42 protein-coding genes, 1 other RNA gene and 1 riboswitch (1 of these 44 running past the window's edge) are annotated in these 57671 nt (G+C 64.0%); of the genes, 26 read left to right on the top strand and 17 right to left on the bottom strand.

Features of this window, described 5'->3' with window-relative positions:
- The 3 genes from GHT07_RS08480 to GHT07_RS08470 all read left to right on the top strand — a co-directional run.
- Positions 1-925, top strand: the 3' portion of a protein-coding gene (locus tag GHT07_RS08480) for a malonate--CoA ligase (protein WP_228488249.1). It extends 635 nt beyond the left edge of the window; only the last 925 of its 1560 coding nucleotides appear in the window; its start codon lies off the left edge, out of view; the stop codon is at positions 923-925.
- A 245-nt stretch (positions 926-1170) separates the two neighbouring features.
- Positions 1171-2685, top strand: a complete 1515-nt coding sequence (locus tag GHT07_RS08475; protein WP_153584655.1) for a Fic family protein — start codon at positions 1171-1173, stop codon at positions 2683-2685.
- 125 nt (positions 2686-2810) lie between these two features.
- Complete coding sequence (locus GHT07_RS08470) at positions 2811-3626, top strand: beta/gamma crystallin-related protein (RefSeq protein WP_323740847.1); 816 nt, start codon at positions 2811-2813, stop codon at positions 3624-3626.
- A gap of 20 nt (positions 3627-3646) precedes the next feature.
- On the opposite strand, the gene GHT07_RS08465 is transcribed toward GHT07_RS08470, so the two are convergent.
- From GHT07_RS08465 to GHT07_RS08445, 5 genes are read right to left on the bottom strand one after another with little or no spacing between them, the layout of a single operon-like run.
- Positions 3647-4963, bottom strand: coding sequence for a protein kinase domain-containing protein (locus GHT07_RS08465; RefSeq protein ID WP_153584654.1), 1317 nt, complete (start codon positions 4961-4963; stop codon positions 3647-3649).
- 44 nt (positions 4964-5007) lie between these two features.
- The gene (locus GHT07_RS08460) at positions 5008-5733 is read right to left on the bottom strand and encodes a glycine-rich domain-containing protein (protein WP_153584653.1); all 726 of its coding nucleotides are present in this window, start codon (positions 5731-5733) and stop codon (positions 5008-5010) included.
- Between the two features lie 13 nt (positions 5734-5746).
- Positions 5747-6208 carry a GNAT family N-acetyltransferase gene (locus tag GHT07_RS08455; RefSeq protein WP_153584652.1) on the bottom strand — a complete coding sequence of 154 codons (462 nt, stop codon included), beginning with the start codon at positions 6206-6208 and terminating at the stop codon, positions 5747-5749.
- 37 nt (positions 6209-6245) lie between these two features.
- A complete protein-coding gene (locus tag GHT07_RS08450; protein WP_194792883.1) occupies positions 6246-9311 on the bottom strand; it encodes an FAD-binding and (Fe-S)-binding domain-containing protein in 3066 nt (1021 codons plus the stop codon).
- On the bottom strand, positions 9308-10003 hold the full coding sequence (locus tag GHT07_RS08445) for a GntR family transcriptional regulator (protein ID WP_153584651.1): 696 nt from the start codon (positions 10001-10003) through the stop codon (positions 9308-9310). Before GHT07_RS08445 ends, GHT07_RS08450 begins: the two co-directional genes overlap by 4 nt.
- A 115-nt stretch (positions 10004-10118) precedes the next feature.
- Here GHT07_RS08445 and GHT07_RS08440 point away from each other — a divergent pair, with 115 nt between their 5' ends.
- The 7 genes from GHT07_RS08440 (at position 10119) to GHT07_RS08410 (ending at position 21740) form a co-directional block, all read left to right on the top strand.
- The gene (locus tag GHT07_RS08440; RefSeq protein ID WP_153584650.1) at positions 10119-11348 is read left to right on the top strand and encodes a pyridoxal-phosphate-dependent aminotransferase family protein; all 1230 of its coding nucleotides are present in this window, start codon (positions 10119-10121) and stop codon (positions 11346-11348) included.
- A gap of 26 nt (positions 11349-11374) precedes the next feature.
- Entirely contained in the window at positions 11375-12349 is a 975-nt protein-coding gene (locus tag GHT07_RS08435; RefSeq protein WP_153584649.1) for a Bug family tripartite tricarboxylate transporter substrate binding protein, read from the top strand.
- Entirely contained in the window at positions 12349-13548 is a 1200-nt protein-coding gene (locus GHT07_RS08430) for a CaiB/BaiF CoA transferase family protein (protein ID WP_153584648.1), read from the top strand. The genes GHT07_RS08435 and GHT07_RS08430 overlap by 1 nt, the downstream gene beginning before the upstream one ends.
- Complete coding sequence (locus GHT07_RS08425; RefSeq protein WP_153584647.1) at positions 13545-14321, top strand: enoyl-CoA hydratase/isomerase family protein; 777 nt, start codon at positions 13545-13547, stop codon at positions 14319-14321. Before GHT07_RS08430 ends, GHT07_RS08425 begins: the two co-directional genes overlap by 4 nt.
- A 114-nt stretch (positions 14322-14435) precedes the next feature.
- Positions 14436-15455, top strand: coding sequence for a hypothetical protein (locus tag GHT07_RS08420; RefSeq protein ID WP_153584646.1), 1020 nt, complete (start codon positions 14436-14438; stop codon positions 15453-15455).
- Between the two features lie 91 nt (positions 15456-15546).
- Complete coding sequence (locus tag GHT07_RS08415; RefSeq protein WP_153584645.1) at positions 15547-16323, top strand: SDR family NAD(P)-dependent oxidoreductase; 777 nt, start codon at positions 15547-15549, stop codon at positions 16321-16323.
- Between the two features lie 122 nt (positions 16324-16445).
- Positions 16446-21740 carry a trifunctional serine/threonine-protein kinase/ATP-binding protein/sensor histidine kinase gene (locus GHT07_RS08410; protein WP_153584644.1) on the top strand — a complete coding sequence of 1765 codons (5295 nt, stop codon included), beginning with the start codon at positions 16446-16448 and terminating at the stop codon, positions 21738-21740.
- A gap of 26 nt (positions 21741-21766) precedes the next feature.
- On the opposite strand, the gene GHT07_RS08405 is transcribed toward GHT07_RS08410, so the two are convergent.
- The 3 genes from GHT07_RS08405 to oxc form a co-directional block, all read right to left on the bottom strand.
- Complete coding sequence (locus GHT07_RS08405) at positions 21767-23896, bottom strand: acetate--CoA ligase family protein (protein ID WP_153584643.1); 2130 nt, start codon at positions 23894-23896, stop codon at positions 21767-21769.
- A gap of 33 nt (positions 23897-23929) precedes the next feature.
- Positions 23930-25177, bottom strand: a complete 1248-nt coding sequence (gene frc, locus GHT07_RS08400) for a formyl-CoA transferase (RefSeq protein WP_153584642.1) — start codon at positions 25175-25177, stop codon at positions 23930-23932.
- A gap of 143 nt (positions 25178-25320) precedes the next feature.
- A complete protein-coding gene (gene oxc, locus GHT07_RS08395) occupies positions 25321-27075 on the bottom strand; it encodes an oxalyl-CoA decarboxylase (protein WP_407646603.1) in 1755 nt (584 codons plus the stop codon).
- Between the two features lie 117 nt (positions 27076-27192).
- Here oxc and GHT07_RS08390 point away from each other — a divergent pair, with 117 nt between their 5' ends.
- Positions 27193-27801 (top strand): Crp/Fnr family transcriptional regulator, encoded by a 609-nt coding sequence (locus GHT07_RS08390; protein WP_153584641.1) that lies wholly within the window; start codon positions 27193-27195, stop codon positions 27799-27801.
- Between the two features lie 795 nt (positions 27802-28596).
- Here GHT07_RS08390 and GHT07_RS08385 read toward each other — a convergent pair.
- The 9 genes from GHT07_RS08385 to zapB all read right to left on the bottom strand — a co-directional run bounded on the left by GHT07_RS08385 (position 28597) and on the right by zapB (position 36190).
- Complete coding sequence (locus tag GHT07_RS08385; RefSeq protein WP_153584640.1) at positions 28597-30126, bottom strand: tripartite tricarboxylate transporter permease; 1530 nt, start codon at positions 30124-30126, stop codon at positions 28597-28599.
- 2 nt (positions 30127-30128) lie between these two features.
- A complete protein-coding gene (locus GHT07_RS08380; protein ID WP_153584639.1) occupies positions 30129-30644 on the bottom strand; it encodes a tripartite tricarboxylate transporter TctB family protein in 516 nt (171 codons plus the stop codon).
- Positions 30645-30707: 63 nt separating this feature from the next.
- A complete protein-coding gene (locus GHT07_RS08375; RefSeq protein ID WP_228488253.1) occupies positions 30708-31655 on the bottom strand; it encodes a Bug family tripartite tricarboxylate transporter substrate binding protein in 948 nt (315 codons plus the stop codon).
- Between the two features lie 347 nt (positions 31656-32002).
- Entirely contained in the window at positions 32003-32917 is a 915-nt protein-coding gene (locus tag GHT07_RS08370; RefSeq protein WP_153584637.1) for a methionyl-tRNA formyltransferase, read from the bottom strand.
- Between the two features lie 30 nt (positions 32918-32947).
- Positions 32948-33745 carry a sulfite exporter TauE/SafE family protein gene (locus GHT07_RS08365; RefSeq protein WP_323740846.1) on the bottom strand — a complete coding sequence of 266 codons (798 nt, stop codon included), beginning with the start codon at positions 33743-33745 and terminating at the stop codon, positions 32948-32950.
- A gap of 112 nt (positions 33746-33857) precedes the next feature.
- Positions 33858-35270, bottom strand: a complete 1413-nt coding sequence (locus GHT07_RS08360; protein ID WP_153584635.1) for an adenylate/guanylate cyclase domain-containing protein — start codon at positions 35268-35270, stop codon at positions 33858-33860.
- A gap of 44 nt (positions 35271-35314) precedes the next feature.
- Positions 35315-35494, bottom strand: a non-coding RNA gene (ssrS, locus tag GHT07_RS21810) — 6S RNA.
- 111 nt (positions 35495-35605) lie between these two features.
- Positions 35606-35959, bottom strand: a complete 354-nt coding sequence (locus GHT07_RS08355) for a cell division protein ZapA (RefSeq protein WP_153584634.1) — start codon at positions 35957-35959, stop codon at positions 35606-35608.
- A gap of 18 nt (positions 35960-35977) precedes the next feature.
- Complete coding sequence (gene zapB / locus GHT07_RS08350; RefSeq protein ID WP_153584633.1) at positions 35978-36190, bottom strand: cell division protein ZapB; 213 nt, start codon at positions 36188-36190, stop codon at positions 35978-35980.
- A 36-nt stretch (positions 36191-36226) separates the two neighbouring features.
- Positions 36227-36477: riboswitch (cobalamin riboswitch) on the top strand.
- A 77-nt stretch (positions 36478-36554) separates the two neighbouring features.
- On the opposite strand from zapB, the gene GHT07_RS08345 reads away from it, so the two are divergent.
- The 15 genes from GHT07_RS08345 to GHT07_RS08275 all read left to right on the top strand — a co-directional run bounded on the left by GHT07_RS08345 (position 36555) and on the right by GHT07_RS08275 (position 57018).
- The gene (locus tag GHT07_RS08345) at positions 36555-38498 is read left to right on the top strand and encodes a TonB-dependent receptor (RefSeq protein WP_153584632.1); all 1944 of its coding nucleotides are present in this window, start codon (positions 36555-36557) and stop codon (positions 38496-38498) included.
- A 4-nt stretch (positions 38499-38502) separates the two neighbouring features.
- Complete coding sequence (locus tag GHT07_RS08340) at positions 38503-39312, top strand: cobalamin-binding protein (protein WP_153584631.1); 810 nt, start codon at positions 38503-38505, stop codon at positions 39310-39312.
- 37 nt (positions 39313-39349) lie between these two features.
- Positions 39350-40249 carry an ABC transporter substrate-binding protein gene (locus GHT07_RS08335; protein ID WP_323740845.1) on the top strand — a complete coding sequence of 300 codons (900 nt, stop codon included), beginning with the start codon at positions 39350-39352 and terminating at the stop codon, positions 40247-40249.
- Positions 40246-41286: a FecCD family ABC transporter permease gene (locus tag GHT07_RS08330; protein ID WP_153584629.1), complete on the top strand. Its 1041-nt coding sequence runs from the start codon at positions 40246-40248 to the stop codon at positions 41284-41286. The genes GHT07_RS08335 and GHT07_RS08330 overlap by 4 nt, the downstream gene beginning before the upstream one ends.
- Entirely contained in the window at positions 41283-42080 is a 798-nt protein-coding gene (locus GHT07_RS08325) for an ABC transporter ATP-binding protein (protein WP_395686000.1), read from the top strand. Before GHT07_RS08330 ends, GHT07_RS08325 begins: the two co-directional genes overlap by 4 nt.
- A gap of 58 nt (positions 42081-42138) precedes the next feature.
- On the top strand, positions 42139-42576 hold the full coding sequence (locus tag GHT07_RS08320) for a universal stress protein (RefSeq protein WP_153584628.1): 438 nt from the start codon (positions 42139-42141) through the stop codon (positions 42574-42576).
- 9 nt (positions 42577-42585) lie between these two features.
- Positions 42586-44253: an alkaline phosphatase family protein gene (locus tag GHT07_RS08315; RefSeq protein WP_153584627.1), complete on the top strand. Its 1668-nt coding sequence runs from the start codon at positions 42586-42588 to the stop codon at positions 44251-44253.
- A 139-nt stretch (positions 44254-44392) separates the two neighbouring features.
- On the top strand, positions 44393-46099 hold the full coding sequence (locus GHT07_RS08310) for an efflux RND transporter periplasmic adaptor subunit (protein WP_153584626.1): 1707 nt from the start codon (positions 44393-44395) through the stop codon (positions 46097-46099).
- On the top strand, positions 46096-49179 hold the full coding sequence (locus tag GHT07_RS08305; RefSeq protein ID WP_153584625.1) for an efflux RND transporter permease subunit: 3084 nt from the start codon (positions 46096-46098) through the stop codon (positions 49177-49179). The genes GHT07_RS08310 and GHT07_RS08305 overlap by 4 nt, the downstream gene beginning before the upstream one ends.
- Positions 49176-52418: an efflux RND transporter permease subunit gene (locus GHT07_RS08300; protein WP_153584624.1), complete on the top strand. Its 3243-nt coding sequence runs from the start codon at positions 49176-49178 to the stop codon at positions 52416-52418. Before GHT07_RS08305 ends, GHT07_RS08300 begins: the two co-directional genes overlap by 4 nt.
- Positions 52415-53803: an efflux transporter outer membrane subunit gene (locus tag GHT07_RS08295; protein WP_153584623.1), complete on the top strand. Its 1389-nt coding sequence runs from the start codon at positions 52415-52417 to the stop codon at positions 53801-53803. The genes GHT07_RS08300 and GHT07_RS08295 overlap by 4 nt, the downstream gene beginning before the upstream one ends.
- A 19-nt stretch (positions 53804-53822) precedes the next feature.
- Positions 53823-54965 carry a DSD1 family PLP-dependent enzyme gene (locus GHT07_RS08290; protein WP_407646602.1) on the top strand — a complete coding sequence of 381 codons (1143 nt, stop codon included), beginning with the start codon at positions 53823-53825 and terminating at the stop codon, positions 54963-54965.
- Positions 54966-54970: 5 nt separating this feature from the next.
- Complete coding sequence (locus GHT07_RS08285) at positions 54971-55363, top strand: RidA family protein (RefSeq protein ID WP_153584621.1); 393 nt, start codon at positions 54971-54973, stop codon at positions 55361-55363.
- A gap of 732 nt (positions 55364-56095) precedes the next feature.
- On the top strand, positions 56096-56551 hold the full coding sequence (locus GHT07_RS08280) for an SMI1/KNR4 family protein (protein ID WP_194792882.1): 456 nt from the start codon (positions 56096-56098) through the stop codon (positions 56549-56551).
- 77 nt (positions 56552-56628) lie between these two features.
- A complete protein-coding gene (locus GHT07_RS08275; protein ID WP_153584619.1) occupies positions 56629-57018 on the top strand; it encodes a hypothetical protein in 390 nt (129 codons plus the stop codon).
- Positions 57019-57671 lie beyond the last annotated feature (653 nt).

The raw sequence follows: 57671 nt of genomic DNA, 5'->3' as shown, positions 1-57671 counted from the left end.
GATCTTCCACGTGCACGGCCTGTTCGTGGCGATGCACGGCGCGCTGCTCAATGGCAGCAAGATGATCTGGCTCGGCAAGTTCGACCCGCGGCTGGCGATCGAGAAGATGCGCGAGGCGACGGTGTTCATGGGCGTGCCCACGCTGTATGTGCGCATGCTCGGCGAACGCACGCTCACGCGTGAGGCCGTCAGCCACATGCGCCTGTTCATCAGTGGCTCTGCGCCGCTGCTCATCGAGACCTTCAATGACTGGAAGGAGCGAACCGGCTTCACCATCCTGGAGCGCTACGGCATGAGCGAGACGGTGATGCTCACCTCCAATCCGTACCAGGAATGCGATGGCGAGCGGCGCGGTGGCACGGTGGGATTCCCGTTGCCGGGCGTGGGCGTGCGTGTGATGGACGACCAGGGCCAGCCCATGCCAGTGGGCGAGATCGGCGGCATCCAGGTGAAAGGGCCGAATGTCTTCAAGGGCTACTGGCAGATGCCCGAGAAGACGAAAGAGGAATTCACGGCCGACGGCTGGTTCAAGACCGGTGACGTTGGCAAGATCGACGAGCGCGGCTACATCACCATCGTCGGGCGCAGCAAAGACCTGATCATCAGCGGCGGCTACAACGTGTACCCGGCCGAGATCGAGGGCTACATCAACGAGATGGCCGGCGTGGCCGAAAGCGCGCTGGTGGGCGTGCCGCATCCGGATTTCGGTGAAGTGGGCGTGGCCGTGGTGATTGCCAAGCCGGGCGCGCAGCTCGATGGCGAGCAGATCGTCGCGCAACTCAAATCGAAACTCGCGAACTTCAAGATCCCCAAACGCTGCTTCATCGTGGACCAGCTGCCGCGCAACACGATGGGCAAGGTGCAGAAGAACCTGCTGCGTGAGGCGCACCGGGGGCTGTTTGTGCAGGGATTGGCGCGCTCTTAGGCAAGTTTCGGGGCCTGGAGCCGCCAGTTCTCGACTTGTCGAGTTGCTTCGGCAGCCATGCTCTGTTACAATAAAAGTCGTGATTCACGACAAAATTCATTTATAGTAGCAGTGAAAGGCGACAACCTGCCGGTACGAGACTTCGTTTGAGTTGTGATTTGCGACATTGAATTGGTAGTGATTCGCGACAAATTTACAGTTTTAAAATTGTATTTCGCGACAAACTACGCATGAGCACAGTCCCAATGAAGCAAAAGACGACACACGACGAGTCGTTGGTGCTCTACGCTGAGTTGAGCGCGGCAGACATTCGCACAATTCAGCGCAGGATGAAGGATGGAGCGTTCGAGCGCGTTCTTCCAGGCGTCGTCTCTAGCCGGCCTGCGCAAGAGTGGCCGGAGCTTGTCGCACGCAATCGCATCAGGGTCCTCGCCGCACTCTTTCCGGGAGCCGTTGTGGGCTTCAAGAGCGCTTTCATGGGAGGGGCGCCAGTCGGCGGCATCTTTCACTTGACGCACACATGGCGGCGCAAAGTCGAGCTACCGGGCATGACGGTTCAAACGCATGTTGGCCCTCCAGCAGTGCACGGCGACGCGCCCATGATGGGGCGAAACCTCTTCTTCCCTTCGCAATCACGAGTTCTGCTGGAGAACCTGGTGCGAAGTCGCGGTGAGAACGCCAAGTCCGCCGGCCAAGGGGCCGTTGAGAAGCGACTGATTGAAATTTGTGACGCTCGCGGGCAAGAGGCTCTCAATCGCTTGCGTGAGGAAGCCAGGGAGCTAGCACCGATCCTCGACATGGCGAGGGAGTTTGCTCACCTGGAAGGAATCATCGGCGGGATCTTGGGCACTCGCAAAACCCAAATGGCTAGCGTCGAAGGCAAGGCGATGGCAGCCAGGATTCCTTACGACTCAAAGCGCCTGGAACTGTTTGAGCGATTGGCGGCTGAACTTCGCGCCACGCCCCTCAAGCAGCCGGCAGCCGCACTCAAAACCGAGCGTGCCCGTAACCACTTCGCGTTCCTGGAGTCTTACTTCAGCAATTTCATCGAAGGAACCGAATTTGACGTGAGCGAGGCACGCGGTTTCGTGCTTGAAGGCAAGCCCATTACTGAGCGGCCGAAGGATTCGCACGACATCCTCGGAGTTTTCAGGCAGGCCATCAATCGCGGATGGGCGAATCAAACGCTCGCGGTCGGCGAGTCGATACAGGAGCAGCTCAGAGCCCGGCACGCCGACCAGATGAAGGAGCGACCGGAGGTGAACCCGGGAGAGTTCAAGACCGCGGCGAATCGTGCAGGGAACACTGAGTTCGTTCAGCCACGACTTGTTCGAGGAACGCTGGTAGAGGGTTCTCGTCTTTTGCCAACTGTTCCGGAAGGAACGGCGCGGGCGTTGCTGGCGATGTTCCTGATTTCGGAGGTGCACCCTTTCACGGACGGAAATGGACGGCTTGCGCGTCTCGTGATGAACGCAGAGCTCAGTGTGGCCGGCAGTTGCCGGATCATCGTCCCGACGCTCTTTCGTGAAGAGTACCTGGACTGTTTGCGGACTCTCACGCGCGCTGCAGACCCGGTCCCGTACATGAATGCTATGCAGCGTATCCACGAATGGACTGCTGCGTTTGACTATGAGGACCTGGACGGCGTCATTGACGTGATGACGAAGTGCAATGCGTTCGAGAGGTCGCCTATTCAATACAAGCTGCTGTGGCCATCCCAACTTGCGCCTCAACCCGCAGCGTCAGGACCTGGGAACTGACTCTCTGCCGCAACCTGATTCACGGATGAGTCGCCACTTCACATTTCTTAACGCTATTGCGCGCTCTGGCGGTCGTCTGCGCGCGTGTGGTCCGCGTTGAAGGTAAACAACTACAGGAGCCACCCGTGAAACGAACTCTTCAAACCATCGTGGCCGCTGCGGCTCTCGTCGCCGCCGGTCATGCGGCCGCGCAAATCACCTTCTATGAGGGCGAGGGCTATCGTGGTCGCGCCATGACGGCTGACAAGGAGGTCTGGAACTTCGACCGTACCGGCATGAACGACAAGACGTCGTCCATCGTCGTGGACCGTGGCCGCTGGGAGGTCTGCGAGCACGCCCGTTTCGAGGGCCGTTGCGTGATCCTTCGCCGTGGCAGCTATCCGTCGCTGCGCGACATCGGCATGAACAACACCATCTCATCCGTGCGCCCGGTGATGCGCGACAGGCCCGGCTTCGAGCAGCCGCAACCCGTGGCTGAGGTGCCTGACTACCAATGGCGCCGCCGCCCCAATGAGCGCGTGTATGAAGTGCCTGTGACTTCCGTGCGTGCCGTGGTGGGCACGCCCACCCAGCGCTGCTGGGTCGAGCGCCAGCAAGTGCCCGTGGCCGCACCGCGAAACGACCCGAATGTCGGCGGCGCTGTGGTCGGCGCGTTGATTGGCGGCGTGCTGGGCCACCAGGTGGGGCGCGGCGGTGGCCGTGATGCTGCCACGGCTGCCGGCGTGATCGGCGGTGCCGTCGTCGGCTCGAACGTTGGCAACTCGAACAACGGCACGGCCTACGCCGACCGCGATGTGCAGCGCTGCCAGACGGTGACGAACGCAACGCCCGAGTACTGGGACGTCACGTACAACTACCGCGGCGTGGAGCATCGCATCCAGATGACGGCGCCCCCTGGTGCGACCATCATCGTCAACGAACGCGGCGAGCCGCGCCAGTAAGCAGTGCGCACAAGGGTGCGCTAGCGCACCTGGCCGGCGAGCAGGTCCCAGTTGCCGATCTGCTCGTTGGTCTTGATCAGGCGTGCAACCAGCAGCTTGATGAAGGCCTTGTCGAAAGACGTCTGCAGGCCTTCTGAGGCCTGGCGCAGTGCGCCATTGAGAATCTCCAGCACCAGCACTTCCGATTCGGCCACTGCGGTGGCCGTTCTCATGGGCCGCTCGGGCTGCAGGTAGCACATCTCGCCGAGCGTCACGCCCGGCCCCAGCACCGTGAGCGTGAAGCTGTTGTGCCGGATGGCCACATTGCCTTCGAGCAGGATGCTGAACGACGTGCCCTCGGTCTGCTCGCGCATCAGCACATCGCCGCGCGAGAACGTGCGCAGCGTGCCCAGCCGCAGCGCTTCCCAGATCATCGCGTCGTGAAACTCGCTGAAAAACGGCAAGGCGCGCATCTGCGAGAAGCGCTCGGCTTCACGGTCCTTGGCTCGCCGTTCGGGCAACGCGCGGCTGACTGAAAGAATCGCATCGGCGAAGTCAGACCATTCCCGGTAGCGCTCACTGGGTGCCTTGCTCAATGCGCGCATTACCACGGCATCGACAGCGGGCGGCAAATCGGGCCGCAGCACGCGCGGCGGCGGCGGCATTTCGGTGTTGACCTTGTAGAGCGTCGTGAAGTCGTTCTCACCCTGGAAAGGGTTGCGGCCCGTGAGCAGTTCGTACAGCACGATGCCCAGCGAGAACATGTCGCTCTGGTGCGTGCAGACCTGCTCGCGCACTTGTTCGGGCGACATGTACGAGGGCGAGCCGACCAGGCCGGTGAGCTGCGTGACTTCACTGCGCATCGACAGCGCTGTGCCGAAGTCGGTCACCTTCACCACGCCGTTTTCCTGCAGGATCAGGTTGGCGGGTTTGATGTCGCGGTGAACCAGCCCCTTTTGCTGCGCGTGTTCGAGCGCGCTGCAGCACTTGAAGATCACGTCGAGCACCTGGGCTATGGGCAGCAGCCTGTCGGTGGTGGCATGCGAGGCCAGCGGCACGCCATCAATGAATTCGAGCACCAGGTACGGCGGGTGCGCGTCTTCATCCACGTCGAACATGCGCACCACGTGCGGGTGATTGAGCTGGCCGGCCATCTGCGCTTCATTGCGCAAGCGGCGGCGGTAGCGCTGCGCCTGCGCCGGGTCTTCAAGCAGGTGCGCGTGGATCTGCTTGATGGCCACGGGCCGCTGGTTGAAGCGGTCGAATCCGAGGAAGACGGTACTGCTCGCGCCGCGACCGATTTCGCGCTCGACGCTGTATTTGCCTATGGTCGCGGGCGTGGCGGGTTGCTGGGCCATGCGTGCACGTTACTTGGATTCGGTGCGCAAGGCAATTCGCAGGGTCATTCGCCGCCGCCGCAGCCGCCACCACCGCAACCACCATCGCCGCCACCGCCATCCCCGCTTGGCCCGCCAACGTCGCCGCCACCACCACCGCCGACGTCACCAAAGCCGTCGGTCCCGCCGTCAAAGCTCGCGCTGCCGAAGTCGCCACCGCAATACACGCCGGCGGTGCCGCCCGCTCCTTCGCCTGCGCGCCGCACCGAGTCGCAGTCGGCCACATACCGAAAGCCATCGGCAATGCCGAGCTTGGTATCAATGGCGAACAGGAGCGGCAGGCGCATGGGCTTGCGCGGGTTGATGTTCTCTTCCTTGCAGGTGAACCAGAAGCAGCGGCGCAGGCCGATGTTGGAGTTGCGCGCCTTGCCCAGCGCCACCGCAGGCGTGTGATGCATGAAAGTGCCGAAGGCGCGGTCGCAGAACTGCTGGTAGTTGCGTGTGTACAGAATGAATTCGTGCCACAGGTCATCAGCGACTTGCGACGGCATCGACACGAACTGCTTGCCGCTTTTGAGGTGCGACAGGAAGAACTGCCGCAATGCATGCGCCACCAGCTGGCAGTCTTTGAGCGAGAGCTCGGGGCGCTGCTTGCGAAGGCGCTCGAACAGGCCCATCGGAAATTCGAAGTTGCGGATGTACGCCTCGCGCTGGGCGGCCACCAGCTTGCGCCAGAGCGTGAACGCCAGGAAGGCGAGAACCGCGAGGACAAAGACGAGTCCGGGCGCCATCGGGCGTTGCTCCTCAGCCCACTGGCGGTTTGTCGCGAACGACGTAGCGCACGTAGTCGTCAGCGGCAGTGAAGTGATCGTAGAGGCGTCGCGCCTGCGCGTTGTCCTGCTGCGTCATCCAGTACAGGCGCGACCAGCCTTCGGCGCGCATCGCGTTGCGCAGCCACTCGATGAGTGCACGGCCTACGCCATGGCCGCGCGCCGACGGCAGCACGAACAGGTCTTCAAGGTAGCAAACAGGCAGCGCCTCCCAGGTGTTCTCGTGAACGACGCAGTTCGCAAAGCCATACACCTGGCCTTCGACCTCGGCCACCATGCACAGGATGGCCGAGTCCGGGTCGAGGATGCGCTTCCAGGTGCGGTTGGTGACCGCCTCGGGAACACGCGCCTGGTAGAACTCACAGTAGCCGGCCCAGAGGCGCCGCCACGCGGCTTCATCGGAGGGGAGGGCGGAGCGGACGACGGGCACAACCATGTGTGTCATTGTGCCGTGACCCGCTCCCAGGCGCTGGCTACAGCTGCCCCGCAAGCAGCACCGCAGCGTGGATCGCTTCACGCTGCGCGCCGTCGTGGATCTGGTGGCGGCAGCTTGTGCCGTCGGCCACGACGATGGCACCGGGCTTGGCGCGCACGGCAGGCAGCAAGCTCAGTTCAGCCATCTGCATCGACACATCGTGATGGCTCGCCTCGTAGCCGAAGCTGCCAGCCATGCCGCAGCAGCTCGACTCGACCAGTTCGCACTGCATGCCCGGCACGAGCTGCAGCACGTCGATGATGGGGGACACGACGGCGAATGCTTTCTGGTGACAGTGGCCGTGCAAGAGCACTTGCCGGTCGAGGGGCCGCAGCTTCGCCTTCAGCGCTTCCAGGTGACCCGCCTTGGCCTCGCGCGCCAGAAACTCCTCGAAGAGCAACGCAGCATCGGCAACGGCCTGCGCGTCTGTACCCAGCCCTATGGACAGCATCTCGTCGCGCAGCGTCAGCAGGCACGACGGCTCCAGGCCGACGACGGCGATGCCTTTGCGCGCAAAGGGCAACAGCGAGTCGACAACCTCTCGCGCTTTGGCGCGTGCTTCATCGACCATGCCGCTCGACAGGTACGTCCGGCCGCAGCACAAGTGTTTGCCATCGGCCTGCAGCTTCTGCGCGATGTGCACGGTGTAGCCCGCTGCCTGCAACACCTTCAACGCCGCTTGTGCATTGGCGGATTCGAAGAAGCCATTGAACGTATCGACAAACAGCACCACGGGCTTGGCGGCCGCCAGCACTTCGTCGCGCGTGGCAGTCTTGTGCGGTGTATTGAAGAAGTGCGTGCCCTGCCACTCGGGCAAGCTGCGCCGTGCACTGAAGCCCAGCAGTTTTTCGCCAAGCGATGCCAGCAACGGCACGCGATTGCGCAGGTTCAACAGCCACGCGAAGCCGCTTGCATGCGCGGCGTAATCGGGCAGCCTGGCGATCAGGCGGTCTTTCAACGTGTAGCCGTGTTTGGCCTTGTAGTGATGAAGAAATTCGATCTTCATCTTTGCCATGTCCACACCCGTCGGGCAGTCGCGCTTGCAGCCCTTGCAGCTCACGCACAAGTCCATCGCCTGCGCGACTTCTTCGCTCGCAAGGCCGTCGCTGCCGAGCTGGCCCGACAGCGCGAGCCGCAGTGTGTTGGCCCGCCCGCGCGTGAGGTGCTGCTCATCGCGCGTGACGCGGTAGCTCGGGCACATCGTGCCGGCGTCGAACTTGCGGCAGTGGCCGTTGTTGTTGCACATCTCCACCGCCTTGGCGAAGCCGTGTGCCGGGTCGCCGCCGGTGCCGGGCGCGGATGTGCGTTCGGTCGCCGGGTCGTTCTGCACGTCCCACGGTTGCCAGTCCAGCGCCGTCTTGAGCGGGATGACTTTGTAGCGCGGTGGAAAGCGCATCAGCCGCGTGTCGTCCATGCGTGGCGGGTTGATGATGCGGTTGGGCGCAAACAGCTGCTGCGGGTCGAACAACTGCTTGATCTGCGCGAAGGCCTCGTTGATCTTGGGGCCGAACTGCCACTCGATCCACTCGCCGCGGCACAAGCCGTCGCCATGCTCGCCGCTGTAAGCGCCTTTGTACTTGCGCACGAGGGCAGACGCTTCTTCGGCAATGGCGCGCATCTTGGGCGCGCCGTCTGTCCGCATGTCCAGGATCGGCCGCACATGCAGCGTGCCGACTGACGCATGCGCATACCACGTGCCCTTGCTGCCATGTTTGCGAAACACCTGCGTGAGCGCGTCGGTGTATTCGGCCAGGTGTTCGAGCGGCACGGCGCAGTCTTCGATAAAGCTCACCGGCTTGCCGTCGCCCTTGAGGCTCATCATGATGTTCAGGCCCGCCTTGCGCACGTCCCACAGCTTGCGCTGCGGCTCGGCATCGACCATGCGCACCACCGAGCCGGGCAGGCCCAGCTCGCCCATCAGCTCCACCAGTTCATCGACCTTGCGCACCAGCGCTGGCTTGTCATCGCCAGAAAATTCGACGAGCAAGACGGCGTCAGGCTGGCCGATCACCGCGCCGCGCACGATGGGCGCAAAGGCGGGGTTTTGCAGCGACAAGTCGATCATCGTGCGATCAACCAGCTCCACGGCGGTGAGCGATGGGCCGCCCATCTTCACGATGTGCTGCGCGCTGTCCATCGCCTTGTAGAACGTCGGGAAGTTCACCACGCCCAGCACCTTGTGCGTGGGCAAGGGTGCGAGCTGCAGCGTGAGCGATTTCGTCAGCGCCAGCGTGCCTTCGCTGCCCACCAGCAGGTGCGCAAGGTTGACCGATCCATCGGCGGTGTACGGCTTTTCATTCTGGTTGCGGAAAATGTCGAGGTTGTAGCCCGCAACGCGGCGCAGCACCTTGGGCCAGCGCGAATCGATCTCCGGTGCGAGCAGTGCCGCCATGGCCTGCACGCGCTCGCCAATGGCGCGGGCAGGCCCGGTGCTGTGCTCGAAACGGCCGAAGTCCAGCAACTGGCCGTCGGCGGACCAGGCTTCGATGCCCAGCACGTTGTGCACCATGTTGCCGTAGGCAATGCTGCGGCTGCCGCACGAGTTGTTGCCCGCCATGCCGCCCAGCGTGGCCTGCGCGCTCGTGGACACATCCACCGGATACCAGAGCCCCAGCTTCTTGAGGGCGGCATTCAAGTGGTCGAGCACGATGCCCGGCTCCACCTGCGCCGTGCGGTTCGCCGCATCCACGTGCAGGATGTTGCGCACGTGTTTGGAGTGGTCGATGACCAGGCCCGCGCCCACCGTCTGCCCGCACTGGCTCGTGCCACCGCCACGCGCGACGATGGGCACTTTCAAGTCGCGGCAGATGTCGAGCGCCAGCTTCACGTCGCCCGTCGTGCGCGGAATGAACACGCCTGTTGGCACGACCTGGTAGATCGACGCGTCCGTAGCGTAACGACCCCTGTCGGCACGCGAGAAGAGCACCTCGCCCGTCGTGTTCGACGCGAGCTGCTGCGCCAGCCGCCCGGCCACTTCATTGCTGGCTCGCGAAACCGCTTCGTAGGCCTGGCCGGCCGCCTGCTTCACTTCACTCGCGACCTTCATGGGCAGCGGCGCGTTCATCGCCGGCCCTGCGCTGTGTGCAAGTCCATGCCGCGGCGTATTTGTTCGATCACCACTTCGCGCTTGTTCTGCAAGTGTGATGACAGCACGTCACGCATCGCCTTCACGTCGCGTGCCGACAGGGCTTCAATCATTTGCTCGTGTTCCTTCATCGCCGCCTTCCACTTCTCGCCGTCCTGGTTGGAGCGAAAGCGCAGTGCCTGCAAGCGGGCATTGACCTGGTTGTAGGTGGCGGTGAGCACGGGGTTCTTGGCGGCGGCAACGATGGCGTTGTGGATCAGCGCATTGAGCCGGTAGTAGTTCGACAAATCCTTGCGCGTGTACGCGGCCATCATCTCGAAGTGCATCGCCTTGATCTCGTCGAGCTCGGCGTCGGTGATGCGTTCGGCAGCAAGCGCGCCCGACATGCCCTCCAGCCCCGCCATCACTTCGAAGGTGTCCACCACATCGGCTTCGGTGAGTGAGACAGCGATCGCACCGCGATTGGGAAGCAGCTCAACCAGGCCCTCAGCGGCAAGCATCTTGATCGCTTCGCGCAGCGGCGTGCGCGACACCTGCAGCACTTCAGCGAGCTCGCGTTCATTGAGTTTGGCGCCGGGTGCGATGTGGTTTTCCACCAGCATCTGCCGCAGGCGCTGTGCCACGTGGTCGTGCAGCGCGGCACGCGGAATGGCAATCACTTTGGCAGTCATGGCGCTATTTTGTATGCAAAATATGGGGGTGTAAAGACGCAGTCTTCGCTTTAGCCCGTATTGACAAGCAGATTTTGTATGCAAAAATTTGCCGAATCCTGACTCGAGGCCCCACATGCCCACGCTCGACTTTCATCCCACCGGCCGCCACTTCCTGCAGATCCCGGGGCCGTCGCCCGTGCCCGATCGCATCCTGCGCGCGATGAGCTATCCGACGATTGACCATCGCGGGCCGGAGTTCGGCGCGCTGGGCGTGCGGGTGTTGAAAGGCATCGCGCAGATCTTCCAGACCAAGCATCCGGTGATCATCTACCCCGCATCAGGCACAGGCGCATGGGAAGCTGCATTGACCAACGTCACCAGCCCCGGCGATCACGTGCTGATGTACGAGACGGGCCACTTCGCCAGCCTGTGGCAGAAGATGGCGACGCGCCTGGGTTTGAAGACAGAGTTTCTCGGCCTGCCGGGCATGGAGGGTTGGCGGCGCGGCGTGCAGGCGCACATGATCGAAGAGCGTTTGAAGGCCGACACGCAGCATGCGATCAAGGCTGTGTGCGTCGTGCATAACGAAACGTCCACCGGCGTCACCAGCAACATCCTGGCCGTTCGCAGAGCCATCGATGCGGCAAAGCACCCCGCGCTGCTGATGGTGGACAGCATCTCGGGCCTGGCCAGCGCCGACTACCGCCACGACGAGTGGGGTGTTGACGTGACCATCAGCGGCTCGCAAAAGGGCCTGATGCTGCCGCCGGGCATCAGCTTCAACGCGGTGTCGCCCAAAGCCATTGAAGCGAGCAAGACAGCCAAGATGCCCAAGGCCTTCTGGGCGTGGGACGAAATCATCGAGATGAACAAGGGCGGCTACTGGCCCTACACGCCGAGCACGAACCTGTTGTACGGTCTGGCCGAAGCGTGCGACATGTTGCTGGCGCCCGAGCACGGCGGCCTGCCAGCGGTGTTCGCGCGGCACCAGCGCTGGGGCGAAGGTGTGCGAGCCGCGGTGCGCGCATGGGGCCTGGACATTCAATGCGCCGACCCCACGGTTTACTCGCCCGTGTTGACCGGCGTGATGATGCCCGAGGGCATCGACGCCGACGCCGTGCGCCGCGTGATCTACGAGCGCTTTGACTGCTCGCTGGGCACCGGCCTGGGCAAGGCGAAGGGCAAGATGTTCCGCATCGGCCACCTGGGCGACTGCAACGACCTCACGCTGATGGCCGCGCTCTCAGGCTGCGAGATGGGCCTGAAGCTCTCGGGCGTGAAGCTCGCGGCCTCGGGCGTTGCCGCTGCCATGGACTTTTTCGCTTCGCATCCCGCGCCACAACTGCTGCAAAAGGCGGCCTGAGTCACTTCATATCCAGGAGACAAAACATGAAACGCAGAACCTTCGTCACCGCCACGGCCGCCGGCGCCGCCACACTCGCAGCGCCGATGTTGCGCGCACAGACGCTGCCCAACGGCCCCATCCGTATCATCGTCGGCTTTGCGCCGGGCGGCGGCACCGACATCCTCGCGCGCGTCATCGGCCAGAAGCTGGGTGAGATGTGGAAGACGCAAGTCATCGTCGAGAACAAGGCAGGCGCCTCCGGCACCATCGCTGCCGACTACGTGGCCAAGCAGCCCGGCGACGGCAACACACTGCTCATGGCGCACATCAACAGCCAGGCCATCACGCCCGGCCTGCAGAAGGTCAACTACGACCCTGCGAAGGACTTCCAACCCATCGTGCTCGTGGGCGTGACGCCCAACCTGCTGATCTGCAACGAGAGCCAACCCGCCAAGACGGTGGCCGCGCTCGTCGAGCTGTGCCGCGCCAACCCGGGCAAGATCAGCTTCGGCTCTGCGGGCACGGGCAGCGCGCAGCACCTGGCGCTGGAGATGTTCATGCTCGCCGCGAAGGTGAAGGCAATCCATGTGCCGTACAAGGGCTCGGGCCCGATGCTCACCGACCTGATAGGCGGCACCATCCAATACAGCTTCGACACGATGACGGCTGCCACGCCGCACGTGAAGAGCGGCAAGGCGATCGCGCTCGCGCAGACGCGCTTGCAGCGCGTGCCGGCTTACGCCAACGTGCCGACGATGGCCGAGTCGGGCTTCCCCGGCTTTGAGGCCACCACCTGGTATGGCCTGGCCGGCCCCGCGAAGATGCCTGCCGCCATGGCCAAGCGAATGAATGAAGACGCGAACAAGGTCATGCTGATGCCCGACGTGGTCGAGAAGCTGAATGCCTCTGGCGCGCAAGACGGCGGCGGCTCGCCCGAGAAGTTCGGCGAGTTCATGCACGCTGAGCAAATCAAGTGGGCCAAGATCATCAAAGACGGCGGCGTGAAAGGCGAGGGCTGATGCGACCTCTTCCGCTGCAGGGCGTCAAAGTGCTTGACGTCTGCCAGGTCATGGCAGGCCCGTATGCGTGCATGCTGCTTGGCGACCTCGGTGCCGACGTGATCAAGGTTGAGCCACCCGGCGGTGGCGACCAGACGCGCGGCTCGATGGGGTTCAAGATGAAGGGCCCCGACAGCATGGGGTTCCTCAACATGAACCGCAACAAGCGCAGCATCGCGCTCAACCTGAAGTCCAAGGCCGGGCGCGACGTACTCGTGCAACTTGCACGCGACGCCGACATCCTGATCGAGAACTACCGCCCCGGCGCCATGAAGCGCCTGGGCTTGGGCTACGACGACCTGAAGGCCATCAACCCGAAGCTGGTGTACACGAGCATCTCCGGCTTCGGCCAGACGGGGCCGTGGGCCGACCGGCCCGGTTTCGACTTGATGGCGCAAGCGATGTCAGGCGTGATGAGCGTGACGGGCTATCCGGGTGGCCCGCCCGTGAAAGCGGGCGTGCCCGTGGCCGACATCGGCTGCGCGCTCTTCGCTGTGTACGCCACGCTCGCTGCCTACATCGGCGCGAAAGGCTCGGGGCAAGGGCAGTATGTGGATGCATCGCTGTTCGATTCGGCGATTGCGTTTTCGATCTGGGACACGTGCGACTGGTGGGGCACCGGCAAACCGCCGCAGCCGCTGGGCACGTCGAACAAGATGACAGCGCCATACCAGGCGATGCGTTCGTCCGACGGGTACTTTGTGATGGGCGCGAACAACCAGAAGCTGTGGCAGTTGCTGTGCAATGTGATCGGCCGGCTCGACCTGCTGGCCGATGAACGGTTCACGACGATTTCGCTGCGCCTGCAGCATCGCGCGGAGCTGGAAGTGGAGCTGGAGAAAACCTTTGTGCTGCAGCCCAAGGACTACTGGGTCGATACGCTGCTCGCAGCAGGCATACCTGCAGGGCCGATCCTCACGTACCCCGAAGCATTCGAGAGCGAGCATGGCAAGGCGCGCCAGATGCGCATGGAGATCGACCATCCCATCGAAGGCAAAGTGCCCAACATCGGCTTCCCGGTGAAGCTCGGTGGCACGCCCGCGCAAGTGCGCAGGCATCCGCCCTTGCTCGGTGAGCATCGCGCAGAAATTTTGTCGCAGCTCGGGCTCAATGCCGCGCAGCAAGCCGAGCTGGAGCAGCAGGGAGCATTCGCGGTATGAATGATGGAACGGTTCGCCTGGAGATCAACGGCGCGGTCGCGACGGTCACGTTCGACCGCCCCGCAGCGCGCAACGCCATGACGTGGGCGATGTACGAGGGCTTGATCGATATCTGCAAGCAGCTGCGCGAGAACAAGTCAGTTCGCGTCGCCATGCTGCGCGGCGCGGGGCACGAAGCATTCGTCGCCGGCACGGACATCGAGCAGTTCAAGGCATTCACCTCGGGCGCGGATGGTGTTGCTTACGAGACGCGCATCGACGAATGCATTGCGCCGCTGGAGGCACTGCCCATTCCCACGGTGGCGGTTGTCGAAGGCTGGTGCGTTGGCGGCGGGCTGGTGATTGCAACCGCGTGCGACATCCGCATCGCAACGCCGACTTCGCGCTTTGGCGTGCCGATTGCGAAGACGCTGGGCAATTGCCTGTCGGCCACCAACCTCACGCGGCTCGTTGCTGCATTTGGCAGGCCGCGCGTGCAGCGCATGCTCATCGCCGCAGAAATCATCGCGGCGCATGAGGCGAGGGCGTGCGGCTATCTGGCGCAGGTGGTGGAGGCTGACGCTATTGACGCGGCGGCGCAGGCGCTGTGCGCGCAAGTTGCCGCTCTTGCGCCTGTGACGCAGGCCTCGACCAAGCTCGCGCTACAGCGGCTGCTGCTCGCCAACTTGCCCGATGTGGACGACATCATTGCGCGCACGTATGGCAGTGACGATTTTCGTGAGGGCGTGAGTGCCTTCACGCAAAAGCGCCCGCCGGCGTGGGCGGGGCGCTGAGTTCAACGGCCAGGGTTCGGCTGCGGACACATCCGAAGGCAGGGGGTTCGGAACGAGCGGGCGGCAATTGATACTCATCGGGGCCTGTACTTCAAACTCGCCCTCAACACACTCATGCCCTCCATTTGCTGTCTCAATTTTTCCTTCCGGCCCCGCACCGCGCCGAACCAGCCGCCGAACCATCCGTTGAACCAGCCGCCTAACGACCAGCAGACCGCGACTGCGGCCCCGCCTGAGCACGCGCAACCGATGCCATCGCCCGTCGAGGAACACGCCGAGATACTGCCCGCGCAACCGCAATCATCGGTAGTGGACGGGCGCCTGGGGCACATGTACGGGCTGAATTTGCATGTGAGCGAGGCGCTGAAGTCGCAAGACCTGTGCGATCAGATCCAGGGAGTCCACGCCGGGGCCTGGTTCGAGTTCGGCGATAAGGGCCTGATTAAGGCGCGCTACGACGCGAAAGAAAACGAGATTGTGATGTTTCGTGGCCCATGTGCCGTCACGCTAAAACTATCGCCAGACAAGACCCACGTGACCGGACTGATTGGCCAGCCAGCCGTCTCACAAGCTGAGCTCGAGCAGTTCGACATCGATGGCATATTGAACTGGAATGCACTTCGCATTGCTATCGGCCGGGTCGCGCCGACGTGTCTGGATGAACCGCAGCCTGAAAGCAGCCGGGCAGTCCGGCCGGATGATCCCGATTCACCGCAATTGGGGGGAAGATCGGCGTCGAATTTTAATTGGCAGCCACCAGTGGCCGGCCCTTCCAGTGCGCAGCGCGCTGTGCCTGATAGCGGACCTGGTGCACACATCGTGTCGTTGGCGCAGCCCTTACCAGTCGAACAAGTCATTGCGGCGCCCGCACTTCGCAATCGAGCGGTGACCAGGAATGTGTTGGTCGTGGACGAGCCGTCTGCGCGAGCCGGTCACACCATTTTTGGCTGGTTCAATTTAGACAAAAATGCACTTTGTGTTCTCGACGGCCCGGAACTGAACCGCAGCCTCTTTAACTTGAACAAGGCTGGCGACCGTGTTGTCAGCATCACGACGGATCTACCGCCACTCGCGGGCATCCCGCGGCTGGAGAACCTTGGGATCATCTATCGTGGTGTGTGCCCGAGTAGCTGACTTCCAGCCGTGACGCGGTGCGGCAATGGCGTTGCCGCAGACCGCCCCGCCTGACTTATCCTGTGCGTTGTTCACCCATGAGGAGCAGCGCATGTATCAACCCTTCAATCTCAGCGGCCGCAGTGCCGTCATCACAGGCGGCAACGGCGGCATTGGCCTGGGCATGGCGCGGGCGCTGCTCGCGTCGGGCGCAAGCGTCGCAATCTGGGGGTCCAACCCTGACAAGACCGAGGCCGCACGAGCGAAGTTGGCGCAAGAGTGCGGCGACGACCAACGCGTGCATGCATTCGTGTGCGACGTGAGCGATGAGAGGGCCGTGAACGACACATTCGCGGCCTCTGTAGCGGCGCTCGGCAAGGTTGATGCGTGCTTTGCCAACGCAGGCGTGTCGAGCAAGGGCACGCCGCTGGTGGAGATGGAGTTGGATGAATTCCGGCGCGTGCAGCGGGTGAATGTCGAAGGCGTGTTCCTCACCTTTCGCGCTGCTGCGCGGCACATGATCGAGCGAGGCGAGGGCGGCTCGCTCATTGCCACCGCGAGCACGGCAGCGGTCGAAGGCGCGGCGCGCAACAGTCACTACGGCGCATCAAAAGGCGCGGTCACGTCGATGGTGCGCGCGCTGGCCGTGGAACTGGCGCGGCATCGCATCCGCGTCAATTCGATCCTGCCCGGCTGGATCGTGACCGACATGACCGAGCGCTCCGTCAACAACGAGAAGTTCGCCGCCGCCGTGCTGCCACGCATCCCGGCGCGCCGCTGGGGCGAGATCGACGATTTCGGCGGCATCGCCGTGTACCTCGCGAGCGATGCATCGAGCTACGCAACGGGCGAGCAATTCATGATCGACGGCGGGTACACGAAGTTCTGAAGCCAGCGGTTCTGGCCGGCATGGCGCTCACCATTGCGGCGCCGGGTGTGCCGGTGTAACCTGCCCCACACGAATTCGGTGCACGCTTGGAACATCCGTCCCTCCCGAACAAGGCTGCGGCCATGCAGCACGCGCGCAATGACGACAGTGATGACGTCATCTACGTCAGCGCGACGACGCGGGTTTACCGGCTGCAAGCCGCTGCGCAAGCAGGCACGGTCGTCTGCAAGGAATTCCTTGGCCCCGATGCGGCACGGCGGTTGGGCACCGAAAGAGAAGTGCTGGGGCGCCTGACCGGCATCGATGGTGTCGTGCAGCTTTGCGCCAGCCAAGGCCAGCCTCACGCATTGGCGCTTCACGATAGCGATGCCCGCCCGGTTGCGGACATCCTGCGATCAGGCGCCATGGCCTTGCCCATGGTGCTGTCGTTTGCACGGCAGCTCGCGCGGATCCTTGGCAACGTTCACCGCGCCGGTGTGATTCATCGGGACATCCACCCGGCCAACGTTCTGGTGGCCCCTGATGGGCGGGCGCTGCTGATTGACTTTGACCTCGCTGTCGTTGCCCGGTCTCATGACCAGGCGATTCACGATGGCCAGATGGTGGGCACGCTCGGCTATGCGGCGCCCGAGCAGACGGGCCGCACGGGCCGGGTCGTGGACTCGCGCGCCGACCTGTATGCGCTGGGTGTAACGCTGTACGAGATGGTCACGGGCCGGCCGCCCTTCCAGCAGGCCGACGCACTGGCGCTCATTCATGATCACCTCGTGCGCGCACCTGTCGCGCCGGGCGACATTGATCAAGCCGTGCCGCCCGCGCTCTCCGCCATCATCTTGCGGCTGCTCGAAAAAGCGCCCGAGCGCCGTTACCAGAGCGCAGAGGGCTTGCTGCACGACCTTGTGGCATTGCCCATGACGGGCGGGCCTGTGCCATCGCCCATCGAGCTGGGCGAGCGCGACTTTGCCGTGCGGCTGGCGGCGCCGGACCAGCTCGTGGGGCGCGCAGGCGAAACAGCTGTATTGCGCAGCGCACTGGCCGACGCATTGCATACAACGCGCCGCACGGTGCTGGTTTGCGGCGCAGCGGGCGTTGGCAAAAGTGCTTTGGTGGCGCAGCTGCAGCCAGTAGTGGCCGCAGCGGGCGGCTGGATCGTACACGGCAAGTTCGATCAGTTCCTGAAGGAGACTGCATCTGTGGGCGGCGTAATGCAGGCGATGCGATCAATTGGCCGCCTGCTGCTCGCGCAACCCGATGCCGCCTTGGCGCAGCACCGTGCCCGCATCCTGGCGGCGCTGGGCAGCCACGCGAGCCTGCTCACGCGAATCTTCCCGGAGTTCGAGCTGCTGCTGGGGCCGCAGCCGGGCGCACCAGAGGGCGATCCGCGCCATATGGAAGTGCAGATGCAGCAAGCCCTGGTGGACTTGATCGGGGCTGTCGCATCGCCGAGCCGGCCTTTGGTCATTGTGCTGGACGACTTGCAGTGGGCTGGTGCGCAGTCGCTGCGGATCTTCGAGCGGCTGATGAGCGACGCCAGCTTGCGCGGCGTACTGCTGGTGGGCGCCTATCGCACCGACGAGCTCGATGCGTCGCACGTCCTGCAAGCCATGCTCGCGCGTTGGATAGAGCCCCCGCAGCGAGCCGTGCAAGTCGAGCTTGCGAATCTGGATGGGACGGACCTGGCGAGCCTCATCGGTGACATGCTGCGCCTGCCTGCCGCCCGGGTGCAGGGCCTCGCGAGCGCTGTGGCGGCCTTGACCGATGGCAACCCGTTTCACACCGTCGAGATGATCAACGCGTTGCGCAACGAGGGGTTGCTCTTGCTGGGCGAGCAGGGCTGGCGCTGGGACGAAGCGGCCATCCGGCATTTCGTTGGGGGCAGCAATGTGATGGACCTGGTGTGGGTGCGCATTGCGGCGCTGCCCGCAGCGTCGCGCGAACTGCTGGAGACCATGAGCTGCCTCACGTTCGCGGTGGACTACCGCTTGCTCGGTGCGGCAGCCGGGCTTGCGGCGCCTGAACTTGAAGCGCACCTGCGGCCTTGCATCGAAGACGGGTTGATTGTTGCGCAGCAGCGCGGCGGGCAAGAGGGCCTGCGCATGCGTCATGAGCGCGTGCAGCAGGCCACGCTGGCGGCCATGAGCGAGCAGGCGCGCAGCCAGCGCCGGCTCGCCATGGCACGGCGGCTGGCGCCTGAGCCGGAGTTTCTAGCCGAGGCGGCGCAGCTGTACCAGGCGTGCCTGCCACTGCTTCAGGCGCGAGATGCTCAGCTGCAAGACGGCGAGCGCGAGATCCACCGTGCAGCACAGCTCCTTCATAGCCTGGCGCAGACACTGGCGGCCAGCGCGGCGCATCAACTGGCACATCGCTATCTTGTATCGGCCGCCGCGTTGCTGGATGGCATGGGTGAGCCTGCAGCAACGCCGCTGCGACGCCTGATCGACGCCGAACTGCATTGCGCCTTGTACACACTGGGCCGTGCAGATGAGGCCGATCCGCTCTACGAAAAGATGCAGGCGCAGATGCAGCATCCGCAGGAGCTGGTGGAGCCCGCCTGCCTGCAGATGCGCAGCCTGGACATGCGCGGGCGTATGGCAGAGGCGATGCAGATCGGCCTGCGCTTGCTCGCCCAGCTTGGAATGCACGTGCGGCTGGACCAGAGCGAAGCGCAGATCGAGCAGCGCCTGGATGCGCTCGACCCATGGGTCGCGCACGACAGCAAGATCGACCCGGCCAGTCGCGGCCAGATTCGTGACGCGCGCTTGATGGCGGTTGCCAAGCTCCTGGGCCGCACAGCCGGCTCTGCCTACCTCAGCTCTGACTTGAAGTCTTTCGTCGTGCTCCTTCTTGAGAGCCAGCGCCTGTGGGAAGAGCACGGCCCGTGCGCGGAACTGATTGCGTGCATGGGGCACATGAACGCCATGTTGATCGGCAGGCGACAGGACTTCCGCACCGGCTATCGCATTGCGCGGCATGTGGTCAACGTGGGCGAGGCATTGGGCATGCTCGCGCAAACAGCCGAGGCGCGCTACCGCTTTGCCGGCCATGCGTGCGGCTGGTTCGAGCCGCTTGAAAGCGCCTTCGAGCACGCCAGGCGCGCCTGTGAGGAACTGCAGGCGCGCGGCGACTTGTCATTCGCGTGTTACGGCCACACCTATGCCTACGGGCTGCTGCTGGACATCGCGCCCACCATCGATGTTCACGAGGCGGAAATCGAAGCGGGGCTTGCGCTGTGCCAGCGCGCGGGCAATGCGCACGCAGCGGCCATGCACACCTGCGAGCAGCAGTTCCTGCGCGCATTGCGCGGGCTGACACGCGCGCCCGACAGCTTTGACGATGAGCACTTTGCCGAACACGAATTCATGGCGCGCGTGCGGCATTTGCCTTACGTCGATTTTGATTACTTCCGTGCATTGCAGGCGCTGATATGGACAGACGCTCGCGCCCTGGCGCACCAGGCGCCGGATTTGCTGCGCCGCGTGCAAGGTGTGGCCGCCGGGTTTTTCCGGGTGCCGCACATTCAGCTTTTCGCAGCATTGGCGCAGGCCTGGCAGCTGCAAGCGGGCAGCGTGCCTGCCAGCGAGTGCCCGCAGGCCTTTGCACACCTCGAAGCATGCCGCGACTGGCTCGCAGCCCGCGCTGGCGACCAGCCCTATAACTACCTGCACCTGTTGCGGCTGGTGCAAGCCGAGCAGGCGTGGGCGCAGGGCGACCTGTGGCGTGCCGCCGCCGCATTTGATAGCGCGGTGCAGGAGAGTGCCGAGCGCGAACGTGCGTGGCACAGGGGTCTGATTGCCGAGCGTGCCGGCGTGTTCCATTGCGCGCGTGGCATGCTGGCAAGCGGTGCGAGCCTGATCCGGCAGTCGCGCGACTGCTATGCGGCATGGGGTGCTGCAGCCAAGGTTGCGCAGCTGGAGCAGACGCATGCCTTCCTGCGGGACGGCCGCGCCGAGCCCGACGCCGCTGTGCAAAGGCCCGCGCAGCACTTGAGCCCGGCAAGCAACGCAGCAACACGCGATGTGCTGGACCTGGTCGGCGTGTTGCGCGCCTCGCAGGCCTTGAGCTCCGAGATGACGCTGGAGCTGCTCACCGCGCGTGTGACTGACGTGCTCGCAGCATTGAGTGGTGCCACCAAGGTGCTGATGCTCACGGTGATTGACGGCCAGTGGTGGATGCCCCCGCACGAGGCTGGCCTGACATCGCTGCCCGTGCAAGAAGCTGCGGCGCGGGGCCTGCTGCCGATGTCTGCATTCGCGTACGCCGAGCGCACCGACGAGGCACTCGTCATCGACGACGTGCGCAGCGATGCGCGCTTTGCCGGCGATCCGTACTTCGCGCAAGTGCCGGTGTGTTCGCTGCTGGTGGTGCCGATTGCGGGGCAGGGCGGTACACGTGCGGTGCTCGTGCTGGAAAACCGTCTGGGCCGGGCCGCCTTCAACACACAGCGGCTGGATGCGGTGCGACTGATTGCGGGGCAGCTCGCTGTCTCGCTTGCGAATGCGCAGCTCTACGAGAATCTTGAAAGGCGGGTGCAAGCGCGCACGGTTGAACTCCAGCAGATGCAGGCCCGGCTGGTTGCAGCGGCGCGCAGCGCGGGCAGGGCGGAGATCGCGAACAACGTTTTGCACAACGTAGGCAACGTCCTGAACAGCGTGAACGTATCAGCGAGCGTCGTGCGGCGGACGGTGGATGCATCGAGCATCGAGCGCCTCACGCGGGGCGTTGCGTTGATGAACGAGCTGGCCACGCAAGTGCCGGACTTCATGGGCAGTGATCCACGCGGCAAGACGCTGCAGACCTACTTCAATGACCTCGTGGGCGTACTCGCCGCAGAGCGGCAGACGGCGCTCGAAGATATCGACCGACTCTCGCGCAGCATCGAACACATCATCTATGTGGTAGCGACGCAGCAGTCGCATGCGGGCCCGTCGAGCGTGCTTGAAAGTAGCCGGCCCGATTCATTGATGGACGAAGCCCTGCTGCTGGCGGCCGATGCGGTCAAGCGCAGCGGTGCGATTGTTGTGCGCCGCTATACGGCCGTGCCAACGCTCTCGCTGGACAGGCAGCGCCTGCTGGAGATTCTGGTCAACCTGATCGTCAATGCGGCGCAGGCGTTGCACGGCACGCCGCCGCCCGACCGGCGGCTGACTGTGGGCACGGACGTGATCGAGGTGCCCCTGGCAGAGGGCGGCAAGAAACTGAGGCTCACTGTCGCGGACCAGGGGGAAGGCATTGCGATGGAGAACGTGTCGCGCATCTTCGCGCACGGCTTCACCACCCGCCAGGCCGGCCACGGCTTCGGGTTGCACAGCAGCGCGCTGGCTGCGATGGAAATGGGCGGCAGGATCACAGTGCACAGCGACGGGCCGGGACGCGGCGCGCAGTTCATTGTGGAGATACCGCTGAGGCCGGCCGCCTGACTGCTGGCGGGCGCCGGACCCTTTGGCTAGAGCAGACCCGCCGCGCGCGCCCACTGGTACTTCGCGCCCAGCACTTCAACCGGCAATTCCGTCGAGTACGCATACGCGGGGATGCCGTTCTCGTAGAGGTACTGCGCCGCTTCCTCGACTTCAACGTCGCCTGCCAGTGAGGCGACCACCGGTTTGACTTTGCCCAGCGCCTTCATCTCGTTCACGATCGCGACCATGTTGCGCGCGAACACCATGGGTGGCGTCACGATGGTGTGCCAGTAACCCAGGATCAGCGCGTGGATGCGGTCGTCTTCCAGGCCGAGCTTCACGGTGTTGACGTACGTGATGGGCGGCTCGCCACCGGTGATGTCCACCGGGTTGCCCGCCGCGCCGAACGGTGGAATGAACTTGCGGAATGCCGCGTCGAGGTCGTCGGGCATGGGCTTGAGCAGCTTCAGGCCATTGTCCACGCACGCATCCGACAGCAGCACGCCTGAGCCGCCCGCGCCAGTGATGATCACCACGTTCTCGCCCTTGGGCGTTGGCAGGATGGGCACGCCGCGCGAGAGCTCCAGCATCTGGCGCAGGCTCTTCGCGCGGATCACGCCAGACTGGCGCAACACGTCGTCATAGATCTTGTCGGTGCCGGCCACAGCGCCGGTATGCGAGGCAGCGGCTGCAGCGCCCATCGATGTGCGGCCCGCCTTGAGCATGATCACCGGCTTTTTCTTCGAGACGCGCTTGGCGACTTCGGCGAAGGCGCGGCCGTCCTTCAGGTCTTCAGCATGCTGCGCGATGACCTTGGTGTTGTCGTCCTGCTCGAAGAACAGCAGCAGGTCGTCTTCGTCGATGTCCGACTTGTTGCCCAGGCCGACGATGGCCGACACGCCCATCTTCGCGCTGCGCGAAAAGCCGATGATGGCCATGCCGATGCCGCCCGATTGCGATGACAGGGCGGTGGAGCCCTTCAAGTCGTACGCGGTGCAGAACGTCGCGCAAAGGTTGGAAGGCGTGTAGTAGAAGCCGTAGATGTTCGGCCCCATCAGGCGGATGTTGTATTCGCGGCCGATGCGCTGCAGCTCTTCCTGCCCCTCGATATTGCCGGTCTCGCCAAAGCCCGACGGAATCAGGATCGCGCCGGCAATCTTCTTCTCGCCGCATTCCTTCAATGCGCTCGCCACGAACTTCGCGGGCACCGCGAACACGGCGGTATCGATCTCGTCCTCAACGTCCTTGACGCTCTTGTAGGCCTTCACGCCCATCACTTCGGCATCCTTGGGGTTGATCGGGTAGATCTTGCCCTTGTAGCCGCCGTTGATCAGGTTCTTCATCACCGAGTTGCCGATCTTGCCGGCCTCGTTCGACGCGCCGATCACGGCCACCGCCTTGGGCTTCATGATGCGGTTCATCGAGATGACCACATCCTTCTCGTCGGGGCGGAAGCGCGCGGGCTTCTGGTCGAAGTTCAGCACGATGCGCACGTCGGCAGCGATGGCGCTGTCGCGGCTGGCGAAAACCGGGTTCAGGTCCAGCTCGGAGATTTCAGGAAAGTCGGAGACGAGCTGCGACACGCCGACGATGATCTTCTGAAGTGCTTCGCGATTGACGGGGTCACCACCGCGCACACCCTTGAGCATCTCCGCCGCCTGGATGCCATCGAGCATCGACGCTGCGTCTTCGCTGGTGGCGGGTGCAAGGCGGAAGGTGACGTCTTTCAATACTTCAACGAGCACGCCGCCCAGGCCGAATGCAACGAGTTTGCCGAAGCTGTCGTCGGTGATGGCACCCACAATCACTTCCAGCCCGCCCTTGATCATCTGCTGCACCTGCACGCCGACGATGTTGGCGTCGGCCTTGTAGTTCTTCGCGTTGGCGATGATCTTGTCGTAGGCGGCAGCGGCTTCTTCAGCGCTCTTGACGCCAACGATCACGCCGCCTGCTTCTGTCTTGTGCAGGATGTCGGGCGAGACAATTTTCATCACGACCGGAAAGCCCATGGACGACGCGAGCTTCGAGGCGTCAGCCGCGCTCGAGCACACGCCTTCCTGGGGCACCGCGATGCCGTACGCGTCGCAGATTTCCTTGCCCTCGGGTGCGGTGAGCGAGTCGCGGCCGGAGGCCTTGACCTTGTCGAGGATTGCGCGGACTTTGGACTTGTCGGCCATGATGAGTGTCTCCTTGGTTTTTGTCGTCGTGCGTTAGATAACTTTGGATTCGCGCAGCGCCGCGATTTCATCCGCGCCGTAGCCGAGCTGGCCCAGCACTTCTTCCGTGTGCTCGCCCAGCAGGGGAGAGCGCGTGACTTCGGTGATGCTGTCGGACATCTTGATCGGGTTGCCCACGGTGAGGTACTTGCCGCGCGTGGGGTGGTCAACTTCCACAACCGTGCCGGTCGCGCGCAGTGAAGGCTCTTCTGCAATTTCTTTCATCGACAAGATCGGCCCGCACGGAATGTCGAACTTGTTCAGGATGTCCATCGCCTCGAACTTCGTCTTGGTCTTGGTCCATTCCTCGATGCGCGAGAAGATGGTTTTCAGGTGCGGCAAGCGCGCCTTGGGCGTTGCATAGCTCGGGTCGGTGATCCAGCCTTCTTCACCGATCACCTTGCAGATCGCGCCCCACACCGGCGCCTGCGTGATGAAGTAGATGTAGGCGTTGGGGTCTGTCTGCCAGCCCTTGCACTTCAGGATCCAGCCCGGCTGGCCGCCGCCTGAGGCGTTGCCTGCACGCGGGACTGCATCGCCGAATTCGGTGTCGGGGAACTGCGGATATTCCTGCAGCGTATGGGTGCGGTCCAGCCGCTGCTGGTCGCGCAGCTTCACGCGGCACAGGTTGAGTACGGCGTCTTGCATGGCGGCAAGCACGCGCTGGCCGCGGCCGGTGGTGTTGCGCTGGTAGAGCGCGGCCACGATACCCAGCGCCAGGTGCAGGCCCGTGCCGCTGTCGCCAATCTGCGCGCCGGTCACTAGTGGCGGGCCGTCGTCAAAACCTGTCGTCGATGCGGAGCCGCCTGCGCACTGCGCCACGTTCTCGTACACCTTACAGTCTTCGTAAGGGCCGGGGCCAAAGCCCTTGACCGACGCGACGATCATGCGCGGGTTGATCTCCTGGATCTTCTCCCACGAAAAGCCCATGCGGTCGAGTGCGCCGGGCGCAAAGTTTTCAACCAGCACGTCGCACTGCTTGATCAGGCGAATCAACACTTCCTTGCCCTTCGGGTCTTTCGTGTTGACGGTGATGGACCGCTTGTTGTGGTTCAGCATCGTGAAGTAGAGGCTGTCCACACCGTCGATATCGCGCAGTTGCCCGCGCGTGGCATCGCCTTCACCCGCCTTCTCGACCTTGATCACGTCCGCGCCAAACCACGCCAGCAGCTGCGTGCAGGTCGGGCCGGATTGCACGTGGGTGAAGTCGAGGATCTTGACGCCGTCTAACGCTTTGCTCATTGCAGTTCTCTCATCGAAGTTTCAAAACCTTTTTCTTGCTCCCTCCCCCTTTGGGGGAGGGTTGGGGTGGGGGCAGGGCGGGCAACAACCGCTGCAGTGCCCCCATCCCGGCCTTCCCCCGGAGGGGGAAGGAGGAATTCAATTCATTTCTTCTTCGCGTTCGGGTTCAGCGACGTGATGCGGCCACTCTCGGTGCCGGCTGTCTCGTCGATGATCGCGTTGATCAGTGTGGGCCGGCCGGACTTCACAGCCTCGGTCAGCGCAGCTTCCAGTTCAGCCGGTGTCGTGGCGCGCACGCCATGCCCGCCAAAGGCCTGCATCAGCATCTCGTAGCGGGCGTCTTTCACGAACACCGTGGGCGCTGCGTCCTTGCCGCCCGTCGGGTTCACGTCGGTGCCTTTGTAGATGCCGTTGTTGTTGAACACGACCACGCACACGGGCAGGTTGTAGCGGCAGATCGTTTCGCATTCCATGCCACTGAAGCCGAAGGCGCTGTCGCCTTCGATGGCGATCACCGGCTTGCCGGTGACCACGGCAGCGGCCACGGCAAAGCCCATGCCGATGCCCATGATTCCCCATGTGCCCACGTCAAGGCGCTTGCGCGGCTCGTACATGTCAACGATGCTGCGCGCGAAGTCGAGCGTGTTCGCGCCTTCGTTCACCACGATCGCATCGGGCCGTGCCTTCACCTGGTTGCGAATGACGTTGAGCGCCGAGTGGAAATTCATCGGCACCGGATTTTTCGCGAGCGTCTCGGCCATCTTGGCCTGGTTCTTCTCGCGCTTGTCGGCGATGGCGCTCGTCCAGTCTGAAGGCGCCTTGGCCCAGTCCGGGCCCATCGCAGCAACGATGGCTGCAACGCATGAGCCGATATCGCCGACCACGGGCGCATCGATGGCGACGTTGCTGTCGGCTTCCGTCGGCGAGATGTCGACCTGGATGAACTTCTTCTGGCCCGGCTCCTTCTGGCTGCCAGCGCCCCATGTCTTGCCCTTGCCGTGCGACAGCAGCCAGTTCAGGCGCGCGCCCACGAGCATCACGACATCGGCTTCGGCGAGCACTTGCGAGCGCGCGGCAGACGCAGATTGCGAATGGTTGTCAGGCAGCAGGCCCTTGGCCATCGACATCGGCAGGTAGGGAATGCCGCTTATTTCGACCAGCGCGCGGATGTCTGCATCGGCTTGCGCATACGCTGCGCCCTTGCCAAGAATGATCAGCGGCTTCTTCGCGTGCTTGAGCAGGTTGACCGCGCGCTGCACCGCGTCTTGTGCGGGGATTTGTTTGGGCGCAGGGTCCACCACCTTGATCAGCGACTTCTTGCCAGCCGCCGCATCCATCGTCTGCGCAAACAGCTTGGCGGGCAGGTCGAGGTACACGCCGCCGGGCCGGCCCGAGACAGCAGCGCGAATCGCGCGTGCAATGCCCACGCCGATGTCTTCTGCATGCAGCACGCGGAACGCGGCTTTGCACAAGGGCTTGGCGATGGCGAGCTGGTCCATCTCTTCGTAGTCGCCTTGCTGCAGGTCAACGATCTCGCGCTCGCTGGAGCCCGAGACGAGGATCATCGGGAAGCAGTTGGTCGTTGCGTTGGCAAGCGCAGTCAGCCCGTTGAGGAAACCGGGCGCCGATACGGTGAAGCAGATGCCCGGCTTCTGCGTGAGAAAGCCGGCTGCTGCAGCGGCATTGCCCGCGTGCTGCTCATGGCGAAACGAAATCACCTTCATGCCTTCGGCCTGCGAGATGCGAAGGAAATCGGTGATCGGAATGCCGGGCAGCGCGAAGATCGTGTCGATGTCGTTGAGCTTCAGCGCATCGATGACGAGGTGCCATCCATCAGTGGTTGCGGGAGCTTGGGGGGTCGGGGTTGCCGATTCGGCTTGTTCCAGTACTGCGGACACGTGGGGCTCCTCGAGATTGCGGTCGTAGGACTATCATAGGAATCACACCGCGCTTGTGCCTTGACCGTGGTCAATTTTAGGGAACTTCGCGCTGTGCAGCGCGCTTTGCTTTTCGCCATGATCGCTGTCGACAACCACGCTGAAAAAAACGTCATTCGCCTCCAGCTTGCGCACAACATCGTGCTCAAGGGCATGACGGCGGCGCAGATGCTCGAGCTGGAGCCGCACCTGGTCGTGGTCGATTGCGCCAAGGGCGACGTGCTGCTCAATCAGGGCGTGCACGAGATGGAGCAGTACTTCATTCTTGAAGGCATCCTGAAGCGCGTCGTGGCCAACCAGGAAGCCAAGGAAATGATCCTGCGCTTCACGGATGAAGGCGAGATGGAAACAAGCTATGCCGCCTGGCGCCTGGGCACGCCCACGCCTTACAGCATCGTCTGCGTGACGAAGGCGCGGGTGGTCAAGCTGGGCATGCGCGAGTGGGTTGCGTTCCTGGAGCGGCACCAGGGGCTGAAGCAATCATTCGAATACAACGTGATGCACCTGATGAGCGAGATCATGGCGCACACGATCACGCTGCACCTGCTCGACGCGCCGGGCCGCGTGAAGCGCTTCATGCGCAAGCACGCCGAGCTGTTCGACCGCATTCCCAAAAAGGAACTCGCGTCTTACCTGAACCTGTCGGCAGAGACGCTGAGCCGGCTCAAGCAGCGCGGGAAGATTTAGGGGGTGCTTGTGGCGCTCTGTGGGTTCGGGGTAGCAAATCCGTGTGCGGGTGGGCTATGTCGCGCGGTCGTGGTGTCCTTTCGGTCTCGCTTGTCGCGTGACCTTCAGGCAACCTGCGCTGGGCAGGCTCGCGGCGCTGCGGCATAACTCGCTGCGCCTGAAGGCTCCACTCGGACAGATGCCGCAAGTCAGTTCACGTCCCGCGTTGCTCGATCAGCTTGCTCACGCAAGCACTCGTAGCAACGCAGCGCCACAAGCCCACCCATCGCAGGCACCACGCCCTGATTGCGCGCCACAGCCCACCCGCACACGGCTTTGCAGGACAGAGCGGTAGTCGATCAACACGTTGTTGCATGACCGCTCTGATCACGCGGCGCGTTCGTGGTCTTCCAACTCGTCGACAGTCCACCGCACTGTCCACGTCACGTCAGGTGGTGTGCGGTGTTGTACCGCAATCAGGGGTGGTGGCTGTCAGGCGGGTTGCGGCAGCGGAGCGGGGCTATGTGCAGCACGCGCAGCGTGCGAAACGAGCCACGCGGGACCTTCTGACTTGCGACATCTGTTCGAGTGGAGCCTTTAGGCGCAGCGAGTTATGTCGCACCGCTGCCGCAGCCCGCCTGACAGCGAAGTCAGCGCGACAGCGCTGACCACCGCACCGCGGGACAGCACCGCACACCGCCTGGCGTGACGCACCCCGAACAGTAGACCGACAACCAAACCCGGTCGAAATTGGAATCTGACCCCAATTCAATCGGCTCAAGCAGCGCGGGAAAATCTAAACGTCGCCCACGCGGCTCAATCAACCGGTTGCTCCTGCGGCAGGTCCTTCGGCTTTGGCTTGCGGACCTTCGCGAGCAGCCTCGACAGCAGCGGCCAGAAGAGCAGGATCATCGCCAGCGTCGAGATCGTGCCCACCAGCGGGTTCGACCAGAGAATGCCGACTTCGCCTTGCGACAGCAGCATCGCCTGGCGGAACGAGTCTTCGGCCTTGTCGCCCAGCACGAGCGCGAGCACGAGCGGTGCCAGCGGGTAATCGAGCTTCTTGAATACGTAGCCGATCACGCCGAAGACCATCATGAACCAGATGTCGAGCATCGCGTTGTGCACGGTGTAGGCGCCAATGGCGCAGATCACCACGATCACCGGCGCGATGATCGAGAACGGAATGCGCAGGATCGATGCGAACAGCGGCACAGTGGTCAGCACCACGATCAGGCCAACGAGGTTGCCCAGGTACATCGACGCGATCAGGCCCCACACAAAGTCTTTTTGCTCGACGAACAGCAGCGGGCCGGGTTGCAGGCCCCAGATCAGCAGGCCGCCCAGCAGCACGGCAGCGGTGGGCGAGCCCGGAATGCCGAGGGCCAGCATCGGCAGCAGGGCGCTCGTGCCCGCGGCGTGCGCCGCTGTCTCGGGGGCGATCACGCCTTCGATCTGGCCGGTGCCGAACTTCGCGCCGTCTTTCGACATCTTCTTGGCCAGGCCGTAGCTCATGAAAGAGGCCGGCGTTGCACCGCCGGGCGTGATGCCCATCCAGATGCCGACGAGCGAGCTGCGCACCGACGTCATCCAGTATTTCGGCAGCGTCTTCCAGGTTTCGAACACCACCTTCGGGTTGATCTTGGCTGTCTTGCCTGAGAACGCGAGGCCTTCTTCCATCGACAGCAGGATTTCACCAATGCCAAACAGGCCAATCACGGCGATCAGGAAGTCGAAGCCGCGCATCAGGTCGGGCAGGCCGAACGTCAGGCGCAACTGGCCCGTCACCGTGTCCATGCCCACGGCTGCCAGTGCAAAGCCAATGGTCATCGACGCAATGATTTTGAAGGGCGATCCTTTGCCCATGCCGACGAAACTGCAGAACGTCAGCAGGTACACCGCGAAGTATTCAGGCGGCCCGAACTTCAGCGCGAACTTCGCGACCAGCGGCGCGAGGAAGGTGATCATCACCACGGCCACGAATGCGCCAATGAATGACGAGGTGAATGCGGCCGTCAGCGCCTGCCCGGCATAGCCGTTCTGTGCCATCGGGTAGCCGTCGAATGTGGTTGCGACGGACCACGGCTCGCCCGGAATGTTGAACAGGATCGAGGTGATCGCGCCGCCAAACAGCGCGCCCCAATAAATGCACGACAACATGATGATCGCCGACGTGGGCGACATCGTGAAAGTGAGCGGCAGCAGGATGGCCACACCGTTCGCGCCGCCGAGCCCCGGCAGCACGCCAATGAGCACACCGAGCACGATGCCCACCATCATCAGCAGCATGTTCATCGGCGTCAGGATGACGCTGAAGCCATGGAAGAGTGCGTTGATTTCTTCCATGGTCAGTAGCCCAGGAAGTGCAACGGGTCGAACATGCCTTTGAACAGCGGCACCTTGAACCAGACCTCGAACATCAGGAAGAACACCACATTGATGCACACGGCAGTGATGACGCTTTTGACCGGCGAGTATTTGCCCAGCACGATCATGAAGCCGGCGATGTAGATCGCCGAGGCGACATACAGGCCGATGACCTGCACGGCCAGCACGTAGATCACAGCGGGGATGAGCACCTGCAGCACGCGGCGCAGCTGCGCCCTGTCGACAAACACTTCCATGTCACGCTCTTTGGCCATCAGCGCCTGGTAGAGCGCGCCTGCGCCAGCGATGCACATGAGCAGCCCGATGTAGAACGGAAAGTAGCCGGAGCCGGGCCCGTCGCTCGTCCACTTCGAGCCGAGTGACCAGCTGCCCTGCAGCACGAGCAGCCCCAGCAGCATGATCAGCGTGGCGACGACCGCCTCGACGACATAGTTGGCCACGCCGGTGCGTTCCGGCTGAATTTCCTGTTCTTCCATCGGGCGCCTTCTCCTGCGTTGTTATGTTTCGCCGATTGTTCAACTGCTCATCAAGCCAGCCGCCTACTTCGCCATGAAGCCGGCTTCCTTCATCAGCTCGCGGTGGTCGTTCTCGGCCTTGCCCAGCCACTTGACGTAGTCGTCGCCCGTCATGCTGGTCTGGTTGAATGCACCCTTCTCCATATAGTCTTTCCACTCCGGCGTTTCACGCACCTTCTTGAGGAGGTTCACGTAGAAGTCGGTCTGTTCCTTGGTCACGCCCGGTGCCATGAACACACCGCGCAGCATGGTGTAGGTCGTTGGCACGCCGGCTTCCTTGCAGGTCGGCACGTCGTACCACGACTGCTTGTCGGTGATCTTTGCCTTGTAGGGCATGCGCTTGTCGTCGAACACGCACAGCGCGCGCAGCTGGCCGGCGCGCCACTGCGCCACAGCTTCGATCGGGTTGTTGACAGTGGAGTCGATGTGCTTGCCCACGAGCTGCACGGCCACTTCGCCACCGCCCTTGAACGGCACGTAAATGAATTTGGTGCCCGTGGCTTTCTCGATGCCCACCGTGAGGATCTGGTCCTCCTGCTTGGAGCCCGTGCCGCCCATCTTCATCTTGCTCGGGCCGGCAGCCTTGGTGGCGTCAAGGTATTGCTTGGCCGTCTGGTAAGGCGTCTCCGCGTTGACCCAGAGCACGAAATTGTCGAGCGCCATCATCGACACCGGTGTCATGTCGCGCCAGTTGAAGGGCACGCCGGTGGCAAGCGGTGTGGTGAACAGGTTGGAGAGCGTGACGACCAGTTTGTGCGGGTCGCCCTTGGAGCCCTTGACGTCGAGAAAGCCCTCGGCGCCTGCGCCGCCCGACTTGTTGACGACGATCATCGGCTCTTTCATCAGCTTGTACTTGATGACGACGCCCTGGATGAGCCGGGCCATCTGGTCGGCGCCGCCACCCGTGCCTGCGGGCACCACGAATTCCACCGCCTTGGTTGGCTCCCATGCCGCCTGCGCAGCGGGCGCCATCGTGACCAAGGCCGCAGTCACGGCCACAGAAAGTGCGGATTTCAGGATGCAAAGTCGGGTCATGTGGACGGGTCTCCTTGATGTGAAGGCATTCGGGGCACGACGACGCACGGCGCATGCTGCTGCGAACTGTGGCCCGATGTTCTTGACGCGGGTCAAGAATGGCGAAATTCAGGGTTTGTCCGGAGAGGCGACATGCATGCGCTGTACATCAGGTCACGAGCGTAGCCGCGTCCGGCAACTGGCGCATCGGGCATGACCCGCAGAGGTCGCGCGCACGCATGCAGACCTTCAACTACAGTTGTGGCCAAACGTGACGGCCGTGTGTCGGATCGTTCGCCGGACGGTCAGGCTGGCGTGATGCGGTTTGCCCGCGCCCATTCGCCCGCATTCATCTTCTTGCCGCCTTCGGCGCGCAGCTTGAGCACTTCGATCATGCCGCCTTGCGCCTTGATGGTGAGCGACGTATCGCTCACGGCGTGGATGTCGCCGGGCTTGTGCGCGCCGGTGAACTTGCCCATAGTGATCTTGCGGCAGTCGTAGATCCAGGTCTTCACGCCGCCCAGCATCGTCCACGCACCGGGCGCCGGGTTGCACGCACGGATCAGGTTGTAGACCACGTCCACATGGTTCGCCCAGTTGATGCGCGATTCTTCTTCCTGGAACCAGCCTTCGTAAGTGGCCTTCGATTCGTCCTGCACGGTCTCGGTGTGTTTGCCGGCGACCACGAGGTCAGCGGCTTCGAGCAGTGCTGCGACGCCCATCGGGAAGAGCTTGTTGAAGTAGACCTCGCCCAGTGTTTCATCGGGGCCGATCGCGCAGGACTTCTGCAGGATGACGGGGCCTTCGTCGAGGCCGTCAGTGGGCCGGAAGATGGTCAGGCCCGTTTCCTTCGCGCCGAGCGAGATGGGCCAGTTGATCGACGATGGCCCGCGGTGCAACGGCAGCAGGGAAGGGTGGTATTGAATGGTGCCGTGCCTGGGGATGTTCACGAATTCCTGCGGCGCGAACTGCAGCACATAGGCCATCACGCCCAGGTCCACATTCAACGCACGAAGCGCATCTTGCGCAGGCGCGGACCGCAGGCCCTTGAACTGGAAGACAGGCACGTTGCGCTGCGCCGCAGCCTCGCGCAGTGCGTCGGGCTTGGCGCCTTCCTTGTCGGGCTGGCAGAACACGCCGGCCACTTCGTCGCCGCGCGCGAGGAATGCCTCCAGCGCTGCCTTGCCGAAATCCTGTTGTCCGATGATCGCGATTTTCATGTGTGTCCTCGTGGTCGCTGGCCGGCGCTTTCAGCGCAGCAGGAAGTATGCCGCGAGCATGTAGAGCACTACGGCGAATACCCGCTTGAGCGGCCGGATATCCATTCGATGCGCAGTGCGCGCGCCAACGGGCGCCATCAACATGCTCGCCGTTGCAATGATGATGAGCCCCGGCAGGTAGAGGTAGCCGATGGAGCCGGGCGGCATCTGTGGCAGGCCCTGGCCGGCCCAGACATAGCCCACGGTGCCTGCGAACGCGATCGGAAAACCGAGCGCTGACGATGTGCCGACGGCATCATGAATCTTGATGTTGCACCACGTCATGAATGGCACCGACACAAAGGCGCCGCCCGCTCCGACGAGGGACGACAACAGGCCGATCAAGCCGCCCATGGCAAACGTGCCCGCAGCGCCGGGCAGCGTGCGCGACGGCTTGGGCTTGCGGTTGAGGAACATCTGCGTGGCCGAGAACGCGACGAACACGGCAAAGAGCACGCTGAGCACTTTGCCCGGCAGCGCCACGGCCAGCTGCGAGCCTACGAGCGAGCCGCACAGGATGCCCGGCGCCAGCACTTTCACCACGGGCCACAGCACGGCCCCGCGTTTGGCATGCGCGCGCACGGACGACAGCGACGTGAAGCAGATCGTCGCCAGCGAAGTGGCCACGGCCATCTTCACGACGTATTCGGCCGGATAGCCCTTGTTGGTGAGGATGATGGTGACGAAGGGCACCATCAGCATGCCGCCGCCGATGCCCAGCAGCCCCGCGAGAAAGCCCGTGGTGAGCCCGATGGCGAGCAGTTCGGCAATCAGTTGTGGTTCGGGCACTTGGGGGAGAGGTTGGGCGTTGAGCGTTGGGCGTTGGGCGTTAGGCGTGGAAGCCTCACGCATTTTCACTCACGGCGGACGCTGAACGCCCAACGCTCAACGCTCAACCTCTTCAAGGAATCTGGTAGACCGTCAATTCATCTGCAATGCCGCGAAGGTTGCAGCGCTGCGGCACAGGCGTGAGGCCGGCTGCAGAGAGCATGGCTGCCACTGCCGGGTGCTTGACGATCGGCTCGGTCGCGAAGATGGCGCGCGACACGGCCAGGCCCTGCACGCGTGCGGCCACGTTCACCGTCTGGCCGAAGTAGTCGAGCCGGTCGTTCAGCGTTACTGCGAGGCAAGGGCCTTCATGAATGCCGATTTTCAGCAGCAGGTCTTCGCTCTTGCGCGACGCATTGAGCGCCTGCATCGCTTCGCGCATGCCTAGCACGGCGGCAATGCCCCGGTCGGGCGTCGGAAAGCTGGCCATCACCGCATCGCCAATCGTCTTGACGACCGCGCCTGATTCGCGCCGCACCACTTCATTGAGCACGCCGAAATGCGCGCGCACCAGGTCGTAGGCCACCAGGTCGCCAACGCGCTCGTACAGCTCGGTCGAGGCTTTGAGGTCCGTGAACACGAAGGTCAGGCTGGTGATCTTCAGGCGTTGGTCCACTTCCAGCGTGTCGGTGCGAAAGAGGTCGCGAAAAGTCTGGTTGGTGAGCAGGTCGCGCGCCGTGAGGAATTTCTTGCGCTGCCCCAGCATGTGGTGGAGTTCGTCGCCAGCAAGATAGATGGCGGGCAGCACGCGTGCGTCGGTGCGGTTTTCAAGTGTCAGGCGCAGCGGGCCGGGGCGCATCTTCATCGTTCCGGTGGGCGCCTGCACGGCGTTGAAGACGATGCCGACTTCCTGCCGCTCGCGTGTGGGCTCGCCTTGCACGTCGAGGAACTGGGCCGCGTGCGTGACAGGATCGAACACGATGAAAAAGCCTTCGGGCAGTTGCAGCGACATCGTCGCCTTTTCGCCAGCGGGCAGCTCCATCCAGTCGACGACGATTTTCTCCATCAGCTCGCGCATCGGCACGCCGGGCGGAAACTGGATGCCGGAACTCCAGTACACCTGCTGCATGTAGTCCCACATGGGCAGCGCATCGGGCGTGTGCGCGGCGATCTGGCGCACGCGCGGGCTGACGGTGAAGGTCACTTCCACCATGCCGTCGAGCGTGGGCTCATAGCCTGCCGCGCAGATCGCGCAGGGGTAGTCGTGCTGGTGAATGTCATTGATGCTGGTGTTGGCGCTGAGCACGCCGCCGCAACCCGGGCACAGCAGGTTCCACGACATGTCGAACAGGCCCAGCTTGGCCGCGTGCAGGAAGGCGTCGAGCGACTCGTCCAGCTCCAGCGAATGGGCCGACGAAAACTCGATGACGTTGATGCGGTTGAGCTCGATGTCGCTGCCGCTCAGCACCATGGCTTCGATCACGGCAGATGCCCGCCTGCCCGCCGACTGGCGCAGCACGTGGAACCTGGCTTCGGAGTCGCTCATGCGTTCGCCCTTCGGGTTGGACGCGTGCATTCTTGAGCGAAAAAAAGGTGTCTGCAAGTGCCACCGGACCCGCAGCCTGAACCGGGGTTCAGGTGGGCAAGGTCAGCCCGGCTTTGGGTTCATCTGACGCGAGACGATCACGCTAGTCGGGAGATGTTCCAAGCCCGTGCTCGAAGAGCATTGGTTCAAGGACATATAAAGCCCGGCGCGCACTGCAGACAAGTTCATTGTAGGCCGCGCCATCGCATCGTGGTGGCGGAAACCTTGCCATCTGTCGTGCGAATATTTTTGCGCTTGACAGCGCGCTACAAAACGGCGCGCTACAAGACCGCGCGCTACAAAAGCTGGCCGTCGCCCGCCAGCGCGGTGTCCAGCCGCAGAATCAGGCTGGCAAGCCGCGCGTCGTCGGCCACGTTGTTGGCAGGCTGCGCATCCTTGTTGGCAAGGGGCAGAACAGCGGGTGTGAATGTGGCGGCGTTGGTTGCCGCGCCGCGGTCGCTCACGTCGAACGCGAGGTTCAGCGCGGCCAGCACGGCAATGCGGTCGCGCGCCTTGACTTTGCCTGCGTCGCGGATCTTGCACATGGCTGTGTCGACACGCTCGACAGCTTCGAGCAAACGCTGCTCGCCGCCCTCAGGGCAGGCCAGCAGGTAGCTCTGGCCCATGATCTGGACTTCGAGCTGTTTCATTTTCGCGGCCATCGGGGGTTACGCAGCTTTCTTGACTTCGGGCAGGCGCTCGAGCAGTGCATCGACGCGTGAGCGGGCGGCTGCCAGACGCGACTTGAGCGAATCGCGTTCGTGGGTGAGGACTTCGACCTGCTCGGCGAGCAGTGCGTTGGTGCGCTGCAGCTCCTCATAACGCAAAAGGAGTCGCTCGACGCGTTCGGCGATCTTGTCGACTTGTGAGGCGCTGGGCATACGCGAACGATTGTAGGGTTTCGCCGCGGCATCGCGCGTAAAATCGAAAACGTTGGTGCTCGCGGTGTGGTTCGCATGCCGCAGTTCAACGGGAAGCAGGGCGCCCACAGCCTCTTGAGGCCTCAAGCCAACCTGCGCTGCCCCCGCAACGGTAAGCGGATGAATTCGGTCAAACGAATTCCGCTCCATCGACGAAGCCACTGGGTGCGAGTCTGAACACTCGCGCCTGGGAAGGTGATGGAGACGATCCCGCCAGCCCGGATACCGGCCAACAAGGTGGCTGCACGCCTGGAAAGTCGTGCAGCCGTGACGCCCATATGGCCTGCGGGGAAGCAGGCACGGGTTTTTTTGTCCGGTCTTCATCATGAATGTTTCAGCTCCCCCCGCGCGCCCTTCGGCGCTGGTGCTTTCGCTCGTCGCGACTTGCACCGTCACCCTTTCTCCCATCGCATCCGCCCAGTCGTACACGCTGCCACTCACCACCGTCACTGCGACTCGCTTTGCCGAAGTGGCGCAGGCGCTGCCGTTCGGCGTGAGTGTCGTCACAGCGGACGACATCAGCGCCTCGGGCGCGTCCACCGTCAATGAAGCTCTGATGCGCGTGCTCGGCATTGCAGGCCGCCAGGACTTTTTCGGCGGCGGCGAATATGTGCTCGACCTGCGCGGCTTCGGCGGCACCGCAGACAACAACCAGGTCGTGATCGTCGATGGCCTGCGCCTGAGTGAGGCTGACCTGGGCGGCACGCGGCTGGCGGGCATCCCCATTGAATCGATCGAGCGCATCGAAGTGATACGCGGCAGCGGCGCGGTGCTCTACGGCGAAGGCGCGACGGGCGGCGTGATCGTCATCACCACCAAGGCCGGCGCAGGCAAGACGCGGCCCAACAAGGCGTCTGTTTATGGCGCAGCAGGCAGCTACGGGCTGCGTGAACTGCGCGGCAATGTGGCGGTGCAAGGTGGCGGCTTCTCGCTCGACGCTTCGGCTCAAAAGCAGAAGGCAGACAACTACCGCGACCGCTTCGCGTCAGATCTTGATTCGATTTCTGCAACGGGCCAATGGTCCAACGACTGGCTGCGCCTGGGCGTTCGCGGCGCGCACGACGACTTGTCCGTGCAACTGCCCGGTGCCTTGAGCGCGGCGCAGTACGCGGCCAATCCACGCCAGAGCAGCAAGCCGGCGGATGACGCGAGCATCCGCAACCAGCGCGTCGGCGTTTTCGTCAAGGCCGAGCTGGGCAGCTGGCAGGTCACGGGTGATGCAGGCACACGTGACAAGCGCCTTCGCAGCGTGAACAGCGGCTTTGTGTATGACTACGACGTTGCCTCCACCAACTACAGCCTCAACGCGCGCCATGAAGCGAAGCTGGGCGGCGCGGTGAACGTGCTCGTGCTGGGTGCGAGCCACGAGCGCTGGACGCGCGACGTGCTCGGCGCCTTTGGCTCAACGGCCACACAGTCGTCGCGCGCCCTTTATGCGAAGGACGACATCACGCTGGCCGGCGGCACGCGCATCAGTGCGGGTCTGCGCACCGAGCGCATCGTCAAGGACAACACCAGCGCCGCCTCGGGCATCAACGACCGCATGAACGCATGGGAGCTGGGCGCGAGCCAGCCGGTCAGCAGCACGCTGACGGCTTACGCGCGAGTAGGCCGCAGCTTCCGGCTCGCGAACGCCGATGAGTTCAGTTTCACGTCGCTGGGCGCCAGCTTGTTGCCGCAGGTCTCGCGCGATGCAGAGTTGGGCGCGCGCTGGGCGTACACCGGCGGCAAGGTCGACGCGCGCGTGTATTCGAGCCGCTTGACCCACGAGATCGGCTACGACCCGAATGCCGCGAACTTCTTTCCTGGCGCGAACGTGAACTTCGACCCGACCCACAGGCAGGGCCTGGAGATCGACACGAGTCATGCGTTGACGGGCTCGCTCGACCTTCGCGTCAACGCCGCCCTTCGTGAAGCAACATTCCGCAGCGGCCCCTATGCAGGCAAGGATGTGCCGCTCGTGCCGCACCGAACGCTGGCTGTGCGCGCCGACTGGAAGCCCGCTGCCGGCCACCGCGTGACAGGCGGCGTGAACTGGGTGTCGTCGCAGCGCCCGGACTTCGACAACAAGTGCTCGATGCCCGCTTATGCCACGGCGGACGTGCGCTATGCGTGGACGGGCCGCTTCGTCGAGGCCGCGTTGGGCGTGACGAACCTCTTCGACAAGAAGTACTACACGCAGGCGTTCGGCTGCGTGGCCGGCACGACCGAGTCGATCTACCCCGAAGCGGGGCGCGCATTCAAGGCGTCCATCCGCGCTTCGTTCTGACTGGATGACGAACTACCCCCGCGGCCCGCAGCGCATCGTCTGCCTCACGGAGGAGACGACCGAGTGGCTCTACCTGCTCGGCCAGCAAGCGCGGATCGTGGGGATCTCCGGCTACACGGTGCGCCCGCGCCGTGCGCGTGACGAGAAGCCCAAGGTCAGCGCGTTCCTGTCCGCAAAGATCGACAGGATCCTGGCGCTGCAGCCGGACTGCGTGTTCGGCTTTTCGGACTTGCAGGCCGACATCGCGGCTGAGCTGGTGCGAAAGGGCGTGCAGGTCACCATCTTCAACCAGCGCAGCATCGCGGAGATTTTCGGGATGCTGTACCAGGTGGCGGCCATGGTGGGCGAGGCCGCAAAGGGCGAAGCCCTGCTCGACGCAATGCGCCGGCGCCTCGATGAAATTGCGGCGCAGGCCAGCGTCTTGAAGCGCCGGCCCCGCGTATTTTTCGAGGAGTGGGACGAGCCGCACATCAGCTGCATCCGCTGGGTGTCGCAGTTGCTCACCATCGCAGGCGGCGACGATTGCTTTGCCGAACTCGCGTTGATGCCAATGGGCCGCGACCGCATCATCGCGAGTGGTGACGAGATCGTGGCACGCAACCCCGACATCATCATCGGCTCATGGTGCGGCAAGAAATTTCGTGCCGCGAAGGTGGCGGCGCGGCCGGGCTGGGCCCAGGTCAATGCGGTGCGCGACGAACAGCTCTTCGAGATCAAGTCCGCCGACATCCTGCAGCCAGGCCCGGCTGCGTTGACCGATGGCGTCGAACAACTGCACCGCATCGTGATGGCGTGGAGTCAACATCATGACTGACGTGTCTTACTCCCTCCCCCTCTGGGGGAGGGCAGGGGTGGGGGCAAGCAGCGCAGGCAATGCCCTTGTCGCTGCAGTCCTCTTCACACTCCTTCTTCTCGCCACCTTCACCGCCAGCGCCACCACCACCGTCACCGACGACCGCGGCGTTGCCATCACGCTCACCCAGCCGCCCCAACGCATCGTCACGCTCCTGCCGTCCCTGACAGAAACCGTCTGCGAACTCGGCGCATGCCAGCGGCTCGTGGGCGTCGATTCGTTCAGCAACTGGCCCGATGGTGTGCGCCGCTTGCCGCACGTCGGCGGTGTGGACGACGCCAGCATTGAAACCATCGTGTCGCTCCAGCCCGATCTCGTGCTGCTGTCGTCCACCTCGCGCGCCCTGACGCGGCTGGAGAGCCTGCGCGTGCCCGTCTTTGGCGTTGACCTGAAGACGATGGCCGACGTGCATCGCGCGCTGGGCAAAGTTGGCCAGCTGCTGGGCGTGAGCCCGGCTGCGGCGGCAACGATCTCGGCGCGGGTCGACCGCGGCATCGGCGATGCGGCCCGGGGCGTGCCTGCCAGCGCGCAAGGCGCGACGGTGTACTTCGAAGTCGCCACCGGCCCCTATGCCGCGAGCGCGTCGTCGCATATCGGCGAGCTGCTCGCGCGCCTGGGCGCCAGGAACATCGTGGCGGGCGAGCTGGGAAGCGTGCCCAAGATCAACCCCGAGCTCGTCGTGCGGGCCGATCCGCAAGTCATCATCATTTCGCAGCGCGATGCGGCGTCGCTGGCCAGCCGGCCCGGCTGGAGCCGCCTGCGCGCCATCCGTGAGGGCCGAGTCTGCGCGCTGACGCAGCAGCAGGGCGACGTCATCGCGCGGCCCGGCCCGCGGCTGGACGAAGCCGCGCGGTCGCTGGCGCTTTGCCTGGTGAGCACCAAGGGCGGCGCGCGATGACGGGGCAGGGGTCACACACTGCCGCTGTACAGAAGGCCGCAATACACCAGCGCGCCGTGCACAGCGCCGGCGCACTCGCACTCGCCTTGCTTGTCGCGACGCTGCTGTTGGCGGCGGCAGGTGCGGCAGTGGGCAGCACCGGCTGGGAGCCGCTGTGGTCCGATGGCGGCGCCGCAAGCTCGGCTGTCCTGTGGGACATCCGCATGCCGCGCACGCTCGGCGCCTGGCTGGCAGGCGCATTGCTCGGGTTGTGTGGCGCAGTGGCCCAAGGGCTCTTTCGCAACCCGCTGGCCGATCCGTATCTGCTTGGCAGCGCCACCGGCGCGTCGCTGGGCGTTTCGGTGTTGCTCGTGCTGGCGGGTGCCTCACCCATGGCTGCTGCTGGCTGGGGCGCGCGGCTGGGCTTGACGGGCGCTGGATTTGCCGGCGCGCTGATGGCCGTGCTCATCACGCTCGGGCTGGCGCGCGGCGTGCAACACACCTTGCGGTTGCTGCTGGCCGGCGTTGTCGTGGGCATGGTGTGCGGCGCGTTGTCGGCGCTGGTGATGTTCCGCATGCCTGAAGTGATGCTCACGGTGCAGGTGTTCATGCTGGGCACCACCGGCTTCCTGGGCTGGGCGAGCGTTCAGCTGCTGGCTGTGGTGCTGGTGCTTTGCCTGGCCGCTTCAGTCCTCTTCAGCCCGGCGCTCGACGCGCTGTCGCTGGGCGAGACGACGGCGGCCAGCCTGGGCATACGGCTTGCGCCCGTGCGCATGGCACTGATTGCACTCATGGCGTTGGGCACGGCCGCAGCAGTCGCACAGGTGGGGCTGATCGCCTTCGTCGGCCTCGTCGCGCCGCACATCGTGCGCACGTGGATCAAGCCCACGCATCGCTGGCTGCTGCCGCTTTCGGCACTGACGGGCGGCGTGCTGCTGCTCGCTGCCGACGTGTTGTCGCGCTGGCTGCTCGCACCACAAGAGCTGCCAGTGGGTGTGCTCACGGCGGTGCTTGGCGGCGGCTATCTCGTGTGGTTGATGCACCGGAGGCCGCTGTGACTGCCGCCGCTTCAGTCCTGAGCACGCGCGCGCTGCGGGTGACCCTCGGCTCGCGCCGTGCTTCAGGCGCGCCGCCACGTGAAGTTCTGCGCGGCATCGACCTGGACGTGCCTGCAGGCAAGTGGCTCTCGATCGTGGGGCCGAATGGCGCCGGCAAGACCACACTGCTGAAGGCGCTCGCGCAGCTGGTGCCCTACAGCGGGTCGATCGCGCTGCTCGGCCGCGACGCGGCGGCATGGCTCCATCGCGAGCGCGCGCAAAAGCTGGCGTGGCTCGGCCAGAACGAGGCAGGCGCACAAGACTTGCTGGCTCGCGACGTGGTCATGCTCGGCCGCCTGCCGCACCAGTCGTGGATGGGCGGGCCTTCTGCGGCCGACCACGCAGCGGTGGATGCCGCCATGCACGAGACGCAGTGCATCGACTGGCAGCATCGCCCGCTCGGCGAGCTCTCTGGTGGTGAGCGGCAACGCGTGCTGCTCGCGCGTGCGCTGGCCGTGCAGGCGCCGCTGCTGGTGATGGATGAGCCGGTCGCCAACCTCGATCCGCCGCACCAGGCGGACTGGCTGCGCATCGTGCGCGGGCACGTGGCGCGTGGGGGCACCGCCATCAGCGTGCTGCATGAGATCACGATGGCGCTGCACGCGGATGAGATGGCCGTGATGGACGCCGGACTTGTTGTGCACCACGGCGCGTGCGCTGACCCGCGGACGCATCGCGCTGTCGAATCAGTGTTTGCCAGCCGCATTGCCATTCATGCGCTTGCGGGGCAGTGGGTGGCGCTGCCGAAGTCATGACAACGCCTGACGTTGCGTCTATGCTTGCGCCCATTTACAACGAGACGGGACCGACGCCATGTACAAACGAATCCTGCTGGCTTACGACGGCTCCGACGCAGGCCAGAAAGCCTTGCTTGACTGCCAGGACCTGGCGCACTGGAGCTCGTCAGAGCTGTTCCTCGTTGCCGTGATGCCGTCTGCCATGAGTTTTGTCGGCCTGGAAGGCGGCGTGTACGACATGGAGCTGGAAGAGCGCGAGAAGAAGAAGCACGAGGCCGTGCTCGAAGACGGCTTGAAGCGCCTGTCGAATGCGGGCTACGCAGCGCAGGGTGAAGTTGTGGTGGGCGAAGCGATTGACGAAATCACCAAGTACGCGCGCAAGATCGACGCGAACCTCGTCATCGTGGGCCACAAGCACCTCGACAGCTGGGCGGCGCGCTGGTGGCGCGGCTCGATCTCCGGCGCGCTGATCGAACACTCGCCTTGCAGCGTACTGGTTGTGATCACCTCCTGAGGCCCAAGCATGCAGCCTACCCGTCGAATTGCACTCGTTGCCGCGCTGGCCGCGGCGCTCCTGTCTGCCTGCGCCAGCCCCACCGCCGGAACAGATCCCTCAGCCGCCGGCCCTGCAGGCAAACCTAAACTGCTCGTGTTCCTGGTGGTGGACGGCCTGCCGCAGCGCCAGGTGCTGGCCTATCGCGACCAGCTGCAGCCCGACGGCTTTGCGCGCTTCCTGGAGCGCGGCGCGTGGTTTTCGCAGGCGCACTATTCGCACGCGTTCACCGTGACGGCAGCAGGCCATGCGTTGATGCTCACCGGCGCCAGCCCCGAGCGAACCGGCATCATCGGCAACGAGTGGCGGGACCCGGCCACCGGCCGCGAGGTGTACAACACCGGCGACACATCCGCCACCTATATCGGCCACAAGACGAGGGCGCTCGACGGCACCAGCCCGAAGAACCTGAAGGTCGAAACCGTGGGCGATGTGCTGCGCCGCGCCGACCCGCGATCGGTTGTGATCGGCATCTCGGGCAAAGACCGCGGCGCGATCCTGCCCGCGGGCAAGACCGGCACCGCCTACATGTACATGAGCGATGACGGCACGTTTGCCTCCAGCACGTACTACATGAAGCAGCACCCGGCCTGGGTCAATGAATTCAATGCTGCCAAGCCGGCGGACCGCTTCTTCAAGCAGTTCTGGCGGCCCATGCTGGCTGAAGACGCATACGCGCGCTCCATCCCGGATGAGCAGCCGTGGTTCGCAACGCGCGACGCCAGGCTGCCGATGATGATGGGCGTGCCGCAGGACGACGCGCCGGGGCCCGCTTTCTACAGCGCGCTCTTGCGCGGCCCGTATGGCGACGCACTTGACCTCGAATTCGCGCTGGCCGCTGTCGAAGGCGAGAAGCTCGGTCGCGACGACGCACCAGACATCCTTTCGGTGAGCCTTTCGGGGCACGACTATGTGAATCACGCGTTCAGCGCCGAGTCGCGCCTGTCGCACGATCACTTCCTGCAGCTCGATCGCCTGCTGCAAGGCTTCTTTCGAGACCTGGACACGCGCGTCGGCAAGGACAACTGGGTCGCAGTGCTGACGGCAGACCACGGCTTCATGCCGGCGCCTGAGTACAGCAAGACGAAGGGCATCGACGCGGGCAAGATCAATTCGGCGCAGGCACTTGCGCGCATCAACGCGGGCCTGGCGCAGAAGTTCGGCGAGGGCAAGTGGGTGATGGGCTATTCGGCGGCGTCACTCCTGCTCGACAAGCCGCTCATTGCGCAAAAGGGCGTTGACCTGGACGCTGTCGCCGAAGAAGCACGCAGGCTGCTGTTGCTGGAGCCAGGCTTCGAGACGGCGTACACACGCAAGGAGTTGCTGTCCGGCAGCAGGGCGGGCGCGCGGTACTTTGAAGCCTCGCGCAAGTCGTGGCACCCCGATGTGTCGGGCGAAGTGCAGTTCACGCTCAAGGCCAACTACATGTTCAATTCCAGCTCTGCCTCCACCCACGGGTCGCCGCACGAGTACGACACGCACGTGCCTCTCCTGGTGTACGGGCCGAAGTGGGTGAGGCCAGGGCGCATCGACACGAAGGTGGAAGTGACGGACATAGCGCCGACGCTCGCGCACCTGCTTGGCGTGCCTGCGCCGGCCGGGTCGCAGGGCAAGCTGCTGCCTTTGACCGCACCTTGACGCGCGTCCCGCCAGTGGCCTTCCACTGACTTTGCAGGACTTTACCTACGGGGCATCGCGCGGCATGCCGATGGCTGGGCGCCGACGTTAGCATCACACTCTGCCGACTGCGCGTGCGCCAGTCAGAACAAGGACAGTGATGGAACAACAGCAGCCCGACGCCCGCAACCTTCCCGCGCCCCTTGAGCGCCCCCGGCCCCGAATCACGCGTCGTGCCACTGTCATCGGCAGCGTGATCGCCGTGATCGTGGTGGGCGCACTGGGCTGGCTCGCGTGGGACCTGACGCATCCGCAGACGTCTGTGTTTGCGGCTGCGACGGCAGCCTCGGGCAGTGCGCGTCCGGGTGCGAGCGGGCCTGGTGGCCCTGGCGGCGCCAGGCCAGGTGGCCCCGGCGGGCCTGGTGGCCGCGGCGCCACGACGGTCGGTGTCGCGACTGCAGAACGTGCCGACATTCCGATCATCATCGACGCCCTGGGAACCGTCGTGCCGCAAGCCACGGTGCGTGTGCGGCCGCAAGTCAGTGGCGTGCTGCAGCAGATTCTGTTCAAGGAAGGGCAGACGGTTCGCAAGGGCGAGTTGCTGGCCGTGATCGACGCGCGCATGTTCGAGCTGGCCGTGCAACAGGCAACGGGCCAGCGTTTGCGTGACGAGGCATCGCTGCAGGCAGCGCGCGTGACGCTCGAGCGCTATCGCACGCTGCTCAAGCAGGATTCGATCGCGCGGCAGGAAGTCGACACGCAGGAGGCGTTGGTCAAGCAGCTCGAAGCGGCGCTCGTCATCTCCAAAGCGAATGAAGGCACGGCGAAGCTGAACCTGAGCTACACGCGCATCGTGGCGCCAGTGGCCGGCCGCGTGGGCTTGCGCACCGTCGATGTCGGCAATGTGATCAACACCGGCGATGCGAATGGCGTCGCGCTCATCACCCAGGTCTCGCCGATTGATGTGGAGTTTGCGATTCCGCAGGACCAGGCCGTGTCGCTGCAGCAGAACGCGGGCGCCTTCATGGAGGCGAAAGCCTTCGACCGCACGCGAACGAACGTGCTCGATGTGGGCACCTTTGCCTCGCTCGACAACCAGATCGACACGCAGACCGGCACCGTGCGTGCAAAAGCGCGGTTCAACAACACCAGGCTCACGATGTTCCCGAGCCAGTTCGTGAACGTGCAGCTCAATGTGCGCACCATCAAGGACGCAGTGGTCATCCCCGTGTCTGCACTGCGACATGGTGCTGCCGGCGACTTTGTGTTTGTGCTGAAGGCGCAAGAGCGCACGGTGTCGCAGCGGCCCGTGAAAGCTGGCGTGGCGGTGACCGACAAGATCCAGATCGCGAGCGGCTTACAGGCGGGCGAACGCGTGATCACCGAAGGCGCGGACAGGCTGCGCGATGGCTCGCGCGTGATCCTGCCGGGCGAGGCCGGGAGTGCACGTGGCGCGGGTGGCGGTGGCGGTGGAGGATTCGGCGGCGGTGCCGGCGGAGGTGCCGGCGGAGGCGCCGCGGCTGCTGGCGCAGACACTGGCGCTGCACCCGCAGCAGGGGGGGCATCGGGCGAGCAGGGCGCGCGCCGCCGTCGCAGCGCCGAGGGCGGGCCCGCCGATGCGTCGCCTGCAGCGCCGACCGGGCCTTCCGGTGCTGGTGGCGGCGCTGGTGGTGCGCCTGCCGGTGGTGCCGGCAGCGCGGCCGACAAGCCCACCCCCGAGCAGCGCGCGCGCTTTCTCGACTCCGTCAAAGACGATCCTGAAGCCCTGGCCCGCCGCAAAGGCTTTCTTGAGAAGATCGACAAGGGCGACCCTGAAGCGCTGGCACGCTGGCAGCAGATGAAGCAGCGGCGCAGCCAGCAGCAATGAGCCCGTCGCGCCCCTTCATCCTGCGGCCAGTTGCCACGTCGCTGCTGATGCTGGCGATCGTGCTGGCCGGCATGGTGGGCTTCAGGTTCATGCCGCTGTCGGCGCTGCCGCAGGTGGACTACCCGACCATACAGGTGCAGACGCTCTACCCCGGCGCAAGCCCGGAGGTGATGGCGCAAACCGTGACGGCGCCGCTGGAGCGGCAGTTCGGCCAGATGCCGGGCTTGTCGCGCATGGCATCGACGAGTGCGGCGGGCGTCTCCATCGTCACGCTGCAGTTCGGCCTGGGCCTCGCGCTCGACGTGGCTGAGCAGCAGGTGCAGGCGGCCATCAACGCGGGCGGCTCGCTGCTGCCAGCGGATTTGCCCGCGCCGCCGGTGTACGCCAAGGTCAACCCGGCCGACGCACCCGTGCTCACGATGGCGATCACGTCAGACACGCTGCCGCTCACTGAGGTGCAGAACATCGTCAACACGCGGCTCGCGCTGAAGATCAGCCAGGTGGCCGGTGTGGGGCTTGTGACGCTCGCAGGCGGGCAGCGGCCGGCCGTGCGCATCCAGGTCGATACGCGCGCGCTGGCGTCGTACGGGCTCACGCTCGACAACGTTCGCACGGCAATCACGGCCGCGAACGCCAATGGCGCCAAAGGCAGCATCGACGGCGCCACGCGCGCCTACACGATCAACGCGAATGACCAGCTCGTTGCGGCAGCGGATTACCAGAACCTCGTCATCGCTTTTCGCAATGGTGCGCCGGTACGTCTCACTGACGTTGCCAAGGCCGTGGAGAGCGCAGAGAACGTGAAGCTCGGCGCGTGGGCCGTGGTGGATGGCCAGATCAAGCCCGCGATCATTCTCGACGTGCAGCGCCAGCCCGGCGCGAACGTGATTGCCACGGTGGACGCCATCAAGGCCCGCCTGCCTGAACTCACGGCGGGCCTGCCCGCATCAATGAAGGTCGATGTGCTGAGCGACCGCACCAAGGGCATCCGCGGCTCGGTGAACCATGTGCAGATCGAGCTGGTGCTGGCCGTGGTGCTCGTGGTGCTGGTGATCTTCTTCTTCCTGCACAGCCCGCGTGCGACGCTCATAGCAAGCCTGGCCGTGCCGATATCGCTCATTGGCACCTGCGGCGTGATGTACATGCTGGGCTACAGCCTGAACAACCTGAGCCTCATGTCGCTCACGATTGCGACGGGCTTCGTGGTGGACGACGCGATCGTGATGATCGAGAACATCTCGCGCCACATCGAAGATGGGCAGCCGCCGATGGAGGCGGCGCTGCAGGGCGCAAGCGAGATCGGCTTCACGATCATTTCGCTGACGGTGTCGCTGATTGCCGTGCTCATTCCGCTGCTGTTCATGGGCGATGTGGTGGGGCGGCTGTTCCGCGAATTCGCCGTGACGCTGGCGATCACGATCCTGATTTCGGCGGTGGTGTCGCTCACGCTGGTGCCGATGATGTCGGCGCGCTGGCTCACGGCGCACCCGGGTGGCGAAAAGGGCCTGGGCGGAAAAATCCAGCGTGGGTTCGATCGCGTGGTTGACCGGTATGACGTCGCGCTCACGTGGGTGCTGGAGCGGCAAGGCCTCACGTTGCTGGTTGCTTTCCTCACGCTCGCGCTCACGGTGCTGCTCTACATCTTCATCCCCAAGGGCTTGTTCCCCACGCAGGACACGGGCCAGTTGCAGGCGCGGGTGGAAGCATCGCAATCGGCGTCTTACACCGAGATGGCGAAGATGCAGCAGGAAGTCGCGCGGCTGATCATGGAAGACCCTGACGTCGAAACGCTGTCGAGCATCGTGGGCGTGGACGCAGCCAACAACACCATGCTGCACACCGGCCGCATGCTGATCAACCTGAAGAAGGACCACACGCAGCAGGACGAATTGATGGACAGGCTGCGCAGCCGTGCGCAGCGTGTGCCCGGCATCACGCTGTACCTTCAGCCCACGCAGGACTTGACGATCGACGCTGAGACGGGGCCGACGCAATATCGTTTGTCCATTGAAGGCGCGGACAACGCCACGGTGACGGAGTGGGCCAGCAAGCTCGTGCAGCAGCTGCGCAGCAACGACAAGGTGCGCAACCCGACGACTGATGCTGAAGCTACCGGCGCGGCTGTGTATGTGGAGATCGACCGCGACACGGCGGCGCGGCTGAATATCTCCGCCTCGGCGATTGATGAAGCGCTCTACAGCGCCTTCGGCCAGCGCATCGTCTCGACCATCTTCACGCAGACCAACCAATACCGCGTGATTCTCGAAGCCCGGCCTGACAGCGCCGCCACGCCTGCATCGCTGGGCATGGTGCAGCTGAAAACATCGTCGGGCGACCCGACGCCGCTCTCCGCCGTGGCGAAGATCACTGAAGTGCGTGCGCCGCTGCAGATCACGCACGTGTCGCAGTACCCGGCGACGACGGTGGGCTTCGACACCGCGCCGGGTGTGTCGCTGGGCACAGCGGTTGATTCGATTCGCGATGCAGCGAAAGAGATCAATCTGCCTTCAAGCGTGACGATGACTTTCCTGGGCGCATCGGGCGCTTACGAGTCGTCACTGTCGAACCAGCTGTGGCTGATCCTGGCGGCGGTGATCTGCGTGTACATCGTGCTGGGTGTGCTTTATGAAAGCTACATCCATCCGCTGACGATTCTCTCGACGCTGCCTTCTGCGGGCGTGGGCGCGCTGCTGGCGTTGATGGTGACGGGCAATGACCTGGGTGTGATCGGCATCATCGGCATCATCTTGCTGATCGGCATCGTGAAGAAGAACGCGATCATGATGATCGACTTTGCGATTGAGGCCGAGCGTGTGGAAGGCAAGCCGCCGCGCGAGGCGATTCACCAGGCGGCGCTGCTGCGCTTCCGGCCGATTTTGATGACGACGCTGGCCGCGCTGTTTGCGGCTGTGCCGCTGATGTTCGGGTGGGGCGATGGGGCGGAATTGAGAAGGCCGCTGGGGCTGGCGATTTTTGGCGGGTTGATCGTGAGCCAGCTGCTGACGCTGTTTACGACGCCGGTGATTTATCTGGGGTTTGATTCGCTGGCGCGGAAGTGGGGAAGGAAGGCGAGCGCATGAACCTCTCCCAGCCCTTCGTCCGCCGCCCCGTTGCCACAGTGTTGCTCACACTGGGCCTGGCGCTGTCGGGCATAGGCGCGTTCTTCGTGTTGCCCGTGGCGCCGCTGCCGCAGATCGACTACCCCGTGATCTCCGTCAGCGCATCCATGGCGGGTGCGTCGCCCGACACGATGGCAACGAGCGTTGCCACACCGCTGGAGCGCCGTCTGGGCGTGATTGCGGGCGTGAACGAAATGACGTCGAGCAGCGGCGTTGGCTCCACCCGCATCAGCCTGCAGTTCGACCTGAATCGCAAGATCGATTCAGCCGCGCGCGAAGTGCAGGCGGCCATCAATGCGTCGCGCGCCGACCTACCGTCGAGCTTGCGCAGCAACCCCACGTATCGCAAAGCCAATCCGTCGGCATCGCCCGTGCTGATCCTGGCGCTGACATCGCCCACGCGCTCTGCGGGGCAGATCTACGACTCGGTCTCGAACATCATCCAGCAGCGCGTGTCGCAAGTGCCGGGCGTGGGCGATGTGGAGCTGGGCGGCGGGTCGCTGCCGGCCGTGCGTGTGGACCTGATGCCGTTTGCGCTCAGCCGCTACGGCGTGAGCACGGAAGACATACGCGCCGCCTTGCAGGCGAGCAGCCCGAACCGGCCCAAGGGCACGATTGAAGGAGCGGGGCGGCAGCTACAGATCTACACCGGCACAGGGCCGAACTCCGTGCGGCGGCCCATGGCGTCGGACTATCGCAACCTGGTGGTCGCGTGGCGCAATGACGCAGCCATTCGCCTGACCGATTTGGCCGAGGTGAGCGACAGCGTCGAGAACATCAACACGCTGGGCCTGTTCAATGGCTCGCCAGCTGTTGTCGTGCTGATTACTCTGCAGCCCGGCGCGAACGCGATTGAAACCGTGGACAGCGTGCGCGCAATGCTGCCCGAGTTGCAGGAGCAACTGCCCAAAGACATCAAGCTCGAAGTGGCAACCGACCGCACGAACTCCATCCGCTCGTCGCTGCATGAAGTGGAGCTCACGCTGGGCATTGCCATCGTGCTGGTCGTGCTGGTGGTGAGCGCGTTCCTGCGCAGCGCCCGTGCGACGTTCATCCCGGCGGTAGCGACCATCGTGTCGCTGCTCGGCACCTTCGGCGTGATGTACCTGCTGGGCTTTTCGCTCAATAACCTGAGCCTGATGGCGCTCACGGTGGCGACGGGCTTTGTGGTGGACGACGCGATCGTGGTGCTGGAGAACACCACGCGCCACATCGAGGCGGGCATGGACCGCTTCAAGGCGGCGCTGCTGGGCGCGAGTGAAGTGGGCTTTACGGTGCTGTCGATCAGCTTGTCGCTGGTGGCCGTGTTCATTCCGCTGCTGTTCATGGGCGGGCAAGTCGGCCGGCTGTTCCGCGAGTTTGCGGTCACGCTTTCGGCGGCAGTGATGATTTCGCTGGTGATTTCACTCACGACCACGCCGATGATGTGCGCGTGGCTGCTCGACCCCAAGGGCCACGAGAAGAAGCCAGGCCGCGTCTCGCGCTGGTTCGAGCGCGGCTTTGTGCGCATACAGCGCGCGTACGAATATTCGCTCGACTGGGCCTTGTCGGCGCGCTGGCTGGTGCTCGCAATCTTCCTGCTGGTGGTGGCGATGAATGGCTACCTCTTCACGATGATCCCCAAGGGCTTCTTCCCGCAGCAGGACACGGGGGCGATTCAAGGCGGCGTGCGCGCTGACCAGAGCATCTCGTTCCAGGCCATGCAGGACAAACTCAAGCAGCTGGTGGACATCATTCGCGATGACCCGGCGGTGGAAAACGTGGTGGGCTTCACTGGTGGTGGGCGGGCGGGTGGCGGCTTCATGTTTGTGAACCTCAAGCGCGGCGTGGCGGGCGCGGAGAAGGGCCAGGCCGTGATTGCGCGGCTGCGGCCCAAGCTGGCGCGCGTCACGGGCGTGAGCCTGTTCCTCAACCCGGTGCAGGACGTGCGCATGGGCGGGCGCCAGTCGAACAGCACCTACCAATACACGCTCAAGAGCGACAACATCGACGACTTGCGCAAATGGGCCAGCCGCCTGGCCGAGGCGATGAAGCGCCAGCCCGCGCTGGTGGATGTGGATACCGACCAGCAGGAAAACGGCGTGGAGCTGTATGTCGATGTGGACAAGAATAGTGCATCGCGCCTGGGCATCAATTCACGCGATATCGACAACGCGCTGTACAACGGCTTTGGCCAGCGGCAGGTGGCAACGATTTACGGTGAGTTGAACCAGTACCGCGTGATCATGGGCGTGGCGCCCAGCTACACGAAGAGCCCGAGCGCGCTGAACGATATTTATGTGCCGGCCAGGGGCACGCCAGGCAGCGCCGTGACGCCCGTCAACACCACGCCGGTGACGGTGACGACCACCAGTGCCTCTGCCATCAACCCGAGCCTGCGTGACCAGGCCACCGGGCAGGCGGTGGCCAGCAAGGTGACGACGATGGTGCCGCTGTCGGCCATTGCCAAATTCTCCGAGCGCGCCACGGCCAGTGCGGTGAACCACCAGGACGCGGAGCTTGCGACCACCGTGTCGTACAACCTCGCGGAAGGCTTCAACCTGCAGGACGGGCAGCAGGCTGTGCGCGACGCGGAGGCCGAGATCGGCATGCCCATCAACGTGCGCGGCAGCTTCCAGGGCACGGCACGCGCCGCGCAGGATTCGCAGCAACAGCAGCCCATGCTGATCCTGGCGGCCATCGTCGTGATCTATATCTTGCTGGGCATTTTGTACGAGAGCCTGGTGCACCCGATCACGGTGCTTTCCACACTGCCATCGGCCGGTGTGGGCGCGGCACTCGCGTTGATGATTTTCAACATGGAGTTGTCCATCATTGCGCTGATCGGGCTTTTTCTGCTGATCGGCATTGTGAAGAAAAACGCGATATTGATCATCGACTTTGCGCTGGAGGCAGAGCGCTCGCGCGGGCTTTCGCCACTTGAAGCGGTGCGTGAGGCATGCCTGCTGCGCTTCAGGCCGATCTTGATGACGACGCTGGCGGCGGGCCTGGGGGCGCTGCCACTGGCCATCGGCTTCGGTGAGGCTGCCGAGTTGCGCAGGCCGCTGGGCGTGGCGATCATTGGTGGGCTGATCGCAAGCCAGGTGATCACGCTGCTGACCACACCTGTGATCTACCTGTTGCTGGACAAACTGCGCCGCCGCAGCCCGCTCGAGCGGCAATTGGGCCGGCACGCCGCGCCGGAGATGCAAAACGTATGAAGCTGCAAAGAACTATTTTGGCTGTGGCGATGGCGGGCGCTATCGGCGGCTGCGCCGTGGGCCCCGTTTATCAACGGCCAGCCGTGGAGACGCCCGCTGCATTCAAGGAAGGCCAGGGCGAGTGGGTGCGCGCCGTGCCGGCAGACATGCTGGAGCGCGGGCCGTGGTGGCAGCTCTTCCAGGACCCGGTGCTCAATGAGCTGGCCGCGCAAGTCGAAGTGTCGAACCAGAACGTTGCTGTTGCCGTGGCCGCTTATGCGCAGGCGCGCGCACTCACGGCGCAGCAGCGCGCCACGCTGTTCCCTACGGTGGATTTGAGCGTGAGTGCCAATCGCAGCGGCGGTGGCGGCGGGCCTGCGGCCAACCGCTTCCAGGTGGGCCTGGGTGGCGGCTGGGAGCCTGATGTGTGGGGCCGCTTGCGCACGGCAGTGAATGCGGCGAACGCGGGCGAGCAGGCGAGCCTGGCCGACCTGCAATCGGCCAAGCTGTCGGCGCAGGGCGAACTGGCGCTGAACTACTTCAACCTGCGCCAGCTCGATTCGCAGATTGAATTGCAGAAGCAGACGATTGCCGGCTACGAACGCTCGCAGACCATCGCGACCAACCGCTACAACGCAGGCATTGTTGCGAAGACAGACGTGCTGCAATCGCAGACGCAGCTGATCAACGCGCGTGCCGACATGCTGGGGCTGGAGCGGCAACGCGCCACGCTCGAGCATGCGATTGCCGTGCTGGTGGGCCGCGCGCCCGCGAACTTCAGCATTGCCGCGCGGCCCGTGTGGCAGGGCGAGGTGCCTGATGTGCCGGTGGATGTGCCATCGACACTGCTGCTGCGGCGGCCCGACATTGCCGCTGCCGAACGGCGCGTGGAGCAGGCGAACGAGCAGATCGGCATTGCGCGCGCGGCGTACTTCCCGAACATCAGCTTGTCAGCCTCGGCCGGGCAGGGCGCGGCGCGCATTGGCGACCTGTTCAGCAGCTCGGCACTGGCATGGTCGATTGGCGCGTCGCTGGCGCAGGCGCTTTTTGATGGCGGCGCGCGAAGTGCGCGGGTGGACAGTGCGCGTGCGGGGCTGGAGTCAGCCGCAGCGCGGTACCGGCAGACAGTGCTGTCTGCCTTCCAGGAGGTGGAAGACCAGCTCATCGCCTCGCGCATCCTGCAGCAGCAGCTGGTGCTGCGGCAGCAAGCGTCGCAGGCGGCGAGCCTGGTGGAACAGCAGGTGCTCAATCGCTACCTGGCGGGGCAGGTGAGCTACACCGAGGTGGTGAGCGCGCAAGTCACGGCGCAGAGCGCACGGCGTGCGCTGGTGGCCGCCCAGTCGGACAGGCAGGTGGCCGCCGTAGCGCTGATCCAGGCGATGGGCGGGGGCTGGCGCGGGCTTTGATCAGTGCGTTCGCGCTAGCATGGCGGCAATGACCGCACTCGAACACCTTTCAACCCCCGCCGCCCTCATCGACACCGCGCGCATGGCGCGCAACATCACGCTCATGCAGACGCGCATGAATGAGCTTGGCGTGAAGTTTCGCCCGCACGTGAAGACGTCGAAATGCATCGAAGTCGTGCGCGCGCAGGTGGCCGCAGGCGCCAGCGGCATCTGCGTATCGACCCTGAAAGAAGCAGAGCAGTTCTTCGCGGCGGGCATCACCGACATTCTTTATGCCGTGGGCATGGCGCCCGTGAAGCTGGCGCAAGCGCTGGCGCTGCGGCGCAAAGGCTGCGACCTGAAAATCATCACCGACAGCGTGGAAGGCGCCACAGCCATCGCCGCCTTCGGGCGCGAGCATGGCGAAGTGTTTGAGGTGTGGATCGAGATTGATACCGACGGCCACCGCTCGGGCGTCAAGCCTGAAGACGCTGTGCTGATCGACGTGGGCCGTGCCTTGCACGAGGGCGGCATGCAGCTGGGCGGCGTGATGACGCATGCGGGCGAGAGCTATTCATTGAACACGCCAGAGGCACTGCGTGCGATGGCAGAGCAGGAGCGATCGGGCTGCGTGCGTGCGGCGCAGCGCCTGCGCGATGCCGGCTTGCCGTGCGCGGTGGTGAGTGTGGGCTCGACGCCCACGGCGCTCGCGGCGCAGCAGCTGGAAGGCGTGACGGAAGTGCGCGCCGGCGTGTATGTGTTTTTTGATTTGGTGATGGCGAACATCGGTGTGTGCCAGCCCGACGACATTGCGTTGAGCGTGCTGACCACGGTGATCGGCCACCAGCGCGAGAAGGGCTGGGCGATTGTGGATGCGGGCTGGATGGCGATGAGCCGCGACCGTGGCACGGCGAGCCAGCAGCACGACTATGGTTATGGCCAGGTGTGCGACGCGCAGGGGCGTGTGTTGGAAGGCGTGGTGATGAGCAGTGCCAACCAGGAGCACGGCATCGTGTCAGCCGCGGATGGGTCGCGAGAAGACATGGCGAAGCGATTTCCGGTGGGGACGCAATTGCGCATCTTGCCCAACCATGCATGTGCGACGGCAGCGCAGTTTCCGCAATATCAGGCGTTGCAGGCGGCGGGTGAAGCGGCCGAGTGGCCGCGCTTTTACGGCTGGTGAAACGAATGACTTCGACAGTGACGCGCATCAATCCCCCCACGATGGCCAAGCCGGGCGGGCACTACAGCCACGTGAGCGTGGCCAATGGATTTGTATTTGTGTCGGGCCAATTGCCGATCAAGCCTGATGGCACGAAGCTGGTTGATGCGTCGTTTGAGGAGCAGGCCGCGCAAGTGCTGGCGAACGTGCGGGCGGCCCTGGAAGCCGCGGGCAGCAGCGTTGCGCAGTTAGTGCAAGTGCGCGTGTACGTGGCGAGCCTGGACGACTGGCCTGCGTTCAATGCGGTGTATGCGTTGTGGGCCGCAGAGGCGCGGCCGGCGAGGGCAGTGGTGCCGACGGGGCCGCTGCACTTTGGGTTCAGGGTGGAGGTGGAGGCGGTGGGGGTGGTGGCGGCTTAAGAGTGGGTGAGCCGCGTTGCCCGGTTTGGCGCAAGATTTATACCGGTGGCGTGCCGGATAAGTTGGAAAAGCACTGGAGCTAGGCGGTTTTATCGTGCAAACCGGATGAATATTTAGCGGTTTTATTCGGCATGCGTTAGGCTGCGTGATAAAAGTTTTGAGGCAACGATTCAGAAGGGGTGGGGACGTGGGAATTCAGCTTGGTGGTCAAGGACTTGCGTGCGGTTTGACGCAAGGTGAAGCGAGAACCTGCCGGTTTTATCGTGCGGGTTTGCTTGAGACATTACGTTAGATTGCATGGAAACCGTCGCCACCATCCTCGTCTATGCGACATTCGCTGTGCTTACAGTTGTCTCCCTTGGAACTGTTGTCATGGCGTTCACGCTTCGTCGCCGCTTCCCTGAACTCTGGCAGCAATTGGGTGCGCCAACGGAGTGGCTCGGTTTAGTGCGAACGTCGCGAGACCGACATGTCTTAGAGTTCTTGGAGCACAGAGACTATCGGCGTACTGCCGATGCCGCGTTCATCCGGCTGTGCGAGGGCCTCAGAGTTGGGTGGTACTTATTCTTGCCGCTCTTTGTTCTGGCGCTCGTATGCTTGGGCATCGCGCTATTTCCCAAGCTATGAGCAAGCAATCTAACTGGACAATCGAGATGGACGCCCGGGTGCGTCCGCTCCCTTCGGTCGCACCTAAGCCCGGTCGCCACTCATTTCTACGTTATGCAGCTTGCCGTGCGTGACATCGCAGATCGACTTCTTGAGCACCGCCGTGCTGGCTGGATTGGTTCAAGGCCCTTGTTCAAACAGTACGCGCAAGCCTCGGGTCCGGAACTCGCGGAGGTTGAGTCAAGGCTAGGCATTTCACTGCCTGCTTCCTTGGTGTCATGGTTGGCCACGGTGGGTTTCGGTGATATCGACGAAGACCTGAGTTTCCGTGCGGAATGGTTTTCAGTTGTCGAGCAGGGCGAGCTAAAGAGTGCCGTCTTGTTCGCCCAAGACACGCTGGGAAATTTCTATGGCTACCTTCCGGTCAATGAACGCATCGTTTTCTTTTCTAGGTCGGAGCCGGGTTACGCTTTCCTGGCTCAGAACTTTCGAGAATTTCTTGAAGAACTCGAGCGTCGTGACTGGAGAGTTATGAACTGGGTTGAGTCAATACAGCTTCGTCCATATCGGTGGGCTGCATAACATGTCAATCGACACGGACGCACAGCAGCAGGCTACGGCTCGCGCCGCAGTTGCTGTGCGCCGGTCATCTTTACGTTATGCAGCAGCATGAAGTGGATTTGCGGCACTTACGCCGCCAAGTCGAGTCCGAGTTTCTGCGCTGCGCCGTCACATACGAGCCAGCACCGGCAGGCACTACGCTCGGCACTGCATGGAGCAAAGAGCGTGTCGAGCACGAAGTTGAGGCAATGGCCACACTCGTTGTCGATCCCTTTTTTGTTCAGTACGAGTCGGGCGATGACTTGCAGTTACCCGAGCATCGTCTCATCGGTGTCCGCGGAGCTTTCGTCGTTGCAGAAGACCAGAGCTATCTCCTGCTCTACGACTTCGAGGCCGAGGACTACGTGCTCGCTTGCCGTCAGTCCGACGGGCGCCTAACTGCATGGGGAATCAGAGGTGATGCTGCAAGTACATTTCTCGCCCGGTAGTCAGCTGCATAACTTGTCAATCGACACGGACGCACAGCAGCAGGCTGCGGCTCGCGCCGCAGTTGCTGTGCGCCGGTCATCTTTACGTTAAACATGAACAAGCGAAATTCGTGGTTCATCATCGCCGCTGCTTTCATTGCGGGTGGGACTACGCCTTGGCTTATTCCGACTGAATGGCTTAAGTACGGACTTTGGCTCGGTCTAGGCGCTTCGTTTCTATTTGGTAGTTTGGCCGCGGGAAGTGCAGATCGCGACAGACCGGCTTCGCTCTTGCTGTGGCTCTTGATAGGCACCGACCAGCCGACCGCAACGATCCGCAACTATCAGGCTGTCACACTCTTCTTTGCTTCAGTGGCGTATTTAACTGGTCTTGCGCTTGGAGCATTCGGGGCGGTCCATGCTTAACTTGTCAATCGACACGGACCCACAACAGCACAAAGCGGCTTCGCCGCAAGTCGTCGTGGTCCGGTCATTTTTACGTTATCCCTCACTGTTTGCCCACGGCTAACATGAACAAGTCAATACTCGTCGTTCTTTGTGCATTGCTTCTGCCCGCAGTTTCGCGAGCCCAGGACAAGCCTCTATTGGATGAAGCTGCAGATGCGACGTGCACCGCATTCCTGGCGCCAATCTTGGGCAAGAAAGAAATTGCG

The sequence above is a fragment of the Caenimonas koreensis DSM 17982 genome, from assembly GCF_009646335.1.
Taxonomy (GTDB): Bacteria; Pseudomonadota; Gammaproteobacteria; order Burkholderiales; family Burkholderiaceae_C; genus Ramlibacter; species Ramlibacter koreensis.
The sequence above is the reverse complement of the archived record's forward strand: the minus strand, read 5'-3'. Positions and strand labels throughout refer to the sequence as shown.

What these genes read in the sequence shown, in the direction of transcription:
- GHT07_RS08475 (WP_153584655.1), top strand. Translation starts at nt 1,171, where the DNA reads ATGAAGCAAAAGACGACACACGACGAGTCGTTGGTGCTCTACGCTGAG.
- GHT07_RS08405 (WP_153584643.1), bottom strand. Translation starts at nt 23,896, where the DNA reads ATGGCCGACAAGTCCAAAGTCCGCGCAATCCTCGACAAGGTCAAGGCC.
- GHT07_RS08305 (WP_153584625.1), top strand. Translation starts at nt 46,096, where the DNA reads ATGAGCCCGTCGCGCCCCTTCATCCTGCGGCCAGTTGCCACGTCGCTG.
- GHT07_RS08345 (WP_153584632.1), top strand. Translation starts at nt 36,555, where the DNA reads ATGAATGTTTCAGCTCCCCCCGCGCGCCCTTCGGCGCTGGTGCTTTCG.
- frc (WP_153584642.1), bottom strand. Translation starts at nt 25,177, where the DNA reads ATGAGCAAAGCGTTAGACGGCGTCAAGATCCTCGACTTCACCCACGTG.
- GHT07_RS08450 (WP_194792883.1), bottom strand. Translation starts at nt 9,311, where the DNA reads ATGAACGCGCCGCTGCCCATGAAGGTCGCGAGTGAAGTGAAGCAGGCG.
- GHT07_RS08425 (WP_153584647.1), top strand. Translation starts at nt 13,545, where the DNA reads ATGAATGATGGAACGGTTCGCCTGGAGATCAACGGCGCGGTCGCGACG.
- GHT07_RS08375 (WP_228488253.1), bottom strand. Translation starts at nt 31,655, where the DNA reads ATGGCGCCCGCTGCGCAGGCGGCATGGGAGCCAACCAAGGCGGTGGAA.
- GHT07_RS08465 (WP_153584654.1), bottom strand. Translation starts at nt 4,963, where the DNA reads ATGGCCCAGCAACCCGCCACGCCCGCGACCATAGGCAAATACAGCGTC.
- GHT07_RS08300 (WP_153584624.1), top strand. Translation starts at nt 49,176, where the DNA reads ATGAACCTCTCCCAGCCCTTCGTCCGCCGCCCCGTTGCCACAGTGTTG.
- GHT07_RS08355 (WP_153584634.1), bottom strand. Translation starts at nt 35,959, where the DNA reads ATGAAACAGCTCGAAGTCCAGATCATGGGCCAGAGCTACCTGCTGGCC.
- GHT07_RS08445 (WP_153584651.1), bottom strand. Translation starts at nt 10,003, where the DNA reads ATGACTGCCAAAGTGATTGCCATTCCGCGTGCCGCGCTGCACGACCAC.
- GHT07_RS08455 (WP_153584652.1), bottom strand. Translation starts at nt 6,208, where the DNA reads ATGGTTGTGCCCGTCGTCCGCTCCGCCCTCCCCTCCGATGAAGCCGCG.
- GHT07_RS08440 (WP_153584650.1), top strand. Translation starts at nt 10,119, where the DNA reads ATGCCCACGCTCGACTTTCATCCCACCGGCCGCCACTTCCTGCAGATC.
- GHT07_RS08295 (WP_153584623.1), top strand. Translation starts at nt 52,415, where the DNA reads ATGAAGCTGCAAAGAACTATTTTGGCTGTGGCGATGGCGGGCGCTATC.
- GHT07_RS08420 (WP_153584646.1), top strand. Translation starts at nt 14,436, where the DNA reads ATGCCCTCCATTTGCTGTCTCAATTTTTCCTTCCGGCCCCGCACCGCG.
- GHT07_RS08430 (WP_153584648.1), top strand. Translation starts at nt 12,349, where the DNA reads ATGCGACCTCTTCCGCTGCAGGGCGTCAAAGTGCTTGACGTCTGCCAG.
- GHT07_RS08370 (WP_153584637.1), bottom strand. Translation starts at nt 32,917, where the DNA reads ATGAAAATCGCGATCATCGGACAACAGGATTTCGGCAAGGCAGCGCTG.
- GHT07_RS08410 (WP_153584644.1), top strand. Translation starts at nt 16,446, where the DNA reads ATGCAGCACGCGCGCAATGACGACAGTGATGACGTCATCTACGTCAGC.
- GHT07_RS08415 (WP_153584645.1), top strand. Translation starts at nt 15,547, where the DNA reads ATGTATCAACCCTTCAATCTCAGCGGCCGCAGTGCCGTCATCACAGGC.
- GHT07_RS08340 (WP_153584631.1), top strand. Translation starts at nt 38,503, where the DNA reads ATGACGAACTACCCCCGCGGCCCGCAGCGCATCGTCTGCCTCACGGAG.
- GHT07_RS08435 (WP_153584649.1), top strand. Translation starts at nt 11,375, where the DNA reads ATGAAACGCAGAACCTTCGTCACCGCCACGGCCGCCGGCGCCGCCACA.
- GHT07_RS08385 (WP_153584640.1), bottom strand. Translation starts at nt 30,126, where the DNA reads ATGGAAGAAATCAACGCACTCTTCCATGGCTTCAGCGTCATCCTGACG.
- GHT07_RS08285 (WP_153584621.1), top strand. Translation starts at nt 54,971, where the DNA reads ATGACTTCGACAGTGACGCGCATCAATCCCCCCACGATGGCCAAGCCG.
- zapB (WP_153584633.1), bottom strand. Translation starts at nt 36,190, where the DNA reads ATGCCCAGCGCCTCACAAGTCGACAAGATCGCCGAACGCGTCGAGCGA.
- GHT07_RS08380 (WP_153584639.1), bottom strand. Translation starts at nt 30,644, where the DNA reads ATGGAAGAACAGGAAATTCAGCCGGAACGCACCGGCGTGGCCAACTAT.
- GHT07_RS08310 (WP_153584626.1), top strand. Translation starts at nt 44,393, where the DNA reads ATGGAACAACAGCAGCCCGACGCCCGCAACCTTCCCGCGCCCCTTGAG.
- GHT07_RS08315 (WP_153584627.1), top strand. Translation starts at nt 42,586, where the DNA reads ATGCAGCCTACCCGTCGAATTGCACTCGTTGCCGCGCTGGCCGCGGCG.
- GHT07_RS08360 (WP_153584635.1), bottom strand. Translation starts at nt 35,270, where the DNA reads ATGAGCGACTCCGAAGCCAGGTTCCACGTGCTGCGCCAGTCGGCGGGC.
- GHT07_RS08275 (WP_153584619.1), top strand. Translation starts at nt 56,629, where the DNA reads ATGCAGCAGCATGAAGTGGATTTGCGGCACTTACGCCGCCAAGTCGAG.
- GHT07_RS08330 (WP_153584629.1), top strand. Translation starts at nt 40,246, where the DNA reads ATGACGGGGCAGGGGTCACACACTGCCGCTGTACAGAAGGCCGCAATA.
- GHT07_RS08290 (WP_407646602.1), top strand. Translation starts at nt 53,823, where the DNA reads ATGGCGGCAATGACCGCACTCGAACACCTTTCAACCCCCGCCGCCCTC.
- GHT07_RS08320 (WP_153584628.1), top strand. Translation starts at nt 42,139, where the DNA reads ATGTACAAACGAATCCTGCTGGCTTACGACGGCTCCGACGCAGGCCAG.
- GHT07_RS08390 (WP_153584641.1), top strand. Translation starts at nt 27,193, where the DNA reads ATGATCGCTGTCGACAACCACGCTGAAAAAAACGTCATTCGCCTCCAG.
- GHT07_RS08460 (WP_153584653.1), bottom strand. Translation starts at nt 5,733, where the DNA reads ATGGCGCCCGGACTCGTCTTTGTCCTCGCGGTTCTCGCCTTCCTGGCG.